General features: G+C 70.2%; 38 protein-coding genes. 17 read left to right on the top strand and 21 right to left on the bottom strand.

Annotation, left to right across the window (positions count from 1 at the left end; genetic code table 11):
- On the top strand, positions 1–280 hold a 280-nt coding region (locus Q7T09_RS01620), incomplete at its 5' end, for a Zn-ribbon domain-containing OB-fold protein (RefSeq protein ID WP_304697217.1).
- Between the two features lie 175 nt (positions 281–455).
- Here the strand turns inward: Q7T09_RS01620 and Q7T09_RS01615 are convergent.
- Positions 456–1,673, bottom strand: a complete 1,218-nt coding sequence (locus Q7T09_RS01615) for a CaiB/BaiF CoA-transferase family protein (RefSeq protein ID WP_304697216.1) — start codon at positions 1,671–1,673, stop codon at positions 456–458.
- Positions 1,674–1,846: 173 nt separating this feature from the next.
- On the opposite strand from Q7T09_RS01615, the gene Q7T09_RS01610 reads away from it, so the two are divergent.
- From Q7T09_RS01610 to Q7T09_RS01600, 3 genes are read left to right on the top strand one after another with little or no spacing between them, the layout of a single operon-like run.
- On the top strand, positions 1,847–3,013 hold the full coding sequence (locus tag Q7T09_RS01610; protein ID WP_304697215.1) for an acyl-CoA dehydrogenase family protein: 1,167 nt from the start codon (positions 1,847–1,849) through the stop codon (positions 3,011–3,013).
- Complete coding sequence (locus Q7T09_RS01605) at positions 3,010–3,789, top strand: enoyl-CoA hydratase/isomerase family protein (RefSeq protein WP_304697214.1); 780 nt, start codon at positions 3,010–3,012, stop codon at positions 3,787–3,789. Before Q7T09_RS01610 ends, Q7T09_RS01605 begins: the two co-directional genes overlap by 4 nt.
- 4 nt (positions 3,790–3,793) lie before the next feature.
- The gene (locus tag Q7T09_RS01600) at positions 3,794–4,471 is read left to right on the top strand and encodes a GNAT family N-acetyltransferase (RefSeq protein WP_304697213.1); all 678 of its coding nucleotides are present in this window, start codon (positions 3,794–3,796) and stop codon (positions 4,469–4,471) included.
- On the opposite strand, the gene eda is transcribed toward Q7T09_RS01600, so the two are convergent.
- The 4 genes from eda to pgl are packed head-to-tail and all read right to left on the bottom strand — an operon-like array spanning position 4,468 to position 8,563.
- On the bottom strand, positions 4,468–5,088 hold the full coding sequence (gene eda, locus Q7T09_RS01595; protein WP_304697212.1) for a bifunctional 4-hydroxy-2-oxoglutarate aldolase/2-dehydro-3-deoxy-phosphogluconate aldolase: 621 nt from the start codon (positions 5,086–5,088) through the stop codon (positions 4,468–4,470). The two genes, Q7T09_RS01600 and eda, sit on opposite strands and share 4 nt — an antisense overlap.
- Complete coding sequence (gene glk, locus Q7T09_RS01590) at positions 5,085–6,059, bottom strand: glucokinase (protein WP_304697211.1); 975 nt, start codon at positions 6,057–6,059, stop codon at positions 5,085–5,087. The genes eda and glk overlap by 4 nt, the downstream gene beginning before the upstream one ends.
- Positions 6,056–7,870 carry a phosphogluconate dehydratase gene (edd, locus tag Q7T09_RS01585; RefSeq protein WP_304697210.1) on the bottom strand — a complete coding sequence of 605 codons (1,815 nt, stop codon included), beginning with the start codon at positions 7,868–7,870 and terminating at the stop codon, positions 6,056–6,058. Before edd ends, glk begins: the two co-directional genes overlap by 4 nt.
- Positions 7,871–7,888: 18 nt before the next feature.
- Positions 7,889–8,563, bottom strand: coding sequence for a 6-phosphogluconolactonase (gene pgl / locus Q7T09_RS01580; protein ID WP_304697209.1), 675 nt, complete (start codon positions 8,561–8,563; stop codon positions 7,889–7,891).
- A 148-nt stretch (positions 8,564–8,711) separates the two neighbouring features.
- On the opposite strand from pgl, the gene Q7T09_RS01575 reads away from it, so the two are divergent.
- The gene (locus tag Q7T09_RS01575) at positions 8,712–9,776 is read left to right on the top strand and encodes a glycosyltransferase family 4 protein (protein ID WP_304697208.1); all 1,065 of its coding nucleotides are present in this window, start codon (positions 8,712–8,714) and stop codon (positions 9,774–9,776) included.
- 11 nt (positions 9,777–9,787) lie between these two features.
- A complete protein-coding gene (locus Q7T09_RS01570; RefSeq protein ID WP_304697207.1) occupies positions 9,788–11,938 on the top strand; it encodes an amylo-alpha-1,6-glucosidase in 2,151 nt (716 codons plus the stop codon).
- Positions 11,939–11,971: 33 nt separating this feature from the next.
- Here Q7T09_RS01570 and pyk read toward each other — a convergent pair whose 3' ends face one another.
- Complete coding sequence (gene pyk / locus Q7T09_RS01565) at positions 11,972–13,393, bottom strand: pyruvate kinase (RefSeq protein ID WP_304697206.1); 1,422 nt, start codon at positions 13,391–13,393, stop codon at positions 11,972–11,974.
- A 126-nt stretch (positions 13,394–13,519) separates the two neighbouring features.
- Between pyk and Q7T09_RS01560 the strand changes: the two genes are divergently transcribed.
- A complete protein-coding gene (locus tag Q7T09_RS01560; RefSeq protein WP_304697205.1) occupies positions 13,520–15,307 on the top strand; it encodes a glycoside hydrolase family 15 protein in 1,788 nt (595 codons plus the stop codon).
- A 19-nt stretch (positions 15,308–15,326) separates the two neighbouring features.
- Here Q7T09_RS01560 and zwf read toward each other — a convergent pair whose 3' ends face one another.
- Positions 15,327–16,790: a glucose-6-phosphate dehydrogenase gene (zwf, locus tag Q7T09_RS01555; RefSeq protein ID WP_304697204.1), complete on the bottom strand. Its 1,464-nt coding sequence runs from the start codon at positions 16,788–16,790 to the stop codon at positions 15,327–15,329.
- Positions 16,791–16,944: 154 nt separating this feature from the next.
- Between zwf and otsB the strand changes: the two genes are divergently transcribed.
- Positions 16,945–17,697 carry a trehalose-phosphatase gene (gene otsB, locus Q7T09_RS01550; RefSeq protein ID WP_304697203.1) on the top strand — a complete coding sequence of 251 codons (753 nt, stop codon included), beginning with the start codon at positions 16,945–16,947 and terminating at the stop codon, positions 17,695–17,697.
- On the top strand, positions 17,694–19,094 hold the full coding sequence (gene otsA / locus Q7T09_RS01545; RefSeq protein WP_304697202.1) for an alpha,alpha-trehalose-phosphate synthase (UDP-forming): 1,401 nt from the start codon (positions 17,694–17,696) through the stop codon (positions 19,092–19,094). Before otsB ends, otsA begins: the two co-directional genes overlap by 4 nt.
- Before the next feature lie 9 nt (positions 19,095–19,103).
- Here otsA and Q7T09_RS01540 read toward each other — a convergent pair whose 3' ends face one another.
- The 5 genes from Q7T09_RS01540 to Q7T09_RS01520 all read right to left on the bottom strand — a co-directional run bounded on the left by Q7T09_RS01540 (position 19,104) and on the right by Q7T09_RS01520 (position 27,396).
- A complete protein-coding gene (locus Q7T09_RS01540; protein WP_304697201.1) occupies positions 19,104–20,384 on the bottom strand; it encodes a sulfatase in 1,281 nt (426 codons plus the stop codon).
- Positions 20,384–21,877 (bottom strand): carboxylesterase/lipase family protein, encoded by a 1,494-nt coding sequence (locus Q7T09_RS01535; RefSeq protein ID WP_304697200.1) that lies wholly within the window; start codon positions 21,875–21,877, stop codon positions 20,384–20,386. Before Q7T09_RS01535 ends, Q7T09_RS01540 begins: the two co-directional genes overlap by 1 nt.
- Positions 21,878–21,984: 107 nt before the next feature.
- Positions 21,985–25,176, bottom strand: a complete 3,192-nt coding sequence (locus Q7T09_RS01530; RefSeq protein ID WP_304697199.1) for an error-prone DNA polymerase — start codon at positions 25,174–25,176, stop codon at positions 21,985–21,987.
- Positions 25,173–26,693, bottom strand: a complete 1,521-nt coding sequence (locus Q7T09_RS01525) for a DNA polymerase Y family protein (protein WP_304697198.1) — start codon at positions 26,691–26,693, stop codon at positions 25,173–25,175. The genes Q7T09_RS01530 and Q7T09_RS01525 overlap by 4 nt, the downstream gene beginning before the upstream one ends.
- Entirely contained in the window at positions 26,611–27,396 is a 786-nt protein-coding gene (locus tag Q7T09_RS01520; protein ID WP_304697197.1) for an ImuA family protein, read from the bottom strand. The genes Q7T09_RS01525 and Q7T09_RS01520 overlap by 83 nt, the downstream gene beginning before the upstream one ends.
- 160 nt (positions 27,397–27,556) lie before the next feature.
- Between Q7T09_RS01520 and Q7T09_RS01515 the strand changes: the two genes are divergently transcribed.
- A complete protein-coding gene (locus Q7T09_RS01515; protein ID WP_304697196.1) occupies positions 27,557–28,681 on the top strand; it encodes a glycosyl hydrolase in 1,125 nt (374 codons plus the stop codon).
- The gene (locus Q7T09_RS01510) at positions 28,681–28,944 is read left to right on the top strand and encodes a MoaD/ThiS family protein (protein WP_304697195.1); all 264 of its coding nucleotides are present in this window, start codon (positions 28,681–28,683) and stop codon (positions 28,942–28,944) included. Before Q7T09_RS01515 ends, Q7T09_RS01510 begins: the two co-directional genes overlap by 1 nt.
- On the opposite strand, the gene Q7T09_RS01505 is transcribed toward Q7T09_RS01510, so the two are convergent.
- From Q7T09_RS01505 to Q7T09_RS01495, 3 genes are all read right to left on the bottom strand, one after another.
- Positions 28,941–29,297: a hypothetical protein gene (locus Q7T09_RS01505; protein ID WP_304697194.1), complete on the bottom strand. Its 357-nt coding sequence runs from the start codon at positions 29,295–29,297 to the stop codon at positions 28,941–28,943. The two genes, Q7T09_RS01510 and Q7T09_RS01505, sit on opposite strands and share 4 nt — an antisense overlap.
- 44 nt (positions 29,298–29,341) lie before the next feature.
- Complete coding sequence (gene serA / locus Q7T09_RS01500; RefSeq protein ID WP_304697193.1) at positions 29,342–30,916, bottom strand: phosphoglycerate dehydrogenase; 1,575 nt, start codon at positions 30,914–30,916, stop codon at positions 29,342–29,344.
- 80 nt (positions 30,917–30,996) lie between these two features.
- Positions 30,997–32,166: a phosphoserine transaminase gene (locus Q7T09_RS01495; RefSeq protein ID WP_304697192.1), complete on the bottom strand. Its 1,170-nt coding sequence runs from the start codon at positions 32,164–32,166 to the stop codon at positions 30,997–30,999.
- Positions 32,167–32,362: 196 nt separating this feature from the next.
- On the opposite strand from Q7T09_RS01495, the gene Q7T09_RS01490 reads away from it, so the two are divergent.
- Positions 32,363–33,256, top strand: a complete 894-nt coding sequence (locus Q7T09_RS01490) for a DMT family transporter (protein WP_304697191.1) — start codon at positions 32,363–32,365, stop codon at positions 33,254–33,256.
- Here the strand turns inward: Q7T09_RS01490 and Q7T09_RS01485 are convergent.
- Both Q7T09_RS01485 and Q7T09_RS01480 read right to left on the bottom strand, forming a co-directional pair.
- Positions 33,253–33,570 carry a hypothetical protein gene (locus Q7T09_RS01485; RefSeq protein ID WP_304697190.1) on the bottom strand — a complete coding sequence of 106 codons (318 nt, stop codon included), beginning with the start codon at positions 33,568–33,570 and terminating at the stop codon, positions 33,253–33,255. The genes Q7T09_RS01490 and Q7T09_RS01485 overlap by 4 nt on opposite strands.
- 166 nt (positions 33,571–33,736) lie before the next feature.
- Positions 33,737–34,078, bottom strand: coding sequence for a hypothetical protein (locus tag Q7T09_RS01480; protein ID WP_304697189.1), 342 nt, complete (start codon positions 34,076–34,078; stop codon positions 33,737–33,739).
- Positions 34,079–34,352: 274 nt separating this feature from the next.
- Between Q7T09_RS01480 and Q7T09_RS01475 the strand changes: the two genes are divergently transcribed.
- From Q7T09_RS01475 to Q7T09_RS01460, 4 genes are all read left to right on the top strand, one after another.
- Positions 34,353–36,200: an ATP-binding protein gene (locus Q7T09_RS01475; RefSeq protein WP_304697188.1), complete on the top strand. Its 1,848-nt coding sequence runs from the start codon at positions 34,353–34,355 to the stop codon at positions 36,198–36,200.
- A 243-nt stretch (positions 36,201–36,443) separates the two neighbouring features.
- Positions 36,444–36,872, top strand: coding sequence for a hypothetical protein (locus tag Q7T09_RS01470; protein ID WP_304697187.1), 429 nt, complete (start codon positions 36,444–36,446; stop codon positions 36,870–36,872).
- Between the two features lie 176 nt (positions 36,873–37,048).
- Positions 37,049–38,755, top strand: a complete 1,707-nt coding sequence (locus tag Q7T09_RS01465; protein ID WP_304697186.1) for a response regulator — start codon at positions 37,049–37,051, stop codon at positions 38,753–38,755.
- 53 nt (positions 38,756–38,808) lie between these two features.
- Positions 38,809–39,243 carry a GNAT family N-acetyltransferase gene (locus Q7T09_RS01460; protein ID WP_304697185.1) on the top strand — a complete coding sequence of 145 codons (435 nt, stop codon included), beginning with the start codon at positions 38,809–38,811 and terminating at the stop codon, positions 39,241–39,243.
- Here the strand turns inward: Q7T09_RS01460 and Q7T09_RS01455 are convergent.
- Positions 39,234–39,755, bottom strand: coding sequence for a nucleotidyltransferase family protein (locus Q7T09_RS01455; protein ID WP_304697219.1), 522 nt, complete (start codon positions 39,753–39,755; stop codon positions 39,234–39,236). The genes Q7T09_RS01460 and Q7T09_RS01455 overlap by 10 nt on opposite strands.
- 47 nt (positions 39,756–39,802) lie before the next feature.
- Complete coding sequence (thiD, locus tag Q7T09_RS01450; protein ID WP_304697184.1) at positions 39,803–40,606, bottom strand: bifunctional hydroxymethylpyrimidine kinase/phosphomethylpyrimidine kinase; 804 nt, start codon at positions 40,604–40,606, stop codon at positions 39,803–39,805.
- 61 nt (positions 40,607–40,667) lie between these two features.
- On the opposite strand from thiD, the gene Q7T09_RS01445 reads away from it, so the two are divergent.
- Positions 40,668–41,420: an SDR family oxidoreductase gene (locus Q7T09_RS01445; protein ID WP_304697183.1), complete on the top strand. Its 753-nt coding sequence runs from the start codon at positions 40,668–40,670 to the stop codon at positions 41,418–41,420.
- Positions 41,421–41,564: 144 nt separating this feature from the next.
- On the opposite strand, the gene folP is transcribed toward Q7T09_RS01445, so the two are convergent.
- Together folP and Q7T09_RS01435 are read right to left on the bottom strand one after the other, a co-directional pair.
- Entirely contained in the window at positions 41,565–42,341 is a 777-nt protein-coding gene (gene folP / locus Q7T09_RS01440) for a dihydropteroate synthase (RefSeq protein ID WP_304697218.1), read from the bottom strand.
- Between the two features lie 22 nt (positions 42,342–42,363).
- A complete protein-coding gene (locus tag Q7T09_RS01435; protein ID WP_304697182.1) occupies positions 42,364–42,753 on the bottom strand; it encodes a hypothetical protein in 390 nt (129 codons plus the stop codon).
- Between the last annotated feature and the right edge of the window lie 344 nt (positions 42,754–43,097).

Below are 43,097 nucleotides of genomic sequence, written 5' to 3'. Positions count from 1 at the left end.
GCCACACTGGTATCCCCGCGCGCTCTGCCCCTTCTGCTTCTCCGACGACACCGTCTGGGAAGAGAGCCCGGGCGAAGGGGTGATCTACACCTACTCCACCATGCACCGCTCGCCGACCGGCCCCTACGCCATCGGCTATGTGACCCTCAACGAGGGCCCGGCGGTGCTGACCAACTTCGTGGACTGCGACCTTTCCAAGCTGGCCATCGGCCAGAAGGTGAAGGTCAAGTTCCAGGCGACCGAGGGCGGCCCGCCCGTCCCGGTGTTCTCGCCGGTCTAAGACGAAAGATGCTCCCCCTCTGGGGGAGCTGTCAGCGAAGCTGACTGAGGGGGACTTTGACTCTTGTTTGGGGTCGAAGGGATGTCGACGATGTCGATCCCCCTCCGTCAGCCGGCTACGCCGCCTGCCACCTCCCCCACATCGGCGCTCCGCGCCTGGGGGAGGATCTGGCGCCCTACTCCGCCTTCAATCCCATCTCCGCCGTCACCTCGGCGGTGTCCTCGCCCAGCCTTGGCGCGTGGCGGCGGATGTTGGAGGGCGAGCCGGTGAACTTCACCGGCGGCTTCATGGCGTTGTAGGGGCCCGCGTGCGGGTGGTCGTAGCGCTCGAAGAAGCCGACGGCCTTGAGGTGCGGATCCTCGGGGAGGTCATCCAGCCGCGCCGTCTTCACGATGGGAATCGACAGCGGCTTGAGCAGGTCCAGCCATTCCTGGGTGGTCTTGGTCTGGGTCACCTCGCCGACCAGGCCATAGAGCTCGCCGATGTGCTTGGCCCGCGTGGCGTAGTCGGAGAAGCGCGGGTCCTTGCCGAAGGTCTCGCCCATGCCGGCGGCGGCGAAGAACTGGTCCCACTGCTTGTCGGTATAGGGCAGCAGGCCGATGTAGCCGTCCTTGGTCTGGTAGGGCTTGCGGTTGGGATTGGCCACCCGCTGATAGGCCCATTGCCCGGTGGGCGGCTCGAAGGTGTGGTCGTAGAGGTGCTCCACCAGGTTGAAGCTGGTGACGCATTCCAGCATCGGCACCTCGATGAACTGGCCCTGTCCGGTGCGTTCCTTGTGCAGCAGGCCCGCGGTGATCGCCTGGCACATGAACAGACCCGAGACCTTGTCGGCCACCAGGGTCGGCAGGATGCGCGGGGTGGGGTTTCCGTCGGTGCGCGGCAGCAGGTCGGCCAGGCCCGAGGCCGACTGGATCAAATCGTCATAGGCCGGCTCCCCGGCATAGGGGCCGTCCGAGCCATAGCCGGCGGCGTGGACATAGACCACGTCGGGCCGCAGGGCCTTCACGTCCTCATAGGCCAGGCCCAGGCGTTTCAGGCCTTCGTAACGGACCGAGACGGCGAAGACGTCGCAGCTCTTGATCAGGGCCTCCAGCAGGGGGCGCGAGGCGGGGTCGCGCATGTCCATCAGCACCGAGCGCTTGTTGCGGTTGATGGTCAGGAAGATGGGGCCGAGGTCGCGGGGGCAATCCTCCGGCACGTGGCCGGCCCAGCGCATGATGTCGCCGCCGTCGCCGCGGCCCGAGCCCGGGTCCTCCAGCTTGATGACCTCGGCGCCCTGGTCGCCCAGCATCTGGGTGGCGTAGGCGCCGAACACCACACTGGTCAGGTCCAGGATGCGGATGCCGGCCAGGGGGCCGGTGGCCTTGTCCGCCAACTTCATGGTGTCGGTCACGTCTGAGGCTCCCCGTGGTCTCGTGGGTCTTGGAAGATCACCGAAGTCGGGGTCGGCGCAAGAGGTGACCCGGGGGCGCCGCGCCAAGGAATTTTCACCCCGCCCTTGCCGTCCGGAGCGGCAACCCCGCTAATTCCGCCCAAGGCCGAAACAACAGGCGTCGAGGGCGGACCATGGACTTCGAACTTTCCGAAGAGCACCGGATGCTCAAGGACCTGGTGCAGAAATTCGTCCGCGACGAACTCATGCCGCTGGAAGGCGCCGTCCTGGCGCGCGAGGCCGCCGGCAAGGGCGTGGGTCTGACCACGGAAGAACGCGAGAAGATCGACGTGGTCTCCAAGCGCCTGGGCCTCTGGGGCCTGGACGCGCCGGAGGACGTGGGGGGTTCCGACCTGCCCCAGGTGGCCCTGGTGGCGGTCAACGAGGCCCTGGGCTCGACGGTGACCCCCTATACCCTGCCGCCGGATTCCCCGAACCTGCGGATGCTGATGGCCACGGTGACCGAGCGCCAGCGCGAGGCCTATCTTGCCCCCTATGTGCGCGGCGAGACCATCAGCGCCATCGGCATCTCCGAACCCGGCGCCGGCGCCGACCCGGCCGGCATGCTGACCCGGGCCGTGCGCGACGGCGACGACTGGGTGATCGACGGAAGAAAGATCTGGACGAGCCGCGCGGCGGAGGCCGACTTCACCATCGTCATGGCGGTGACCGACAAGGAGAAGGGCGCCCGCGGCGGCATGAGCGCCTTCCTGGTGGACGGCGACAATCCGGGCTTCAAGGTGCTGCGCAAGATCCCGATGATCGGCGGGGCCATGACCTACGAGGTGGTCCTGGAGAACTGCCGGGTGCCGGGCTGGAAGCTGCTGGGGACCGAGGGCCAGGGCTTCGCGCCCATGCAGGTGCGGCTGGGGACGCGGCGGATGGAGATGGCGGCCTGGTGCATCGGCCTGGCGCAACGGGCGCTGGACATGATGTGCGAGTACGCGCCGCAGCGGGTGACCTTTGGCCAGCCCCTGTCGGACCGCCAGGCGGTGCAGTGGTGGGCGGCCGACGCGGCCATCAAGATCCACGCCGCCCGGCTGATGACCTATGACTGCGCCGCCAAGCTCGACCAGGGCCGGGATGTGCGCAGCGAGATCTCGATGATCAAGGTCTTCGCCACCGAGATGGCCTGGGAGGTCATCGACAACGCCATGCAATGCTTCGGCGCCATGGGCATGACCAAGGAAATGCCCTTGCAGCTGATGGCCTCGCTGGTACGCAACATGCGAATCTATGACGGGCCTTCGGAAGTCCACCGGATGGTGGTGGCCCGCAACCTGATGGGAACGAGACGATGAGCACCACCTACGACCACCTGAAGGTCACCCATGACGGCCATGTGGCGACGGTGGAGATCGACCGGCCGCCCTTCAACCACGTCTCCGTCGAGCTGATGGCCGACCTGGCCGAGGCCCTGGAGAGGATCGACGGCGACGGCAAGACCCGGGCGGTGGTGCTGTGCTCGGCGGGCAAGGCCTTCTGCGCCGGCGCCGACCTGGTGGCCAGCGACGGCATCGCCGGCAGCGGCATGGGGGGCATCGGCAGCCTCTACGACCAGGCCGTGCGGCTCTACGCCATCGAGACCCCCATCGTGGTGGCCGTGCAGGGCGCGGCCGTCGGCGCGGGCCTGGGCCTGGCCCTCGTCGGCGACTTCCGGGTGGCGGCGCCCGAGGCGCGGTTCACCGCCAACTTCGTCAAGCTGGGCTTCCATCCGGGCTTTGGCCTGACCCACACCCTGCCCCGGCTGATCGGCGAGCACCGGGCCAACCTGATGTTCCTGACCGGCCGCCGGGTGAAGGCCGAGGATGCGCTCGCCTGGGGGCTGGTGGACGAGGTCGCGCCGCTCGCCGACCTGCGGGCCGCCGCCGGCCGCCTGGCCCTGGAGATCGCCGAGAACGCGCCGCTGGCCGTCATCGCCACCCGCAAGACCCTGCGCGGCGATCTCGCCGCCGCCGTCCGTGCACAGACGATCCACGAGCATGGTCAGCAGACCCTGCTGCGGGCGACCGAGGACTATGCGGAGGGCGTGCGGGCGGTGTCGGAGCGCCGGGTCGGGAACTTCAAGGGCCGCTAGGGCGATGGCCCACCCGCTGGATCGGCCGGTCTGGAGCACGCTGAGCACGCGCCAGCGGGACCTGGCCCTGGGGGACGGCCGGGCCCTGCGGTTCGACCCGCGCTACAACGTGTTCGGCGCGGCCGCCGACGGATCGCCGGAGAACCTGGCGGCCCTTCGCGAGCTGATCCCGGTGGCCGGCAGTCTCTGGGTGGTGGAGGCCGAGCCTTTCACGCCCCCGCCTGGCGTCGCCGTCCTGAAGGCGGCGGTCTGCGCCCAGATGGTGGCGGAGAAACCGAAGCCGGGCGACCCGGACTTCGCCTTCGAGGATCTGACCGAGGCCGATGCGCCGCAGATGCTGGCCCTGGCCACCCTGACCGAGCCGGGTCCGTTCCTCGAGGCCACCCACCGGCTGGGCGCCTTCGTGGGGATCAAGCAGGACGGGCGGCTGGTGGCCATGGCCGGCGAGCGGATGCGGCCGCAGGGCTTTACCGAGGTCAGCGGCGTCTGCACCCACCCCGACCATCGCGGCCGCGGCCATGCCGGCCGACTGATGCAGGTGGTGGCCGGGCGCATCACAGCCCGCGGCGAGACGCCGTTCCTGCACTCCTACGCCAGCAACACCGGGGCGATCCGGCTTTATGAGTCGCTGGGGTTCGAGATTCGCCGCGAGGTGACGGCGACGGTGCTGGGGCGCGGCTAAGCCGCCTTGCCGAGCTGCGACGCCGCCCGCGCCAGCTCCGTGATCCGGCCCCAGTCGCCGGCGCGCACCGCGTCCATCGGCGCGACCCAGGAACCGCCGACACAGATGACGTTGGGCTGGGCCAGGTAGTCCGGCGCGTTCTCCAGGCTGACCCCGCCGGTGGGGCAGAAGGTGGCCTGGGGGAAGGGGCTGGCGAAGGCCTTCAGGGCGCCGACCCCGCCGACGATATTGGCGGGGAACAGCTTGAAGTGGCTGTAGCCGGCCCGCAGGCCCCACATCAGTTCGGTCGCCGTGGCGATCCCGGGCAGCAGGGGGACGGGGCCGTCAAAGCCCTCGCCCTCGATCAGACCGGGGCTGACCCCGAACTTGGCGCCGGCGTCGGCCACCGACTGGCGGGCCGAGGCGGTGGTGATGGTGCCGGCGCCGACCACCGCACCCTCGACCTCGCCAGCGATGCGGCGGATCGATTCCAGGGCGACCGGTGTGCGCAGGGTGACCTCAAGCGCGTAGAGCCCGCCGGCCACCAGGGCCTTGGCGAGCGGCACCGCGTGGACCTCTTCCTCGATGATCAGGACCGGGACGACCGGCGCGAGCTTGAGGATTTCCTGCAGGGTCAAAGCCGGTTTCCTTCCAACTGTTTCAGCGCCCGGGCCGCCCCCACCAGAGCCGCGTAGGGATGGACGATCAGGGAGGTGGGGATATCGCGCGTATAGTCGGAAAGCCGGCCCTTGTCTTCGAAGCGACGCCGGAACTCCCCGCTGTTCAGGCGGTCCACCATGCGCGGGGCGATGCCGCCGGAGACATAGACCCCGGCGCGGGCGCCGAAGGTCAGCGCCAGGTCGCCGGCCACCGACCCCAGGATGCCGCAGAAGCGATCGAGGACTTCCGAGCAGAAGGGGTCGCCCGCCTGGCCGGCGGCGAACACCGCCTTCTCGTCGGCCAAGCCGGTCGCCACGCCGCGGATCTCGCCCAGCGCCCGGTAGAGTTCGAACATGCCGCGGCCTGAAAGCACCCGCTCGATGGAGACCCGGCCATGGATCTTGCGCAACCAGGCCAGGACCTCGGCCTCCAGGTCGTCATAGGGGGCGAAGGCGCCGTGTCCCCCCTCGGTGGCGATGGGAACGTCGGCGCGGTCGGAGCGGGCCAGGCCCGCCACCCCGAAGCCGGTGCCCGCCCCCAGCACGACGAGGGGCGCGCCTTCGGTCCCCTTCAGCACCGGCCCCAGGGGCTTGAGGTCGTCGGCGTCCAGGGCCGGGGCGGCCAGGGCCTGGGCCGCGAAGTCGTTGAGCAGCTGGGCGGCTTCGAAGGCGAAGGTCCCCACCAGCTCGCCCTCGGAGATCCGCCAGGCCAGATTGGTGAACTCGATCTCCCCGTCCACCACCGGACCGGCCACGGCCAGGACGGCGCGCGGCGGACAGCGGCGGCCTACCGTGGTCTCCAGGTACTGGGCGATCACCTCGCCCAGGGCGCCGAAGTCGGCGGCGGCGTAGGTCTTTGGGTGACGGATATGACCGGCGTCGTCCACCAGGGCCAGGCGCGCGTTAGTGCCCCCGACGTCGCCCACCAGGCCGGTATAGTTAGTCTTCACGCGGCGTCCCCAAACAAGGTGCAGGCGCCGGCCTCTGCGGGTCCGGCGGCGCGGCGCATGGCGCCGAAGAGTTCACGGCCATAGCCGAAGGCGGCGGCGGGCTTGGTCGCCGGGGGCCGCGAGGCCAGCTCGGCGGCGGGGACCAGGATCTCCAGCACCCCGGCATGGGCGTCCAGGCGAACCAAGTCGCCGGTCCGGACGAAGGCCAGGGGCCCGCCCATGGCGGCCTCCGGCGAGACGTGGATGGCGGCGGGCACCTTGCCCGAGGCGCCGGACATCCGCCCGTCGGTGACCAGGGCCACCTTGAACCCCTTGTCCAGCAGGACGCCGAGCACCGGGGTCAGGCTGTGCAACTCGGGCATGCCGTTGGACCGCGGGCCCTGGAAGCGGACCACGGCGATGAAGTCGCGGTTCAGCTCGCCCTTCTTGTGGGCCTCCAGCAGGTCGTCCTGGTCCTCGAAGACGATGGCCGGGGCCTCGACGATCAGGTGCTCGTCCTTCACCGCCGATGTCTTGATGACCGCGCGGCCCAGGCCGCCCGACAGCAGGCGGATACCGCCCTCCGGCTGGAAGGGATCGTTGGCGGGACGCAGGATGTCGAGGTTGAGGGAGGCGTTGGGCCCCTCGCGCCAGACCAGCTTGCCGCCCTCAAGGAAGGGCTCCTGCTGATAGCGGCGCAGGCCGGGGCCGGCGATGGTGGTGACATCCTCGTGGGCCAGGCCGGCGTCCAGCAGCTCGCGCACCACATAGGCCATGCCCCCGGCGGCGTGGAAGGCGTTCACGTCCTCGCTGCCGTTCGGATAGACCCGCGCCATCAGGGGCGTGACCTTGGAGAGCTCGTCGAAGTCGCTCCAGTCGACGATGACGCCCGCGGCCCGCGCCATGGCCACGATGTGCAGGGTGTGGTTGGTCGAGCCGCCGGTGGCCAGGAGGCCCGCGATGGCGTTGACGATCGACTTCTCGTCCACCACCGCCGACATCGGCGCATAGGCGTTGGTCCCGTCGGCGATCGCGATGGCCCGCTGGGGCGCCGCCGAGGTCAGGGCGTCGCGCAGGGGGGTGTTGGGGGTGACGAAGGCCGCGCCGGGCAGGTGCAGGCCCATCATCTCCATCATCATCTGGTTGGAATTGGCGGTGCCGTAGAAGGTGCAGGTCCCCGGGCCGTGATAGGACTTCATCTCCATGTCCAGCAGTTCGTCGCGGGTGGCCTTGCCCTCCGCGTAGAGGCCGCGCACCCGGGCCTTCTCGGCGTTGGAGGCGCCCGAGGTCATGGGGCCGCCGGGGACGAAGATCACCGGCAGGTGGCCGAAGGCCAGCGCCCCGATGGTCAGGCCCGGCACGATCTTGTCGCAGATCCCCAGCATCAGGGCCGCGTCGAAGGCGTCGTGGGTGAGGGCCACGGCGGTGGACATGGCGATCACGTCGCGGCTGAACAGGGAGAGCTCCATGCCGGGGCGGCCCTGGGTGACGCCATCGCACATGGCCGGCACCCCGCCGGCGAACTGGGCCGTGCCGCCCATGGCCTCGGCGGCGGCCTTGATGATCTCGGGGAAGCGCTCCAGGGGCTGGTGGGCCGAGAGCATGTCGTTATAGGCCGAGACGATGGCCACGTTCGGAGCGCGCGGATCGCGCATCCGCTGCTTGTCGCCGTCGGGGGAGGCGGCGAAGGCGTGGGCCCAGTTGGCGCAGGACAGCTTGGCGCGGCCGGGGCCGGCATGGCGGGCGGCCTCCATGCGCGACAGGTAGTCGGCGCGGCTTTCGCGGCTGCGCGCCACAATGCGCGCGGTGACAGCTTCGGTGACCGGATGCATCGGATGGCTCCTTGAAACTCACGGCGCCCAGAGGACGCGCACGGGCGCTGTAGCCTGTTTGAGAAAGGCGTGCACCGGCAGTCCCGAGCCCGCCTCCACGATCTGGCGTTTCACCGCCCCGCGGATCAGGACCAGGGTGGCGCGGGCCTGCAGCAGGGCGCGCAGGGTCAGGCTGATGCGGGCGACTGGGGGCGAGCCGACGCCCTCCGGAACGCCGATCACGAAGCGTTCGCCGGCGGGATCGAGGCCCTGATCCATCACCGGGCTGCCGGGGATCAGGGAGGCGATGTGGCCGTCCTCCCCCATGCCGAGGAACAACATGTCGAAGGGGGCGAGCGCCCGAAGATGGGGCTCGGCGATCTCGGCGGCGGCGTCCGGGGTGGGGACGCTGGAATAGAGGGACAGGAAGGTGGCCGCCGCCGCGCAGCCCCGCAGCAGGCGCTCGCGCACCAGGCGCTCGTTGGAGTCTGGCGAAGTCAGCGGAACGAACCGATCGTCGGAGAGGCTGACCGTGATCCGCCCCCAGTCCAGGTCGGCCCCGCTCAGGGCGTCATAGACCGGCGCCGGGGAACGGCCGCCCGTGCCGATCAGGCTGGCGTGGCCGCGCGCCGCGAGGCCTGCGCTCAAGGCGGCTACGGTGGCGGTGCTCGCGGCGTCCGCCAGGGCCGCCTCGTCGGGGAAGGACTCGATCATACCCGCCCATAACGCGGCGCGGCGCGGACGGATCGCAAAAACAGCGTTCGGATGCGGAACTTTCCCGCGAGCTCGGGAGCTATGCCTTTGCAGGCGCGGCCTCTCCCGGCGTCGGCGGAGACTCGCCCCCAGAACAGGATCGCGCGCCATGAGAATCGCCCAGGTTCCGCCTCTGTATGAAGCCGTTCCGCCGCGGTTCTATGGCGGGACCGAGCGGGTGGTTTCCCACCTGACCGACGCCCTGGTGGAGCTGGGCCACGAGGTCACCCTGTTCGCCAGCGCCGATGCGCGGACCAAGGCCCGGGTGGTCACCGTGCGCGACCAGGCCATCCGCCTGGACCCGGCGCCGCTGAAATCAGACCTGGCCGCCCACATGTCGATGCTGTCGGAGGTCCGCCGCCGCGCGGCCGACTTCGACGTCATCCATTTCCATACCGACATGATCCATTTCCCCTTCTTCGAGGACATGGCCGACAAGACCATCACCACCCTGCACGGGCGGCTCGACCTGAAGGATCTGGCCGGGGTCTACGAGCGCTGGCCGCAATATCCGCTGGTGTCCATCAGCGACGACCAGCGCAAGCCGCTGGCCTTCGCCAACTGGGCCGGCACCGTCCATCACGGCATGACCACAGACATCTACGACTTCCACGCCAAGCCGGAGGGCTACCTCGCCTTCCTGGGCCGGATCTCGCCGGAAAAGCGTCCGGACCGGGCGATCGCCATCGCCAAGCGCCTGGGCATGAAGCTGAAGATCGCCGCCAAGGTGGACGCCGCCGACCAGCGCTATTTCCAAGAGAAGATCGAGCCGCTGATCCTGGCCGAGCCGCTGATCGAGTTCGTCGGGGAGATCGGCGACGAGGAGAAGTCCGCCTTCCTGGGCGGAGCCGACGCCCTGCTGTTCCCCATCGACTGGCCCGAGCCCTTCGGCCTGGTGATGATCGAGGCCATGGCCTGCGGCACGCCGGTGGTGGCCTATGCCTGTGGCTCGGTGCCCGAGGTGATCGAGGACGGCGTGACCGGCTATATCGTGCGCACCGACGACGAGGCGGTGGACGCCGTCCGCCGGCTGGGCGGCCTGGATCGCCACAAGGTGCGCCAGCAGTTCGAACTGCGATACTCGGCCACCGCCATGGCCCGACGTTATCTTGACCTCTACGCCCGGCTGGGCGCACCGCTCAGCCAGGACTTCGCCTTCGCCGCCACCGCCTGAGGCACCAAGACATGGACGATCTCGCGCCGGCCCCGGACGCGCCGGTGGAGTTGGGCGAGTCGGTCGAGCCGCGCACCCCGCACCGGCTGCACGCCCTGAAGGACAAGGACACCTTCGTAGTGGCCGACTCCTATGGCGACATCCTGGGGTCCGGCGACGGCCTGTTCCACAACGACACCCGCATCCTGTCGCGGTTCCGCGTGCTGCTGGGGGGCAAGCCGCCGTCCCTGCTGTCGGCGGCCATCGCCCAGGACAATGTGTTCTTCACCTTCAACGGCGCCAACCAGGCCCTGCCCTATCCCGGCGGCCCAGTGGGCCCCCCCGGGGTGCTGCACATCGAGCGCAAGCGGTTCCTGTGGGAGGAGCGGCTTTATGAGCGCATCTCCTGCACCAACTACAGCCGCGACGTGGTGCTGCTGCCCCTGGTGATCGAGTTCGGGGCCGACTTCCACGACATGTTCGAGGTGCGCGGCATGACGCGCGCCCGGCGCGGGCAGATGCTGCCGCCGCAGATCGACGGGCGCCGGGTGCGGTTTGGCTATGTCGGGCTCGACCAGGTCGAGCGGGCTAGCGTCATCGCCTTCTCCGACCCGCCCGGCCGGCTGAACGCCCAGCGGGCGGAGTTCATGTACTCCCTGGCGCCGGAGGGACATCTAGAGCTCTATCTGGAGATCGGCGCCACCGACGGCCACATCCCCAGCCGCGAGCGGTTCCGGGACGGGGCGGCCCGCGCCCGCTGGGACATGCGCGCGCGGCGCCGGCACGGGGCGCGGCTGAAGAGCTCGGGGCGGCTGTTCAACGAATGGCTGGAGAAGTCCCGCGCGGACCTGGCCCTGCTCACCACCCGCATGGAGACCGGCCCCTATCCCTATGCCGGCATCCCCTGGTTCTCCACGGCCTTCGGCCGCGACGCCATCATCACCGCCTGGCAGATCCTGTGGTTCGAACCCTCGCTCGCCAAGGGGGTGCTGACCTATCTGGCCGCGCACCAGGCCGAGGAGGTCTCGGCCTTCCGCGACTCAGCGCCCGGCAAAATCATGCACGAGACCCGCAAGGGCGAGATGCCGGCGCTCGGCGAGGTGCCCTTCGGCCGCTACTACGGCGGGGTCGACACCACGCCGCTGTTCGTAGCGCTCGCCGGCGCCTATGCCGAGCGCACCGGCGACATGGCCCTGATCGACGACCTTTGGCCGGCCCTGCTGGCGGCCACCGCCTGGATGGAGCACTTCGGCGACACAAATGGCGACGGGCTGATCGACTATGCCCGAGGCCAGGAGAGCGGCCTGGCCAACCAGGGTTGGAAGGACAGCCAGGACAGCGTCTTCCACGCCGACGGACGTTTCCCCGATGGGCCCATCGCCCTGGTGGAGGTGCAGGGCTACGCGTTTTCCGCCTACCGGGCCATGGCCCGCTTCGCCCGTCTGCGCGAGGACGACGAGAGCCACGACCGCTGGGCCGCCCGGGCCGAGCACATCCGCGAGACGGTGGAGGCGAGGTTCTGGATGGAGGACCAGCAGTTCTACGGCATCGCCATCGATGGGGAGGGCGAGCTCTGCCGCACCCGGACCACCAATCCCGGCCACTTGCTATTCTGTGGCCTGCCCTCCCCGGAGCGGGCGCGGAAGGTGACCGAGCAGCTGCTGTCGGCGCGGTTCGAGTCCGGCTGGGGCCTGCGGACGCTCGCCACCGGCGAGGCCCGCTTCAATCCGATGAGCTATCACAACGGCTCGGTCTGGCCCCACGACACCGCCGTCTGCGCCATGGGCCTGTCGCGCTATGGCGAGCGGGACGGGGTGGTGAACCTGACCTCGGGCCTGTTCGAGACCGCCGCCAGCTTCGAGATGCGGCTGCCGGAGCTGTTCTGCGGCTTCCCGCGCAACGCCGGCGAGCCGCCGGTGAACTATCCGGTGGCCTGCCTGCCCCAGGCCTGGGCCGCGGGCTCGGTGTTCATGATGCTGCAGGCCTGCCTGGGGATCTGCGTGAACGGCGCCGACGGCGAGATCGAGATCGTCGATCCGCACCTGCCGATCGGCATCGACCGGCTGTCCGTCGACGGCCTGAGGGTGGGGGAGGCCCGGGTCAACCTGCTGTTCGAGCGCTCCTCCGGCAAGGTGGCGGTCCACGCCCGCAGCCGCACCGGCGTCCCGGTCAAGATCCGCTGACCGACCGATCGTTCAAGATTGAACGACCCATGCCTATCGCTTCATCGGCGTGTGGGCCAGACGCAGGATGTTGGCCGCGCCCGGCGAGCCCATCGGCAGGCCGGCCAAGATCAGGACCCGGTGGCCTGGGGGCGCCAGGCCAAGGTCGGTGACCATGTTGACCGCCACCTTCACCAGGTCCTCCGGATCGGTGACCTCGTCGATCACCCGGGCCTCCACGCCCCAGGCCAGGGCCAGGCGACGCGCCGTGGCCAGACGGGTGGTCAGCGCCAGCGTCGGCTGCAGGGGGCGTTCCCGCGACAGGCGCAGGGCGGTCTGGCCGGTGGTGGTGAAGGCCACCAGGCAGGCGGTGGACGCCGCCTCCCCGGCGCGCCGGGCCGCGGCCACCAGGGCGTCGGCGTCGGCGTCCTCCACCGGATATTCCGCCCGCATCAGCTCGGGCCAGCGGGGGTCCTTCTCCACCCGGGTGAGAATGCGGTCCATGATGGTCACCGCCTCCACTGGATAGTCCCCAGCCGCGGTCTCGGCCGAGAGCATCACCGCGTCGGCGCCCTCATAGACCGCGCCGGCCACGTCGGAAGCCTCGGCCCGGGTGGGGCTGGGGGACTTGATCATGCTCTCCAGCATCTGGGTGGCGACGATCACCGGGATGCCGCGTGTCCGGGCCGCGCGGACCAGGGCCTTCTGGACCACCGGCACGTCCTCGGGGTTCAGCTCGACGCCGAGATCGCCGCGGGCGACCATCACCGCCTCGCAGAGGTCGAGGATCTCGTCGAGGGCCTCCAGGGCCGCGGGCTTCTCGATCTTGGCCAGGACCCCGGCCCTGCCCTGGACGATCTGGCGCAGCTCGGCCATGTCCGAGGCCCGCTGGACGAAGGACAGCGCCACCCAGTCGACCCCTTCGGACAGGGCGAAGTTGAGGTCCTCCAGGTCCTTGGCGGTCAGGGCCGGGATCGGGATGGCCAGGCCCGGCAGGTTGAGCCCCTTATGATTGGAGAGCGCCTCGCCGGAGACCACGACGGTGTCGGCGAAGTCGGCGCCGCACTTTTCCACCCGCAGCCGCACCTTGCCGTCGTCCAGCAGGATGTCGGCGCCGGGCTTGAGGGCCGCGAAGATCTCGGCGTGGGGCACGCAGACCCGGCTGGCGTCGCCCTCGACGGGGCTGCGGTCGAGGCGGAAGCTCTGGCCGGTCTTCAGCCGCACCCGGCCGTCGGCGAATTCCCCCAGCCGCAGCTTGGGCCCCTGCAGGTCGGCCAGCACCGCCAGCGGCCGGCCCACCAGGGCCTCGACGGCCCGGACATTGGCGATGGTGCGGGCGTGGTCACGGTGGCCGCCATGGCTGAAATTGACCCGGAAGACGTCGGCGCCGGCCTCGGCCAGGGCGCGGATCTGGGCCGGCTCGCGGCTGGCGGGGCCTAGGGTCGCCACAATGCGGGCGTGTCGGGCGCGGATCATCGGGCCTGCCTGCCAAATCGCGTTGCGCTCATGAGATCGATCACTATCAAAAGACGTTCCTGTGGTCAGGGCGCATCTGCGGGCGGGCGCCGCGAACCGATCAACACCCTCGAGGATTCGGCCCATATGACCCAGACTCTCGACCTCTTTCCTATCGGCAATTGCGCCGCCAGCGCCCTGATCGACCGTCGCGGCCGATTTGTCTGGGCCTGCGCGCCCCGGGTCGACGGCGATCCGGCCTTCTGCGCCCTGCTGTCGGGGGAGAAGTCGGAGGATCAGGGGTTCTGGGCCATCGAGGTGGAGGACATGGCCAGCGTGCGGCAGAGCTATGTCCGCAACACCCCGATCCTGGTGACCGAGATCACCGACAAGTCCGGCGGGGTGGTGGAGATCACCGACTTCTGCCCCCGCTACAGGCAGTTCGGGCGAATCTACCGACCCATGGCCTTCATCCGCCGGGTGCGGCCCGTCAGCGGCGTCCCGCGCATCCGCATCAGGATGCGGCCGATGGTGAACTGGGGCGAGGCGCCGGCCGTGGTGACCACCGGCTCCAACCACCTGCGCTATGTGGGCGGGGAGATGACGCTCAGGCTGACCACCGAGGCGCCGGTCTCCCACATCCACGACGAGCGGCTGTTCCGGCTGGAGGAGCCCTTCTCCATGTTCCTCGGCCCCGACGAGGGGTTCGACGCCGACATGGCCGCCACCACCGAGCGGATGCTGAGCGAGACCACCCACTATTGGCGGACCTGGGTGCGGACCCTGACCGTGCCGCTGGAGTGGCAGGAGGCGGTGATCCGCGCGGCCATCACCCTGAAGCTCTGCGCCCACGAGGAGACCGGGGCCATCGTCGCGGCCCTGACCACCTCGATCCCCGAGCACGAGGGCTCCCAGCGCAACTGGGACTACCGCTACTGCTGGCTGCGAGACGCCTATTACGTGGTCCAGGCCCTGAACCGGCTGGGGGCCGCCGACCTGCTGGAAAACTACCTGGTCTATCTGCGCAACGTCATCGACAGCGCCAGGGGCGGCCACGTCCAGCCCCTCTACGGGGTGGGGCTGGAGCCCTCCCTGGTAGAACGGTTCGCCGAGCACCTGCCGGGCTATCGCGGCATGGGGCCAGTGCGGGTGGGCAACCAGGCGCACGAACACCTGCAGCACGACGTCTATGGCCAGATCGTGCTCTCCACCGTCCAGGCCTTCTTCGACCAGCGGCTGTTCCGACCGGCCACGGTGGAGGACTTCCGCGCCCTGGAGCCGGTGGGGGAGCGTGCTTTCGAACTGCATGACAAGCCCGACGCCTCGCTGTGGGAGTTCCGCGGCCGGGAGAACGTCCACACCTATTCGGCGGTGATGTGCTGGGCGGCCTGCGACCGGCTGGGCAATGCGGCCAAGCAGCTGGGCCTGATGGAACGGGCCGACTTCTGGAACAACCGCGCGGCCCAGGTGCGGCAGACCATCGAGACCGGCGCCTGGAACGAGAAGCTCGGCCGCTTCGCCGCCACCTTCGGCGGCGACGAGCTGGACGCCTCCCTGCTGCAGCTTGTGGACGTGCGCTTCGTGGCGCCTGAGGACCCCCGCATGGCCGCCACCATCAAGGCGGTGGAGGAGGGGCTGCGGCGCGGCCCCTACATGCTGCGCTACGCCGTGCCCGACGACTTCGGCGAGCCCAAGACCGCCTTCAACATCTGCACCTTCTGGCTGATCGAGGTGCTGCACATGTCGGGCCGCGCCCAGGAGGCCCGCGACCTGTTCGAGGAGATGCTGGGCCGGCGGACGGCCGCGGGCCTGCTGTCGGAGGACATCACCCTCGACGGGGCCGAGCTCTGGGGCAACTATCCCCAGACCTACTCCCTGGTGGGCCTGATCAACTGCGCCAACATGCTGAGCAAGCCCTGGACCAGCGTCCGGTGAATCCGCCGCCTGACGTGCTCTAGTCGTACCAGGCCCGCTCGGAGCGCTCGATCAGGGCGAAGGCGCCCGAGGGGCCCCAGCTTCCCGCCGCATAGGGGCGAGGCGCCATGCCGCTGTCGGCCCAGGCGGCCTCGATGCCGTCGATCCAGGTCCAGGCCTGCTCCACCTCGTCGCGGCGCACGAACAACGTCCCGTTGCCGTGCATCACGTCCAGCAGCAGCCGCTCATAGGCGATGCGCCGCCGGGCGTTGGGACCGGAATAGGCCCGCAACAGGGACAGTGACAGGGGCAGGGACTGCAGGCGCATGCCGCCGTGGGTCAGGCCCGGCGCCTGGTTCATCAGGGTCAGCTCGATATCCTCGTCCGGCTGCAGGTCGATCACCAGCCGGTTGGCCACCAGGTCGGCCTTGGCGCCGTCGCCGAAGATGGAGTGGGGCACGGGCTTGAACTGGATGGCGATCTGGGTGCGCCGCTCGGGCAGGCGCTTGCCGGTGCGCAGGAAGAAGGGCACCCCCGCCCAGCGCCAGTTGTCGATATCGGCGCGCAGGGCCACGAAGGTCTCGGTGTTGCTGGCCTGGCCGCGCTCGCTCTCATAGCCCGCCGCCGAGGCGCCGCCCACCACGCCGGGGGTATACTGGCCGCGGACGCTGATCGAGGCGACCTCGGCCCGGGTGATGGGCCGCAGGGAGCGCAGCACCTTGACCTTCTCGTTGCGCAGGGACTCCGGCGCCATGTCCGAGGGCGGCTCCATGGCCACCAGGCAGAGCAGCTGGAGCATGTGGTTCTGCACCATGTCGCGCAGGGCGCCGTACTCGTCGTAGTAGGGCCAGCGGTCGCCGACGCCGTCGGTCTCGGCCACCGTGATCTGCACGTGGTCGATGGTCAGGTTGTTCCACAGCGGCTCGAACAGGGTGTTGGCGAAGCGCAGGGCGATGAGGTTCTGCACCGTCTCCTTGCCCAGATAGTGGTCGATGCGGAAGACGCTCTCCTCGGGGAAGACCGCGCCGACGGCGTCGTTGATCACCTTGGAGCTTTCCAGATCGCGGCCGATGGGCTTTTCCAGCACGATCCGCGCCGAGGGCCCGCCGAGGCCCGCCGCCCCCAGAGCGCCGCAGACCCGGCCATAGAGACTGGGCGACAGGGCCAGGTAGAAGATCGGGGTCTTGGCCGGCCCCATGGCGGCCTTCAGGGCCTGGGTTCCCGCGGGCTGGGTGGCGTCGCCGCCGACATAGTCCAGGCGCTGGGCGAAGCGGTTCCAGACCTTGTCGTCGACGCCGCCGGCGCGGGACTTCACCGTCTCGCGCACCTGGGCGGCGAAGGCCTCGCGCGTCATCTCGGCCCGGGCGGTGGCGATGATCTTGAAGTCGGCGGACAGGAAGCCGTCGGCGTCGAGGAAGTACAGCGACGGAAACAGCATCCGCTGGGCGAGGTCGCCCGTGCCGCCGAACAGGACGATCACGTCGGCCAGGGGGGATTTCGCCATCGCGTCACCTTTCGCGGAGCCGGGAGTTCAGACCGCGCATAGCGGCGTTCGCCCCTGCAACGTCAAGCCCTGCTCATTCGTTCTAACCCCACGACGAAAGGATCGAACCCCCGCGCCACGCGTTGAGCTTGGCGTGACCGGGGCGAAGGAATTCATGGCGATCGCCGAACTCGACATCCGGCCTGACGCGCCGCCCGCGCCCCTAGCGCTGGCGAACACGGCCCTGTTCCTGGATCTGGACGGCACGCTCGCCCCCATCGCCGCCCGGCCGCAGGACGTGACCCCCGATCCGCGCCGGACCAGCATCCTCGAAGCCCTGCTTGGCGCCCTGGACGGCCGGCTGGCCGTGGTGAGCGGCCGGACCCTGGCCGACGTGGATCGCATCCTTGAGGGCCGGGTCCGCGCCGTGGCCGCCGTGCATGGCCTGGTGCGCCGCGACGCCGATGGCGAGATCGCCCGGACTACGCCGCACCCCGCCCTGCCGCAGGCCCTGGCCGACCTGCGCCGCTTCGCCGACTCCCGTCCCGGCCTGCTGGTGGAGGACAAGCAGGTCAGCGCCACCCTGCATTATCGCGGCGCCCCCGATCAGGCCACCGCCGCCCGCGCCGAGGCCTCGCGCATCGCCGCGGCGACGGGCCTTGCCCTGCAACCCGGCGACATGGTGTGGGAGCTGCGCACACCCGGCGCCACCAAGGGCGACAGCGTGGTCGCCTTCCTGACCCAATCCCCCTTCGCCGGCGCCACGCCGGTGTTCGTGGGCGACGACCTCACCGACGAGGATGGGTTCACCGCCGCTCGCGCCCTGGGCGGCTTCGGAGTGCTGGTGGGCCCCGCCCGGGCCACCGCCGCGCGCCTGCGGCTGGAGGACGTGGACGCCGCGCTTGCCTGGCTGGAGGCCGCGCGATGAGCCGGCTGATTGTCGTCTCCAACCGGGTCAATCCGTCTACCGGCAAGGGGGACGAGACCGTTGGCGGCTTGGCCATGGCCCTGTCGGCGGCCCTGCGGGAGTATTCCGGCCTGTGGTTCGGCTGGAGCGGCAAGACCACGCCGGAGTTCACCGGCCATCTGAACGTCGAACGTTGCGACGGGGTGACGGTGGCCACCATCGACCTCGAGGAGTCCGACCTCAACGAGTACTACAACGGCTACGCCAACAAGACCCTCTGGCCCCTGTTCCACTACCGCCAGGACCTGACCGCCTACGACCGGTCATACGGCGAGGGCTATGAGCGGGTGAACCAGCGTTTCGCCGAGACCCTGGCGCCGCTGATCGAGCCGGACGACCTGATCTGGGTCCACGACTACCACCTGATCCCGTTGGCGCGCGAACTGCGCAAGCTGGGGATCAAGAACCGCATCGGCTTCTTCCTGCACATCCCCTGGCCGGCCCATCAGCTGATGGTCACCCTGCCCGGCCACCAGAAGCTGGTGCAATCGCTGTTCGACTACGACCTGGTGGGCTTCCAGACCCCAGAGTACCGCCAGGCCTTCGAGGAATACGTCCTGACCGAGGCGCGCGGCGCGGCCGTGGGCCGCAACGACCTGCGGGCCTTCGGCCGCACGGTGAAGGTGGGCGCCTTCCCCATCGGCATCGACGCCGCCGAGTTCGCGGAGATGGCCAAGAGCGACCGGGCCTGGCGCACCTATGACGTGATGATGGCCCATACCGCCTTCCGCAGCCTGATCGTGGGCGTCGACCGGCTGGACTATTCCAAGGGGTTGGAGGAGCGGTTCGTCGGCTTCGAGCACTTCCTGGCCGCCCATCCGGAGTTGGTCCGCGAGGTCCTGATGCTGCAGATCGCCCCGGTGAGCCGCGAGGGCGTCGAGGCCTACCAAGAGATCCGCGGGCGGCTGGACGCCCTATCGGGCCGCATCAACGGCGAGTATGCCGACATCGACCGCAACCCGGTCCGCTACGTGAACAAGAACTACCGCCGCGACGAGTTGGCCGGGATCTACCGCGCCGCCCGGGTGGGGCTGGTGACGCCCCTGCGCGACGGCATGAACCTGGTGGCCAAGGAATATGTCGCCGCCCAGGATCCGGAGAATCCCGGGGTGCTGATCCTATCGCGGTTCGCTGGGGCGGCCAACCAGCTCAAGCAGGCCCTGATCGTCAATCCCAACAGCCCCGAGGAAATCGCCGACGCCCTGCAGCGGGCCCTGGCCATGCCGCTCGCCGAGCGCAAGGAGCGCTGGCGGATGCTGTTCGACAATGTCCGCCGCGAGGATGTCAGCGCCTGGCGCGACGCCTTCGTGAGCGCCCTGGAGGACATCCGGGAGATCCACACGGCGCTGGCGAGCTAAGCCGCCGCCTCAGTCGGGATGGTCGGCGGCGCTGGCCGGGGCGACGTGGGGCGGGAAGGCCTGGCCGATGGGACCGTATTTGGCGCGCGCCGCCTCGATGCGGGCGACCATGTCGGCGGCCGCCTCCGGATGCAGGGCCGCAACGCTGTAATTCTCCCCGGGATCGAGGCTCATGTCGAAGAGCAGCGGATAGCGGTCCAGGGGGATGTCCATGGTCCGGTAGTAGGACCGAACCACATACTTCCAGCGCGCCGTGCGCACCGCCGCCACATGGGTGTTGTCGAACAGCACGATCTGCTCGTGGGGCGAGGCCGCGCCTTGCGTCATCACCGCGCTGAGGTCGGCGCCGTCCAGCTCCCGGTCGGCGGGGGCGGCGATCCCGGCCATGGCCAGCAGGGTCGGCAGGAGGTCGAGATTGCTGGAGAGGGCGTCGGTCACCACCCCGGCCGGCAAGGTCCCCGGCTGGCGGGCGATGAAGGGCACGCGGAAGCCCCCGTCCCAGGCCGAGCCGCCCTTGCGGTCGCGGAACGGCCCCGAGGAGCCCTCGAACCAGGGGCCGTTGTCGGAGGTGAAGATCACCAGGGTGTCCTCCTCCAGGCCCAGCGCCTTCAGGCGCTCCAGCAGCCGGCCGACATTGAGGTCGATCTCCTCCACCACCTCGCCATAGGCGCCCGCCGGCGACCCGGTGAGGTCGTCGGGATTGGGGCGCAGGGGAACATGGGGCGCGGTGAGGGCTGTCAGGGCGAAGAAGGGCCGGTCGCGATTCTGCTCGGCGAAGGCGAGCGTCTGTTCGAAGAAATTCTGGGTCAGCCTGGCGAAGTCGACCCTGGCCTCGGTGACCTCCACGGCCGCTCCGTCGCCGGAATAGAGCGAGAGCGGGCGCATGTCGTGGCTGTAGGGCAGGCCGTAGAAGCGGTCGAAGCCATAGGCCGTCGGCGGCCAGTGGGGCGCCACATGGCCCAGGTGCCACTTGCCGATCAGGGCGGTGGCGTAGGCCTCGCCCAGCGCCTTGGGGATGGTGATCTCGCTGAGCGGCAGGCCGGTGGTGTCGGCCGGCTGGATCACCTCGTGCGCCAGGCCCGAACGGATCGCATAGCGCCCGGTGAGCAGGCCGGCGCGGGACGGGGTGCAGACATTGGCCGAGGCGTAGAAGTCGGTGAACCTCACCCCCTCGGCGGCCATGCGGTCGAGGTTGGGGGTGCGGATGATCGCGCCACCGTCGCAGCCGATGTCCCCGTAGCCGAGGTCGTCGGCCAGGATGACGATGAAGTTGGGCGGGCGCTTGGACATCATTTGCTCAGGGACAGGGTGGGGAGGACGTAGGCCTCCTGGGCGTCGAGGCGGGACTTGCGGAAATCGGCGCGCACGCCGCTGGGGGCGCCGAACTCCATCAGCTGGTCGGACCTGGGGTCATAGGCGGGCCAATCGCAGCTGGGCTTTCCGGTCTTGGCGAAGGCTGTCCAGCAGCCGTGCATCAGGGTGGCCATGGCCTGATCATCGGGCTTGATCAGGCTGAGCGGCGTGCGGCGGCCCCAGTATTCGAAGACGTACTGGATCTCCGCGGCGTGGAAGGCCCGGGTCACCATCGGGCGGAAGCGGGAGCCCACATAGGAGAAGTAGTAGAGCCAGGCCGGCTTGCCGCCCGAGGCGCGGGCGGCGATCCAGCGGGCCGGCGCCCCCATGGCCCGGTCGGTGAAGACCGCGCGGGCCAGGACCGTGTCCCCCTGGGCGGCCTCCTCGGCATAGATCGCGCGCACCCCGGCCGGCAGGGCCGCCCCCAGCTTGGCCGGGTCCTGGCCGAACTCGCCCATCAGCGAGTCCTCGCCGGAATTGGAGCCGATGATCAGGGGCACGTCATTGGCGCGACCCGACGCGAAGGCCTGGGCCGGGGTCTCCTTCATCAGCCTGCCGTCCACGAAGGGGCCGGAGCTTCCCTCGACCTTGGCGATCAGGTCGTCGGCCGGCACGGCGCGGAGCTGGTCGGCGGTGGGGCTGGAGAGGCCAAGGATCTCGGCGGCCTGCACGCCCTCGGCTTCCTTGGCGGCCAGGATGACGGGCGCCGACCAGCCGCCGCCGGACTGCACCACCGCCTTCTGGTAGAGCCCCTTGGCCCGGGGCGTGGCCAGCAGGGCCAGGGTACTGCCGCCCCCGGCGCTCTCGCCGAAGACGGTGACGTTGCGAGGATCGCCCCCGAAGGCCTTGATGTTGCGCTTGACCCATTCCAGGGCCGCGATCTGGTCCATCAGGCCGTAATTGCCCACGGCCTCGCCGGGCTTGGCGGCCGAGGTGAGGGCCGGGTGGGCGAAGGACCCCAGGGGGCCCAGGCGATAGTTGATGGCCACCAGCACCACCCCGTCGCGGGCGAAGTTGGAGCCGTCGAAGATCCAGCCGGCGCCGTAGCGGTGCGAGCCGCCGTGGATCCAGACCATGACCGGGGCCTTCTTGGCGCCCTTGGGGGCGAAGACGTTGAGCTGCAGGCAGTCCTCGCTGGCCGGCCCGTTGGCGCCGGCCATGTTCGGCGCGCCGTCGGGGCGCATGGGCTGGGGGCAGGAGACCCCGGCCTTGGTCCCGTCCCGCTCGCCGCGCCAGGCCGGGGCGCGGGACGGCGGCGCCCAGCGCAGGGGGCCCACGGGGGCGGCAGCGTAGGGGATGTTGCGCCAGGCGTCGACCTTGCCGATCTCGACGCCGAGGACGGTCCCGCCCTCCACCGTGACCTTGACGGGATCGGCCAGGGCCGGGGCGGCGAGGAGCGCCAGGATCGTGGAGAGCACGGCGAGCTTCATGGAATCCCCCGAAATGGCGACGGCCTGAAAATATGGGTGGCCGGTCTGCTTATGGGGCCGAACCATTCGCCGGGCGCGGGGTCCGGTCAAGCTTGAGCGTGGGGGGTTTAGTGGAAATCGCGGCTGTGGATCAGGCCGCCGGCCTTGCGGCCGGAGTCGGCGGCCGGCCCCTCGTCGCGCAGGCGGGCGGTATAGTGGGAGAGGTCGGTGAAGCTCTTGGCCACCAGGTGGACCACGTCGCTCTCGATCTGCAGCTGGCCGTGGACCTGCAGCAGGGTGGCGGTCATCACCAGGCGGCGATTGGCGTCGAAGGCGTCCTTCCAGATGACGATGTTGGCGATGCCGGTCTCGTCCTCCAGGGTCATGAACACCACCCCCTTGGCGGTGCCCGGCCGCTGGCGCACCAGGACGATGCCGGCCACCGAGGTCCAGCGTCGGTCGCGCATGTGTTTCAGGGCCGCCGCCGGGACCGCCCCGGCCTGGGCCAGCTCGTCGCGGAAGAAGGCGCAGGGGTGGGCCTTCAGGGACAGGCGCATGGTGCGGTAGTCCTCGGTGACGTTCATGGGCAGGCTCATCAGGGGCAGCTCCACCTGCACCTCCGGGCGGCCCATCCCGGCCAGCAGGGGCGCCTCGGTCTCCACCCTGGCCTCCCCCAGCAGGCCCTTCACCGCCCACAGGGCCTGGCGGCGGTCGAGCCCCAGGGCTGCGAAGGCGTCGGCCTCGGCCAGCAGCTCCATGGCCCGGCGCGAGAGTCCGCGGGCGAACCCCTCCACGGTGCGCACGCCCGCCGCGCGCATCTCCGTCAGGGTCAGGGCGTCGGCCTCCTTGAAGCCCTTGATCTGCCGCAGCCCCAGGCGCACCGCCCGCAGACGGCGGCCCTCCAGGGGCTCCAGGGCGCAGTCCCAGTCGCTGGACAGGACGTCCGGGGCGCGGACCTCCACCCCGTGCTCGCGAGCGTCGCGAACCAGCTGGGCCGGCTGGTAGAAGCCCATGGGCTGGCTGTTGAGCAGGGCGGCGCAGAAGGCGTCGGGCCATTTCCACTTCACCCAGGCCGAGGCGTAGACCAGCAAGGCGAAGCTGATGGCGTGGCTTTCGGGGAAGCCGTAGGAGCCGAAGCCCTCGATCTGGTGGAAGCAGTCCTCGACGAACTGGGGCTCGTAGCCCCGAGCCCGCATGCCCTCGATGAACTTGGTCCCGTACTCTCCGACATTGCCGTGGTGACGGAAGGTGGCCATGGCCCGGCGCAGGCCGTCGGCGTCGTTCTCGGTGAACTGGGCGCCCTCGATGGCGATCCGCATGGCCTGCTCCTGGAAGAGCGGCACCCCCAGGGTCTTGCCGAGAATCTTCTCCAGTTCGTCCTGGGGGAACTCCGGCGACGGGCGCGGATAGGTCACCTGGGACGGATCGGCCCGGCGCTTCAGATAGGGATGGACCATGTTGCCCTGGATAGGACCCGGCCGGACGATGGCGACCTCGATCACCAGGTCGTAGAACTTCCGGGGCCTCAGCCTCGGCAGCATCGACATCTGGGCCCGGCTCTCCACCTGGAAGACGCCGATGGAGTCGGCCTTGCAGAGCATGTCGTAGACCTCCGGGACCTCCTGGGGGATGTGGGCGATGTCGGTGATGGGGGTCCCGTCCTCCCGGGGCGGCAGCATCGCGAAGCTGCGCTTGAGCGCCGTCAGCATGCCGAGCGCCAGGACATCGACCTTCATCAGCTGCAGGGCGTCGATGTCGTCCTTGTCCCTCTCGATGAAGGTGCGGTCCTTCAGGGCGGCGTTGCCGATGGGCACGGTCTCGTCCAGCCGCCGCTTGGTGAGCACATAGCCGCCCACGTGCTGCGACAGGTGGCGGGGGAATTTCAGCAGCTCCTGGGCCAGAGCCGTGGCCCGGCGGATCTCGGGGTTGGCGGGGTCGAGCCCCACCTGGCGAATGTGGTCGTCGGGGACCATGTCGCCCCAGCTGCCCCAGACCGTGCCGGCCAGCGCGGCGGTGACGTCCTCGGTGAGGCCGAGCGCCTTGCCCACCTGGCGGATGGCCATGCGCGGACGGTAGTGGATGACGGTGGCGACGATGGCCGCCCGCTCGCGGCTATAGCGGCGATAGACGTACTGCATCACCTCCTCGCGCCGCTCATGTTCGAAGTCGACGTCGATGTCGGGGGGTTCGCCGCGCTTCTCGGAGATGAAGCGGGAGAAGAGCAGGTCCTGATCGGCCTTGGTGGGATCCACCGCGGTGATCCCCAGGCAGAAGCAGACGCAGGAATTGGCCGCCGAGCCGCGCCCCTGGCAGAGGATGTCATGGTCCCTGGCCCATTTGACGATGTCGTGGACGGTGAGGAAGTAGTTGGCGAAACCCAGCTTCTCGATCAGGTCCAGCTCGTGGGCGATGGTGGCCCGCTCCTTCTCTCCCATGCCCGTCGAGAACCGCCACCTGGCGCCCTCCCAGGCCAGGTCGCGCAGGTGCTGGATGGCGGTCTTGCCCGGCGGCACCGGCTCGTCGGGATATTCGTACTTGAGCTGGCCGAGATCGAAGCCGATGCGATCGGCGATCTCGGCGCTGCGTTCCACCGCGCCTGGGAAGCGGGCGAACAGGCGCTCCATCTCCGCCGGCCCCTTGAGGTGGCGCTCGGCGTTGGCCTCCAGGCGCAGGCCGGCCTCCTGGATGGTGCAGGTCTCGCGGATGCAGGTGACCACGTCCTGCAGGGCCCGGCGCTCGGGGCCGTGATAGAGGACGTCGTTGGTGGCGACCATCGGCGCCCCGCTGGCCTGCGCCAGGGCCGCCAGCGTCGACAGCCGGTGGACGTCCCGCGCGCCATAGGGCCGCGAGGCCGCCAGCCAGACCGAGCCCTTCAGGGCCTCGACGATCCGCGCCAGGTCGGCCGCGAAGGCGTCATCCAGCCGCGGCGGCGGGACCACCAGGGTGAGCTGGCCCTCCGCGTGCTGCAGGTAGTCCTCCCAGTGCAGCTCGCACTGGCCCTTGATCGAGCGCCTCTGGCCCACGGTGAGCAGGCGGGTCAGGCGGCCATAGGCCTCGCGGTCGGAGGGATAGCAGAGCAGGGAGGGGGTGCTGTCGGCGAAGTCCAGGCGGCAGCCGGTGAAGGCCTTGAACCCCGCGCCCGGTCCCAGGTCGCGGGCCGCCGACCAGGCGCGAACCACCCCAGCCAGGCTGTTGCGGTCGACGATGCCGATGGCCTCCAGCCCCAGGGCCGCGGCGGTCTGGACCAGTTCGTCGGGGTGGGAGGCCCCGCGCAGGAAGGAGAAGTTGGTGGTGGCCTGGAGCTCGACATAGCGGGTCATGCGAACAGCCCGTGCAGCCACCATTTCGGCGCCACTCCTTCGGCGTAGAGGCCGGCGCGGAACAGCCAGAAGCGGCCGCCGGCCTCGTCCTCCACCCGGTAATAGTCGCGGATGTGATCTGTCCGGACCTCGTCGATGGCCCCGCGCCACCACTCCTCGCCGATCCGCTCGGGCCCCTCGGCGCGGCGCACCCGGTGCAGCTGGCCCCGCCAGCGGAACTGCAGGGGCGGGTCGTCGGGGACGGGGGCGGAGACGAATTCCAGCGGCTCGGGCCGACGGAACAGGCGCAGGGGCCGGGGCCGCTCGGGGTCCCAGCCGGCGAGCGGCGCGGCCATCGGCGGTCCCGGGACCGCGGACTGTTCGGGCACGTGGCTCTCCACGGCGCGGGCCTTCCAGACCCGGTCCTCCCCCAGCCGGTTGACCAGCCGGTCGATCAGGGGGGCGAGGCCCTCGGCGCTGGTGGCCTCCAGCAGGCTGTCCAGCCGCGCCTGGCGGCCGGAGACCGGCTCCACTTCGGTCGCCTCCAGGGTCACCACCTCGATCCCGAAGCCGGGGTCGATGGTCTCCAGCTTCGGGGCGAACAGCTTGGCGATGCGGGCCGGGTCCCGGGCCGCCAGGGACAGGCCGACGGTCAGCGGCGCGACATGGCCGTCCAGCCGGTGGAAGCAGAGCTCGAAGCGCCGCGCCCCCTGCCCCTCCGTCTCCAGCCGCCGGCAGAGCTTGGCGGCCACGTCGAAGGCGACCCGGGCCATGTCCTCCGGCGTGCTGATGGGCTCGGCGAAGGCCAGCCTGGCGAACCAGGGATTGGGCGGGCGGCGGAAGCTGAGCGCCTCCTTGGAGCGCCCCAGGGCCTGGTCGATACGGGTCAGGGTCTCGATCCCGAACCGGCGGGCGAGCGGCGCGCGGGGGATGACGAAGAGCTGGGCCAGGGCCTTCAGCCCCAGGCGGTCGATCTGGGCGGCGGTCTCCGGCGCCAGCCGCAGGGCCGCCGGCGGGAGCGGGGCCAGCAGGCTGATCTGCCGGCCGGGCTCGGCGATGGCGCCGTCCTGGCCATAATGGGCCAGCGCCCAGGCCGCGCCGGGGGTGTCGGCGATGGCGGCGCGGAAGGCCAGGCCATTGGCCGTGAGCCGGGCCTGGAAGTCGGCCAGCAACCGGGCCTCCCCGCCCCACAGGTGGGCGACCCCGCTGATGTCGAGGAACAGGCCGTCGGGGTCGTCGGCGGCGACGGCGGGGGAGAAGCGCACGCACCAGTCTGTCAGGGCCGACAGGGCCTGGGCGTCGGCCTCCGGCTCGGCCTCGGCGGTGACCAGCTCCGGGGCGATGGCCGCAGCGTCGGTGGCCTTCTGACCCACGAACAGGCCAAGCTTGCGCCCCGCCCGGTCCACGGCGGCCAGGCGGCGCGTGCCCCGGGCCTGCTCGATCAAAGCAAAGGGGCTAGCCGGCGCGTCGGAGGGGTTGCGCCGGCGCCAGTTGGAGATCGCCCAGAGGGGCGACCAGGCGCAGAGGATGCGTGCCATCAGAAGCCTCATAGGTGAAGGCGTCGCCGGCCTCGAACAGCCAGGCGCCGGTGCGGCCGCCGCGGCAGCGTTCCAGGGTCACCGCCCAGCGGGGCGGGCCCAGGCCGAATTCCCCCGGCTCCGGCTCGCTGGCGGCGGGGGCGACCCGCCAGCGGCTGGCCGCCGCCGAGCCGGCGCCCGCCTTGGCCTTGCCGCCATAGGGCCGCCTGCGGATAATGAAACCGGTGGCGCCGCGCTTCTCGCAGGCCAGCTGCAGCCGCCGCCCGGCCGTCAGGCTGACCGCCTCCACCTCGGCGAAGACCGCGGCGACGCCGGGGGTGGAAAGCGCGTCCTCGGCCACGGCCAGGGCCTCGGCCTCGTCCCGGGCGCAGACCTGGATCAGCCGCTCGGCCGGAAAGCCCAGCCCCACCAGGCCCGGGGCGAAGAGGTCGTCGCGGCGCAGGATCCAGACCGCCTCCCCGCGCCGGGCCAGGGGCGCGGCCATGAGGGCGGCGAAGCCGGCGGGACAGGCGGCGGTCTCGGCCTCCAGCCCTTCCCCCCCGAACTCATGCCAGCAGCCCAGCGGCAGGCCGCCGCCCAGGAAACAGTCGTCCAGCCGGGGATCGCCGAAGGGCAGGGATTCGGAGTCCCCCCGTCCGCCCGCCTCAAGGGTGGCGATCTTCGCCTTGAGAGCGGCGAGCCGCTCATCGCGAAAACCGGACATGGCTTCCTGTTCCTTTGTTCCTATTTTGTTCTAGTCTTGGGCGCGGAAGAGTCAATCACCTCAAGGTGGAGCCGCTCCGGCGTCCAACCCAGACGCAGGGACTCGCCCAATCGGCGCGGCGGCGTATGATCGGGGCGGCCTGAGCAGAACGGGGGTTGCCGTGTCCGACGCCATCCAGCTCTTCATCGGCACCCGCAAGGGCGCCTGGATCTATCGCAGCGACGCCGGCCGGCGGACCTGGTCCGTCCAGGGCCCGATCTTCCTGGGCCAGATCGTCAACCACCTGGTGCTCGATCCCCGGGACGGGCGCACCCTGCTGATGGCCGCCAAGACCGGCCATCTGGGCCCCACCATCTTCAAGTCCGTCGACGGCGGGACGACCTGGACCGAGGCCCGGCGGCCCCCGGCCTTCCCCAAGTCGGCCGACCCGGCCACCGCACGCGCGGTGGACCACACCTTCTGGCTCCAGCCCGGCCATGCCAGTGAACCCGATATCTGGTGGGCCGGGGTCTCGCCCCCGGGCCTGTTCGTCAGCCACGACGCCGGGGAGACCTGGGACAGCGTCGAGGGCTTCAACGAGCACCCGATGTACTGGAAGTGGGCGCCCCCCGAGGCCGGCACCCCGGACGGCGCCCTGCTGAACCAGATCGTCATCGATCCGCGCAACGCCGCGCGCATGTATGTGGCCACCTCCAGCGGCGGGGTGTTCGAGAGCACCGACCGGGCGAAGACCTGGGCGCCCCTGAACCAGGGAGTGGAGGCCAATTTCATGCCCGACCCCTATCCGGAATACGGCCAGGACGCCCACTACATCGCGCTGGCCCCCACCAAGCCCGACCGGATCTGGCAGCAGAACCACTGCGGCGTCTATCGGCTGGACCGGCCGGGCGTCGCCTGGGAGCGGATCGGCAAGGCCATGCCGGCCGAGATCGGCGACATCGGCTTCACCATCATCCCCCACCCGCACGACGCCGACACCGCCTGGGTCTTTCCCATGGACGGGACCGATGTCTGGCCGCGCACCAGTCCCGGCGGCAGGCCGGCGGTCTATCGGACGGCCGATGCGGGGACGAGCTGGACCCGACAGGATCGCGGCTTCCCCGCCGACCAGGCCTGGTTCACCGTCAAGCGCCAGGCCTTCTGCGCCGACGCCAACACCCCCGTGGGACTCTATCTGGGCGCCACCAACGGCGAGGTCTGGATGAGCGGGGACGAGGGCGAGACCTGGCGATCCATCGCCGCCCACCTGCCGGAAATCTATTCGGTCACCGCCGCGCCGCTGTGATGATCTCCGTCCTGATCCCCAGCCAGCTGCAGTCCTACACCGAGGGCGTCGCGCGCCTGCAGGCGGCCGGCGGCACGGTGGATGGCGTGCTGGAGGATCTCGACCGCCGCTTCCCGGGCCTGCGCTTCCGGGTGATCGACGAGCAGGACCGGGTGCGCCGGCACATGCGGGTCTTCGCCAATGGCCAGCCGGTGGCCGACCTGGCCACCCCCCTGCGCGACGGCGACGAGGTGCTGATCTTCGGGGCGCTCAGCGGGGGCTAGGTGGGGCGAACGTCCTGCGGCTCAGGGTCGATGACGAACCGCACGGCGTCGACCATCGTTCGCCCCTCGATCCAGGCGCGCGCGATACGGTGGCCACCGTCCATCAGCCGACCGTCGGAGGAGAGGATGATGGGATAGGAAAGGTTGGCGGCCATGATCCGCCGGGCGTGCCCGGCGACGTCGCGCAGGCTGGGCGCCTGGCCCCGAAACCAGCAGTCCTGGTCGAACTCGGGGATGTCGGAGATGGCGATCTGGAACACTGGCAGGCCGGCCGCCGCCGCCCACAGCACCTCCGTCAGCCAATAGGCCCGGCCGCCGGGAACCGTGTGGGAGTGGCGTTCGGGAGACGACATGGACGACGGCTTCGCAGGGAAGCCGCCGCCCATCAAGTCTCAGATCAGAACCGCAGGGTGCGGGCTTCCTTCACGTGCGGCAGGGCGCGGATCTTGGTGATCAGGGCTTCCGACGGTTCCTGGTCGACGCCCACCAGGGCGATGGCGTCCTCGCCGGCGGAGACCCGGCCCAGGTTGAAGGTGGCGATGTTGACGTTGGCGTCGGCCAGGATGGCGCCGAGATTGCCGATGAAGCCCGGCTTATCGAGGTTGTTCACATAGAGCATGGTGGCGCCGAAGGGGGCGTCCAGATCCATGCCCTTGACCTCGATGATGCGCGGGGTGCCCGCCATCACCGAGCCGGCGAAGGAGCGCTTGCCCATGGCCGTGGTGACGGTGATCCGCACCAGGCTCTCATAGATCGGGCTGTCGTCCTGCTTGCTCTCCGAGACCGTGATGCCGCGGTCCTTGGCCACGGCCGGGGCCGAGACCATATTGACGTCCTCCAGCATCGGCCGCAGGACGCCGGCCAGAGCGGCGGCGGTGAGCGGGCGGGTGTTGAGGTTGGCGACCTCGCCCTCATAGGCGATGTCCACGGCCTTGACCTCCACGTCGACCATCTGGCCGGCGAAGGCGCCCAGGCGCTCGGCCAGGGCCACGAAGGGCCGCAGCTTCGGCGCCTCGTCGGCGGTGACCGAGGGGCTGTTGAGCGCATTGGAGACCGCGCCGGTGAGCAGGTAGTCGCTCATCTGCTCGGCCACCTGCAGGGCCACGTTCTCCTGGGCCTCCATGGTGGAGGCGCCCAGGTGCGGGGTGGCGATGAAGTTCTCGGCCCCGAACAGCACGTTGTCCTTGGCCGGCTCGTCGACGAAGACGTCGAAGGCCGCGCCGCCGATGTGGCCGGAATCCAGGCCCTTGCGCAGGGCCGCCTCGTCCACCAGGCCGCCGCGGGCGCAGTTGACGATCAGCACGCCCTTCTTGGTCTTGGCCAGGTTCTCGGCCGACAGGATGTTGCGGGTCTTGTCAGTGAGCGGGGTGTGCAGGGTGATGACGTCGGCGCGGGCCAGCAGCTCGTCCAGCTCCACCTTCTCGACCCCGATCTCCACGGCGCGCTCGGCCGAGAGGAAGGGGTCATAGGCCACGACCTTCATCTTCAGGCCGTTGGCGCGGTCGGCGACGATGCCGCCGATGTGGCCGGCGCCGATCAGGCCGAGCGTCTTGGCGTCGAGCTCCACGCCCATGAAGCGGTTCTTCTCCCACTTTCCGGCCTGGGTGGAGGCGTCGGCGGCTGGCAGCTGGCGGGCGAGCGCGAACATCATGGCGATGGCGTGCTCGGCGGTGGTGATCGAGTTGCCGAAGGGGGTGTTCATCACCACGATCCCCTTGGAGGTCGCCGCGGGGATGTCGACATTGTCGACGCCGATGCCAGCGCGGCCGATGACCTTCAGATTGGCGGCGGCGGCGATAACGTCCTTGTCGGCCTTGGTGGCCGAGCGGACGGCCAGGCCGTCATATTGGTCGATGATCTTGAGCAGCTCGTCCTTGGTCAGGCCGGTCTTCACATCGGCGTCGACGCCGCGTTGCTTGAAGATGTCGATGGCGGCGGGGCTGAGCTTGTCGGCGATGAGAACGCGGGGCATGGGGCGGTGTCCTTGAGATTTGGGTGTGCGCTCCCAGCGCCGGCGCGCGCGGCGGTCCGGGCGGCGGGAGCGCTAGGGCCTTAGGCGGCTTGCAGGTCGGCGATGGTGGAGGCGAAGGCCCAGTCGAGCCAGGGCGTCAGGGCCTCCAGGTCGGAGGTCTCCACCGTGGCGCCACACCAGATCCGAAGACCCGCCGGAGCGTCGCGATAGCCGCCGATGTCCAGGGCCACGCCTTCCTTTTCCAGGATGGCGGCCAGCTTCTTGGCGAAGTCGGCCTGGGCGTCGTCGGACAGGGCCGTGACGGTGGGATCGACCACCTTCAGGCAGACCGAGGTGTTGGACCGGGTCGCCGGATCGGCGGCCAGGAACTCCACCCACGGGGTCTTGGCGACCCAGTCGGCGAGCGCCCCCAGATTGGCGTCGGCGCGGCGCTGCATCTCGGGCAGGCCGCCGATGGAGGCGGCCCACTTCAGCGCGTCGATGGCGTCTTCCACGCAGAGCATGGAGGGGGTGTTGATGGTGGCGCCCTCGAAGATGTCGAGGCTGACCTTGCCGCCCTTGGTCATGCGGAACAGCTTCGGCATCGGCCAGGCCGGGGCGTAGCTTTCCAGCCTCGCGACCGCGCGGGGGCCGAGGATCAGGACGCCGTGCGCGCCCTCTCCGCCGAGCGCCTTCTGCCAGGAGAAGGTGACGACATCGAGCTTGGCCCAGTCGAGGGCCTGGGCGAAGGCGGCGCTGGTGGCGTCGCAGATGACGATCCCCTCGCGGTCGGCGGCGATGAAGTCGGCGTTGGGCACCCGCACCCCCGAGGTGGTGCCGTTCCAGGTGAAGACCAGGTCGGCGTCCTTGCGCACCTTGGTCAGGTCGGGCAGTGCGCCGTAGGGGGCGTCGAGCACCTCGGCGGGCAGCTTCAGCTGCTTGACCACGTCGGTGACCCAGTCCTTGCCGAAGCTCTCGAAGGCCAGCAGCTGCACCGGCTTGGGGCCGAGCATGGACCACAGGGCCATCTCCACCGCGCCCGTGTCCGAACCGGCGACGATGCCGATCAGATAGTCGTCGGGGACCTGAAGCACCTGGCGGGTGCGGTCGATGGCTTCCTTCAGACGCGCCTTGCCCAGCTTGGAGCGGTGCGAGCGGCCGAGGACCGCATTCTGGAGATTTTGGGGATTCCATCCGGGGCGCTTGGCGCAGGGGCCGGAAGAGAATTCGGGGCGAGCCGGACGCATGGCCGGCTTGGCGAGGGTGTTCATAGCGATGTCTCCCATCCTTACAGATGAGCGGCGCCCCGTTGGGGGGGCGTGGCCCGCCGCGCAAAAACTCCGGTTTGTCGGCAAGGGCAAGCGTAATTTTTCGAAAGACAGATTGAGCGGGGTCGCGAACGCCCGGGCTTGGCCTGGGCGCCAGGGCGTGATTCCTGGCCCTGCGGCCCCCGCCGCCGGAGCCGCCATGACCCGCCCCAAACCCATAGACTGGCTGGTTCTCGCCGCCCTGGTGGTGACCTGGGGATCGGCCTTCGCGGCCCTGAAGATCGCCGTGGCCCACATTCCGCCGTTCTGGAACACCGCCCTGCGGCTATGGATCGCGGTGGCGACCCTGGCCATCGTCCTGGGGCTCCAGCGCCAGGCCCTGCCCGGCTGGCGCGACCGCGCCTGGCGGTTCTACGCCTTCAACGGCCTGGTGGGGATGGCCGTCCCCTTCGCCCTCTTCGCGCTGGCCGCCGAGCGCCTGCCCTCGGCGGTCAACGCCATCTGCAACGGCGCCTCGCCGATCTTCACCGCGGCGCTCGCCCACGCCTTCGTCTCCGGCGAACAACTCACGGCGCGCAAGGCCGGCGGGGTCGGCCTGGGCTTTGTCGGCCTGCTGGTGTTGGTTGGGCCGCGCCTGACCGGGGGCATGACGCTTGAGGCCCTGGCCCTGATCGGCGCCCTGACCGGAGCGGCCCTCTACGCGGTCTCCAACGTGGTGACCAAGCGCGCGCCGCCGGTGCCCTCGGCGGTGGGCGCCCTGATGATGTGCGCCTGGGGGGCGGTGTTCGCCACCGTCGCGGCGGTATTCACCGGGCCCTTCCCGGCCTGGCCGCCCCTGTCCTCGGTGATCGCGGTGACCGCCCAGGGGGTGTTCCCCACGGCGCTGGCCACCATCGGCTATGTCTATCTGATCCAGCGGCGGGGCCCGCTGTTCCTGTCCATGGCCATCTACATGGCGCCGCTCTGGGCGACGGCGGTGGGGGTTCTGTTCCTGGCCGAGCGGCTCAACTGGACGGCCTTCGCGGCCCTGGCCCTGATCCTCGGCGGCGTGGCCCTGGCGACTCTGGAGCCGCGAGCCAAACTGGAAGCTTAGGCGGCGCGGCGCTCGCGCTGATAGGCGACCGTACCGGCCAAGATGCCAACCAGGGTGCCCCAGGTGACCAGATTGTTGATCAGGGCGTAGGCGAACCCCGGCCCAAGCTTGGTGACAAAGAAGTAGGCGTGGAGGCTGAACTGCACGCCCTGCAGCAGCATGACCGCGCCGAGCCAAAGGCTGGCATAGCGGACCGCGAGCGCAAGAAAGCCCAGTGCCAGGACACCGTCGAGGATCAGATGCGGTACAGGGCGCGCCGCCACCAGCGTGACCAAGTTGACCACCTGGAACGCCACGGCGATGCCGAGGGTCAATCCAGCTCCGAACCGCTCCGCCGGCCCACCGCGGAAAAACGCGAACGCGCATACCACGAAGATTGCGAGCCACAGGATTTGAGTCGGTAGTGATGCTGGCATGATAATGCGCCCCTAACGTCCATTAGGGGCGCAGCACCAGTTAAACTATTGCAACCAAGTCGGCTTAGCCGACCTCGCGCATGATGGTCTTGCCCGCCTTGCGCATGAACTGCGGCGGCTTTTCTTCCACGCCACCGAGGGTGGTGCGGATGCCGAGGCGCAGCTTGGCTTCGGCCAGTTCATTGTGCACGCCGACCATGGCGGTCCGGGCTTCGCCCAGGGCCTTGATGGCTTCCACCATCTTCACCTGAACGTCGTCGGCGAACACCAGCGAGGTGCCCACGTCGGAACGGGCCTTGAGCAGGTCCGCCATCAGTTCGGTGGCTTCGATCATCGCCGCGTCGACCGCAGCTTCCGTCGTGAACAACTTGGTCGCCACGCGTTGCGCGACAAAGGCCTTTTCCATGGGGGTGCCCCTTCCAGAGGATTAACTCAACGTAGCAAAGGTAAACCAGGGGTTAAGCTTGGTCCAAGGGATTCACACTTTGTTAACTGCGACAACTACGCGCACAAGTTGCGACTGTGTCGGCGAAGACACAGATTCTCCTGATGGGCGAGTACTTGGAAGCGAAGCGTTAGGAGAATTGGCCTAAACGCGAATGCTGGACGGGACTTCGCAGCTCATGACCCAACAACTTCGCGCGGCCGGAACTGCACACAACGCAACGTTCCATGCGCGCGTGGCGGGTATTGCGCTGGTCACCACGATGGTCGTGCTGATCGCCGCCTGTCTCACCTTCATGCTCCAGCAGTGGGCCGTGGCGCGAGAGCAGAGCCACCTGAGCCACACCGCCCTGTCGCAGATCACCGCCAGCGCCGTCGGGCCCGCCCTCTCGGTGCAGGACTTCGCCGCCGCCCGCTCCGCCATCTCGGCCCTGGCCCAGGCTCCGTCGGTCACCGAGGCCAGGCTGCTGGACGGAACCGGCCAGGCCGTGGCCGTCTATCGCCGCGCCGGCGCCGCCAGCCCCGGGACCGACGTGATCCACGCCCCGGTCAAGCTCCAGGGCCTGCGGGTCGGCGAACTGGTGGTCAGCGTCGCCCCTCCGGCGCTCGGCGCCATGCTGCCCCAGTTCATCGCGCTCACCGGCGCCCTCTTCTTCGGCGGGGTCGGGGTGGCCCTGTTCCTGGCCCGCGGCCTGGCCCACCGGGTCATCGCCCCGGTGCAAAAGCTATCGGACGCCATGCACGACGTGGCCGCCAACGGCAGCTTCGCCCCCGTCCAGGTGGAGGCCCAGGACGCCCTGTTCCGCAGCCTGACCGCCAGCTTCAACCACCTGCTGGAGAAGCTGGACGCCCGCGAACAGGCCCTGCAGCGGACCCTGCAGGAATTGGTGGAGGCCCGCGACGCGGCCAACGCCGCCAATACCTTGAAGTCCCAGTTCCTGGCCAATATGAGCCACGAGATCCGCACGCCGCTGAACGGCGTCCTGGCCATGGCCGAGGTCATGTCCATGGGCGAGATGAGCGAGCTGCAGCGGGAGCGACTGGAGGTCATCCGCCAGTCGGGGGGCCTGCTGCTGGCCGTGCTGAACGACGTCCTGGACCTGTCCAAGATCGAGGCCGGCAAGCTGACCCTGCTGATGGACGATTTCGATCTGGAGACCGCCATCGCGCCGGCCCGCGAAAGCTTCGCGGTGATGGCGCAGAAGAAGGGCCTCGACTTCAAGCTCGAGGTGTCCGAGGCCGCCCACGGCGCCTGGCGCGGCGACGCCGACCGTCTCAGCCAGATCGTCGGCAACCTGTTGTCCAACGCCGTGAAGTTCACCCCCTCGGGCGAGGTGGCCGCGGCCTTCGACCTCAATCCCGAGACCGGCGCCTTGAAGCTGACCGTCCGCGACACCGGCCTGGGGATCGCCGCGGAGAAGCAGGCCAACCTGTTCGAGAAGTTCGTCCAGGCCGACAACTCCGCCACCCGCCGGTTCGGGGGCACGGGCCTGGGCCTGGCCATCTGCCGCGAGCTCACCCAGATGATGGGCGGAGCGATCTGGGTCGACAGCCGCGAAGGCAAGGGTTCGACCTTCACCGTCGAGCTGCCCCTGGAACGGGGCGAGGCGATCACCGCGACATCGGCGCCCGCGCCGCCGACCGACAGCGCCGAGGACGGCGCCCTGCGCCTGCTGGCCGCCGAGGACAATCCCACCAACCAGCAGGTCCTGGCCGCGGTCATGGGCTCGCTCGGCCTGGAGATCGACATCGTGGCCGACGGCAAGCTGGCCTTCGAGGCCTGGCGAGACGGGGCCTACGACCTGATCCTGATGGACATCCAGATGCCCGTCATGGACGGCATCGACTCTGCCCGCGCCATCCGCGCCGCCGAGCGCGAGCAGGGCCGGCCGCGCACCCCCATCGTGGCCCTCACCGCCAACGCCCTGTCCCATCAGGTAGAGGAATATCTCGCCGCCGGCATGGATGGCCACGTAGCCAAGCCGATCGAAATCTCCAAGCTCTACGAAGCCATCAGCCGCGCCCTCAACGAGGCGGCCCAGAACGCCGCGGCGGCCACCACGGCCGACTCCGCGGCCGCCTAGACCCTGACCGTTTCAGATGGACCCATCTGAAACGGCAAGAAGGGTCTATATTCAAATCTTAGAGCGCGTCGGGCGGCGGAACCGGGTCCACTTCCGCCTGACGCGCTCTAGGGCCTGACAGACAGGCTCCAGCCAAGCTGAACGCCAGACAACGGCGGCCTCAGATCGGTTTCAGGTTCGAAATGCTCTTCTCCTCCTCAACGACGCCCTCCGGCGCCGCTGGACATCCAAGGAGGATGGAAGATGAAGAAGATTCTGATTTCGATCGCGGCAGCTTCCGCCCTGGCCGCGGCTGTCACCCCCGCCGCCGCCCAAACCTATGGCGGCTATGATCGTGGCGACCGTTACGAGGATCGCGGCGGCCGCTATGACGAGCGCGCCGGGGGCTACAACGATCGCGCCGGGCCCCAGGGCATCGTGCGCGGCGACGACCTGCAGGTCCGCATCAACCGCGCCGAACGCTCCGGCCAGATCAGCCGCCGCGAAGCCTTCCGCCTGCGCGAGCAGCTCCGCCTGACCGAACGCCTGTCCTGGCGCTACCGCGCCGACGGCGTGGTGACCCGCTGGGAGCGCGCCGACCTGGATCGCCGCTTCGACTCCATCCGGATGCAGCTGCGCTACGAGCGCAATGATCGGGATTACGGCGCGGGCTACGGCGGCTATCGCCGCTAAAACCACCGACCCCAGGACGACGACGCCCCCGCCCTCCCCGGCGGGGGCGTTTTTCGTGGCCAGGCTCCTGGGCGGCGCGACATTCCGCCGCGCCGTCCGCCCGCACCCCCGGGATTCACCCAAGCTTAGCTTACGCGGCGTCTATTGGCGTAACGCCATTCGCCGAGATTCACGACATGCGGCCCGCGGCTGCGACCCACTCGTCCGACCTGATGGAGGTCATCGCGGCGCGCCGGTCCCAGGCGCGGATGCGGGCCGGTCTGGCCGTCGGCCTGACCCTGGGCTTTGGAACCATCACCGGCTGGACCTGGGCCCTTGTGTGGCTGGTCCTCTATGGAAGCCTGCAGGCGGTGGAGTACTTCCTCCTCGGCCGTCGGACCCCGCCCACCTGGGCCGCGCTCACCCTGCTGGTCACCAATGGCGTGGTGTTCGGCGCCTTCGCCGCCGCCGGCCCGCTCCGCGACGGGGTCTTCGGCCTGGCCTGCTGGATCTGCCTGCTCTGCGGAGGCCAGCTCAACTCGGCCCTCACCAGCCAGAAGTCGCGCCTGGCCTTCCTGGCGGCCTCGAGCCCCTTCGCGGTCTATCTGGCCACCATCCCCTTCGTCGCCCTCTGGCTTGGCGCGAAGATTCATCAGGCCATCGCCCTCGCCGCCGCCGCGGTGCTGATCGTCACCTTCACCCACATGATCTGGCGGGCCGCCGCCCGCGCGCTCACCGCCGAAAGCGAGGCTCGCGCGCGGGCCGAGGCCGCCGACGCGGCCAAGTCGGCCTTCGTGGCCATGGTCAGCCATGAGCTGCGCACCCCCATCAGCGCCATCCTCGCCGGCGCCGCCGAGGCCCGCGGCGCCCGCTCCGAGGCGTCGCGGGAGTCGAACCTGGAGCTGATCGCCTCCTCCAGCCGGATGATGCGGGCCCTGCTGGACGACCTGCTGGACCTCTCCAAGATCGAGGCCGGCCGCATGGGGGTGGAGACCATCAGCTTCGACCTGCGGCGGCTGCTGCTGGAGACCGTGCGGTTCTGGGCGCCGGTGGCCCGCGGCCGCGGCCTGGCCTTCCGCCTGGAGGGCGCCCACAGCCTGCCGGCCCGGGTCGAGGGCGACCCCACCCGCGTCCGCCAGATCCTCAACAACCTGCTCTCCAACGCGCTCAAGTTCACCGAGACCGGCGCCATCACCCTGCGCATGGCCGCCGCCCCCGGCGCGGACGGGACCTGGGACATCGCCTTGGAGGTCGCCGACACCGGCGCCGGCATGACGGCCGAGCAGATGGGCGGCCTGTTCACCGCCTATGGCCAGCTCAGCCAAAGCGTCGCCCGCACCCATGGCGGCACGGGCCTTGGCCTCAATATCAGCCGTGAACTGGCCCGCCTGATGGGGGGCGACCTGACGGCCAGCAGCGCCCCGGGCCAGGGCTCGAGCTTCCGCCTGGCCCTTGGGCTTGCGGCCGCCCAGGCGGCGGCCCGCGTCCCGGAGACCGCCCCGGCCCAGACCGGGCTGCGGGTGCTGATCGTCGACGACCATGAGATCAACCGGCGCGCCTTCACCCTCATCCTGCAGGGGGCGGTGGACACCATCGCCACGGCGCAGAATGGCCAGGAGGCCCTGGACACCCTGGCCCTGGAACGCTTCGACCTGGTGCTGATGGACCTCAACATGCCGCGGATGGGCGGGCTGGAGGCGGTGGGGATCCTGCGCGCCACGCCTGGCCCCAACCAGGCCACCCCGGTGATCGCGCTCACCGCCTCGGCGGGGCGCGCCGAGGTCAGCCTCTGTCTGGCGGCCGGCATGAACGCCTTCGTCATGAAGCCCGTCGAGGCCGCCGAGCTGTTCCGCGCCATCGAGAACGTGCTGGACGCCGACCCCGCCATGGCCGCGGTGGCCTAGCGCCGCGGGTCGTTTTCTCCTAACAGCCGGCTCTCCAGCGGAGGGAGGCGGTCATGGAAATCCGGCACACCAGCGGCTACACGGTCAGCGACGCGCCGGCGCGGTTCGACATCGCGCGCGCCTATCACTGGATCTCCGCCGAGAGCTACTGGGGGACCGGCATCCCGCGGGCCACCTTCGAGAAGGCGGTGGCCGGCAGCCTGACCATCGGGGTCTACGCGCCGGACGGGGCCATGGCCGGCATGGCCCGGGTGGTCACCGACCGCGCCACCTTCGGCTGGATCTGCGACGTCTATGTGGACGCCGCCCATCGCGGGGCGGGGCTGGGCAAGGCGATCATGGCTTTCATCACCGACCACCCGGACCTGCAGGGTTTCCGGCGCATGCACCTGGCCACCCGCGACGCCCACGGCCTCTACGCCCAGTACGGCTTCGGGCCGCTGACCGGCGCCGACCGCTGGATGGAGATCCGCAAGACCTATTCCTGAGGAATGACGGTCAGTTCCGGCCAACGCCGCTGGGCCGCCGCCGCCGTGCGGGCGAAGCCGCTGACCTTGCGATTGGGATTGGCGCGGTAGGTCATGGAGAACAGGTCCTCCAGGCCGAAGGGCGCCAGCAGGGTCATGGCGCCGTCGGCCTCCAGGCGGGCGGCCACGGCGTTGAGCGGGCTGGCGAACCGGGACAGGGCGTCGGCGCTGGAGACCAAGGGGGGGCCGTAGGGCTCGCCGAACTTGGCCTCGAACCACAGGTGGACCCGGGCCTGGTTGCGCACCTCCACCATCTCGCGGAAGGGCGGCTCGAAGGCCTGCGCCACCTTGCGGATCACCGCGTCCTCCGCCTCGTAGGAGGTGTCGGGGTCGAAATAGGCCAGGTCGTAATCCTTGATCCCATGGTCGGCGGGGCGGCCCGTCAGGTGGTTGAGGACCGGCTGGTAGATGGCCCCGGAGAAGACCAGCCAGTCGGGCAGGTCCAGGGTCCGGGCGGTCTCCATGACGTGCATCAGGCCCGGCGTGGCCCGCAGGATGGCCTCCAGCTCTTCGCGGTGTCTCACGCCTTGCCCCGCAAGGGCCAGGCGTGGTCGAGGGGGCCGTGGCCGGCGCCGAAGCCGGGGGCCTGGCGCAGGGCCTCGTGGACATAGGCCCAGGCCCGGGCGACGGCCTGGGGCAGGTCCAGGCCCTGGGCCAGGCCCGTGGCCACGGCCGAGGCCAGGGTGCAGCCGGTGCCGTGGGTGTGGCGGGTCTCCAGGCGCTCGCCCTCGAAGGTGGTCTCGCCCTGGGGCGTCATCAGGATGTCGATCACCAGGGGCCCCTCGACGTGGCCGCCCTTCATCAGCACCGCCTTGGCGCCCAGGGCCAGCAGGGCCTCGCCGGCGCGGCGCAGGTCGTCGGTGGTCTCGACCTCCAGGCCGGTCAGGGCCTGGGCCTCGGGGGCGTTGGGGGTCAGCAGGAAGGCCCGGGGGACCATCAGGGACCGCACCGCCTCGATCGCCGTGGCGGCCAGCAGGCTGGCGCCGCCCTTGGCGACCATCACCGGGTCGACGACGGCCGGAGCCCTTGTGGACTCAAGGATCGCGGCCACCCGCTCCACCATCTCCACGTCGCCGAGCATCCCGGTCTTCAGGGCGTCGGCGCCGATGTCGTCGAGGACGGCGCGGGCCTGGGCCTCCACCACCGAGGGCGGGATCGGGTGGACGCCGGTGACGCCAAGCGTGTTCTGGACGGTGATGGCGGTGACGGCGGTGGCGGCGTAGCCGCCGAGCGCGGTGACGGTCTTGATGTCGGCCTGGATCCCGGCCCCGCCGCCGGAGTCGGAGCCGGCGATGATGAGGACGCGTCCGCGATATTCGGCCATCTGCGAGGAAATACAGGATTCGTCGGTTGTCGTGGATGGAAGACTCGGGTGGTCTCGCCCCATGAGCACCGACATCAAGACCGCCATCGTCACCGGGGCTGGGTCCGGGATCGGCCGGGCCAGCGCGCTAGCCCTTGTGGAGGCTGGGTTTCACGTTTTCCTGGCCGGGCGCCGACTTGGCGAGCTGGAGGAGACGGCTCGACGAACGAAGGCCGACAAGTGCACGACGATCGCCACCGATGTGAGCGACGAGGCCCAGGTCCTGGCGCTGTTTTCCCAGGTGCGGGAACGGTTTGGCCGGCTGGACCTGCTGTTCAACAACGCCGGGACCGGCGCGCCGCCCGTGCCGATGGAGGACCTCAGCCTGGCCCAGTGGAAGCGGGTGGTGGACGTCAACCTGACCGGCGCCTTCCTCTGCACCCAAGGGGCCATCCGGCTGATGAAGGCCCAGGACCCGAGGGGCGGGCGGATCATCAACAACGGCTCGATCTCGGCCCATAGCCCGAGGCCACGGTCGGTCGCCTACACCGCCACCAAGCACGCCATCACCGGGCTCACCAAGTCCACCGCCCTGGACGGCCGGGCCTTCGACATCGCCTGTTCCCAGATCGACATCGGCAACGCGGCCACCGAGATGACCGCGGCCATGGCGCGCGGCGTGCCCCAGGCCGACGGGACCCTGGCGCCCGAGCCGATGATGGACGTCAAGGCGGTGGCCGACGCCGTGGTGTTCATGGCCAGCCTGCCGCTGGACGCCAATGTCCAGTTCATGACGGTGATGGCGACGAAGATGCCGTTCATCGGGCGGGGGTAGGCGAAATCTCCTCCTCTCCCGCTTGCGGGAGAGGTCGGGTGAGGGCTCTTTCTGAAGGGCCGTCGTCGCTCCGGTCTCGGCAAGACCTCCGCTGCGCGGAGGCCCCCTCACCCGACCTCTCCCCCTGACGGGGGCGAGGAGGAGTCAGCCCACCGCCTCCCACACCCGCAGCGCCTGGACCGTCTCGGCGACGTCGTGGACGCGGACGGCGGCGACGCCGGCCGACGCGCCGGCCAGGGCGCAGGCGAGCGAGCCGCCGAGGCGGTGGGCGGGGTCTTTCGCCGCCGGGTCGAGGCGGGCGAGGAAGCTCTTGCGGCTGACCCCCAGCAGGACGGGGAAGCCCAGGGCCACGACCCTGTCCAGCGCCCCCAGCAGGGCCAGGTTGTGGGCCAGGGTCTTGCCGAAGCCGATACCGGGATCGAGCCAGATGGCCTCGCGGGCGACGCCGGCGCTCATGGCCACCTCGGCGCGGGCCAGCAGGAAATCGCGGACCTCGGCGACGACATCGTCATAGAGCGGGGCGGTCTGCATGGTGCGGGGCTCGCCCTGCATGTGCATGAGGATCACCTCGCAGCCGAGCTCGGCGGCGAGCTCGGGGGCGCCGGGGGCCGACAGCGCGGTGATGTCGTTCCAGATCGAGGCGCCGGCCGCCACCGCCGCGCGGGCAACGGCGGGCTTCACGGTGTCGATGGAGATGGGCAGGCTGGACCGGGCGCGGAGCTGGGCGATCAGGGGGACCACCCGGGCGATCTCCTGGTCCTCGCCCACCGGCTCGGCGCCGGGGCGGGAGGACTCCCCGCCGATGTCGAGGATGTCGGCGCCCTCCCCCGCCAGCCGCAGGGCATGGGCCAGGCCAGCATCGGGGTCGAGATAGAGGCCGCCGTCGGAGAAGGAGTCGGGGGTGGCGTTGACGATCCCCATGACCCGCACGGGCGCTGCTCCGTCAGAGAGCGGAGGCGAGGACCGTGTCGGCGGGGTCGATCTTCCAGGCGGTGGCGAGGTCATAGGCCGTGCAGCTAGCAGACCGGCGCACGGAGTCGAAGTCCACCCGCACGTCGACGGTATCCAGCACCCGGCCGGCGGCGTCGAGATGCTGCACCCGCACCCGGCGGACCGGCAGGCCGGCATGGCCCGCCTGGCGGCAGATCATGCCGTGGGCGCGGACGCCCGAGGCCGTGGCCAGCAGGTCGGGCCGGGCCAGGTGATAGCCGTGGCGGGCCTCGACCTGGCTGCGCACCGGCAGCACCCGGGCATGGCCATAGGGCGCCGCCAGGGTGGGCGCCGCGGCCGCCAGGAAGCCCGCGGCCATCAGGAGGGTGAAAAGACGGGTCATGGCGTTTCCCCAATAAGGACAGTCGCCCAGCCCCGGTGCAAGGACAGGGCCCCCGAGGAAGATGCGCGGCAATCCACCCGCCAGGCGGGCGCCACGCCCGAATGCCGTGCAGGAACAGGGAATCGGCGCTCAAATTGCATCCCAAAACGGGAATGCGCCTCCATTCCGTCATCAGATGGTGCTAAGCGGCATCGGATCGAGCGGGGGGTCGCCATGATCGTTAACCCGGTGCGCCTTTACAGACGTTGGCAGCGACTCAACCAGGAGGCGCTCGAGGAAGCTCAGATGCTTCGGCGCCGCCATGGCGAGAGCGCCCTGGAGGCGGCCCGCGCCAAGCTGGCCCG

The organism is Phenylobacterium sp., assembly GCF_030645195.1.
Taxonomy (GTDB): Bacteria; Pseudomonadota; Alphaproteobacteria; order Caulobacterales; family Caulobacteraceae; genus Phenylobacterium.
Note: the sequence above shows the minus strand (reverse complement) of the source record. Positions and strands in the feature narration are given on the sequence as shown.

Bases quoted from the DNA above. Each gene is read 5' to 3' on its own strand.
- Q7T09_RS01610 (WP_304697215.1), top strand. From the start codon at position 1,847: ATGGACTTCGAACTTTCCGAAGAGCACCGGATGCTCAAGGACCTGGTG.
- Q7T09_RS01605 (WP_304697214.1), top strand. From the start codon at position 3,010: ATGAGCACCACCTACGACCACCTGAAGGTCACCCATGACGGCCATGTG.
- Q7T09_RS01600 (WP_304697213.1), top strand. From the start codon at position 3,794: ATGGCCCACCCGCTGGATCGGCCGGTCTGGAGCACGCTGAGCACGCGC.
- edd (WP_304697210.1), bottom strand. From the start codon at position 7,870: ATGCATCCGGTCACCGAAGCTGTCACCGCGCGCATTGTGGCGCGCAGC.
- pgl (WP_304697209.1), bottom strand. From the start codon at position 8,563: ATGATCGAGTCCTTCCCCGACGAGGCGGCCCTGGCGGACGCCGCGAGC.
- Q7T09_RS01575 (WP_304697208.1), top strand. From the start codon at position 8,712: ATGAGAATCGCCCAGGTTCCGCCTCTGTATGAAGCCGTTCCGCCGCGG.
- Q7T09_RS01570 (WP_304697207.1), top strand. From the start codon at position 9,788: ATGGACGATCTCGCGCCGGCCCCGGACGCGCCGGTGGAGTTGGGCGAG.
- pyk (WP_304697206.1), bottom strand. From the start codon at position 13,393: ATGATCCGCGCCCGACACGCCCGCATTGTGGCGACCCTAGGCCCCGCC.
- Q7T09_RS01560 (WP_304697205.1), top strand. From the start codon at position 13,520: ATGACCCAGACTCTCGACCTCTTTCCTATCGGCAATTGCGCCGCCAGC.
- zwf (WP_304697204.1), bottom strand. From the start codon at position 16,790: ATGGCGAAATCCCCCCTGGCCGACGTGATCGTCCTGTTCGGCGGCACG.
- otsB (WP_304697203.1), top strand. From the start codon at position 16,945: ATGGCGATCGCCGAACTCGACATCCGGCCTGACGCGCCGCCCGCGCCC.
- otsA (WP_304697202.1), top strand. From the start codon at position 17,694: ATGAGCCGGCTGATTGTCGTCTCCAACCGGGTCAATCCGTCTACCGGC.
- Q7T09_RS01540 (WP_304697201.1), bottom strand. From the start codon at position 20,384: ATGTCCAAGCGCCCGCCCAACTTCATCGTCATCCTGGCCGACGACCTC.
- Q7T09_RS01535 (WP_304697200.1), bottom strand. From the start codon at position 21,877: ATGAAGCTCGCCGTGCTCTCCACGATCCTGGCGCTCCTCGCCGCCCCG.
- Q7T09_RS01530 (WP_304697199.1), bottom strand. From the start codon at position 25,176: ATGACCCGCTATGTCGAGCTCCAGGCCACCACCAACTTCTCCTTCCTG.
- Q7T09_RS01525 (WP_304697198.1), bottom strand. From the start codon at position 26,693: ATGGCACGCATCCTCTGCGCCTGGTCGCCCCTCTGGGCGATCTCCAAC.
- Q7T09_RS01520 (WP_304697197.1), bottom strand. From the start codon at position 27,396: ATGTCCGGTTTTCGCGATGAGCGGCTCGCCGCTCTCAAGGCGAAGATC.
- Q7T09_RS01510 (WP_304697195.1), top strand. From the start codon at position 28,681: ATGATCTCCGTCCTGATCCCCAGCCAGCTGCAGTCCTACACCGAGGGC.
- Q7T09_RS01505 (WP_304697194.1), bottom strand. From the start codon at position 29,297: ATGTCGTCTCCCGAACGCCACTCCCACACGGTTCCCGGCGGCCGGGCC.
- serA (WP_304697193.1), bottom strand. From the start codon at position 30,916: ATGCCCCGCGTTCTCATCGCCGACAAGCTCAGCCCCGCCGCCATCGAC.
- Q7T09_RS01495 (WP_304697192.1), bottom strand. From the start codon at position 32,166: ATGAACACCCTCGCCAAGCCGGCCATGCGTCCGGCTCGCCCCGAATTC.
- Q7T09_RS01490 (WP_304697191.1), top strand. From the start codon at position 32,363: ATGACCCGCCCCAAACCCATAGACTGGCTGGTTCTCGCCGCCCTGGTG.
- Q7T09_RS01480 (WP_304697189.1), bottom strand. From the start codon at position 34,078: ATGGAAAAGGCCTTTGTCGCGCAACGCGTGGCGACCAAGTTGTTCACG.
- Q7T09_RS01470 (WP_304697187.1), top strand. From the start codon at position 36,444: ATGAAGAAGATTCTGATTTCGATCGCGGCAGCTTCCGCCCTGGCCGCG.
- Q7T09_RS01465 (WP_304697186.1), top strand. From the start codon at position 37,049: ATGCGGCCCGCGGCTGCGACCCACTCGTCCGACCTGATGGAGGTCATC.
- Q7T09_RS01460 (WP_304697185.1), top strand. From the start codon at position 38,809: ATGGAAATCCGGCACACCAGCGGCTACACGGTCAGCGACGCGCCGGCG.
- Q7T09_RS01455 (WP_304697219.1), bottom strand. From the start codon at position 39,755: ATGCACGTCATGGAGACCGCCCGGACCCTGGACCTGCCCGACTGGCTG.
- thiD (WP_304697184.1), bottom strand. From the start codon at position 40,606: ATGGCCGAATATCGCGGACGCGTCCTCATCATCGCCGGCTCCGACTCC.
- Q7T09_RS01445 (WP_304697183.1), top strand. From the start codon at position 40,668: ATGAGCACCGACATCAAGACCGCCATCGTCACCGGGGCTGGGTCCGGG.
- folP (WP_304697218.1), bottom strand. From the start codon at position 42,341: ATGGGGATCGTCAACGCCACCCCCGACTCCTTCTCCGACGGCGGCCTC.
- Q7T09_RS01435 (WP_304697182.1), bottom strand. From the start codon at position 42,753: ATGACCCGTCTTTTCACCCTCCTGATGGCCGCGGGCTTCCTGGCGGCC.